This window comes from Burkholderia sp. USMB20 (assembly GCF_000949135.2).
Classification (GTDB): domain Bacteria; phylum Pseudomonadota; class Gammaproteobacteria; order Burkholderiales; family Burkholderiaceae; genus Burkholderia.
Window position 1 is genome coordinate 227,396 of the sequence record NZ_JTAN02000003.1, and the last position, 57,124, is coordinate 284,519.

Genomic DNA, 57,124 nt, shown 5'->3' on the forward strand with positions numbered 1-57,124 from the left:
CGCCATGTCGTCGGCGGCGCGCGCGGCCTGATCCGCGACACGCTCGCGCTGGTGCGCATCGACACCTGCGTGTCGCTGTTCGTCGCGATGCTCGTCAATGCGGCGATCCTGGTCGTCGCGGGCGCGGCGTTCCATGCGACCGGCCAGCACGACGTGACCGACATCGAACAGGCGTACCGGCTGATCACGCCGATCGCGGGCGGCGCGGCCGCGCTGCTGTTCGGCATCGCGCTGCTCGCGTCGGGGCAAAGCTCGACGCTGACCGGCACGATCGCCGGCCAGGTGATCATGGACGGCTTCCTGCATACGAAAATCCCGTGCTACCAGCGCCGGCTGATCACGCGCGGGCTCGCACTGGTGCCCGCGCTGATCGGCGTGCTGTGGCTCGGCGAAAACTCGGTCGGGCAATTGCTCGTCTGGAGCCAGGTGCTGCTGAGTCTGCAGCTGCCGTTCGCGATGTGGCCGCTGATCCGGTCGGTCAGCGATCGCAACACGATGGGCGAGCATGCGATCGGCCGCAGGATGCAGGCCGCCGCCTGGGTACTGTTCGCCGTCATCACCGGCACGAACCTGCTGCTGATCACGGGTGTCGCGGGCTGATACAGCTTGTCACAGGCTGAAACAGGCGCGTGGCGCGCCTGCGTTAAACTGCGCCTTTTGCCAGCCGTTCGACGTCCGTCATGTGGAGTGAAATCAGCAACATCGGCGATGCCGCGCTGACCTTGCCGGTCGCGCTGACCTGCGCCGTCTGGCTCGCGCTGTCCAACTGGCGGCTCGCGGTGCGCTGGATCGCGCTGCTCGCGGCCGGCATGAGCCTGGTCGGGGCGACCAAGATTCTCTATGCGGGCTGTGGTGTCGAGATCCCGCAGTTCGATTTCCGCGTGATCAGCGGCCATACGATGCTGTCGACGTCCGTGTGGACCGTCGCGCTGTCGATGCTGTGGCAGGCATTCCGTCCGGGCAAGGAGCCGGGCGTGGCGGCCGGTCTCGTCGTCGGCGCGCTGACGGGCGTCGCGCGCGTGTTCGACCATTCGCACACGGTCCCGGAAGTCGTCGTCGGCTGGCTGCTCGGCGCGCTGGTCGCGCTGGTGTTCCTGCGCGCCTACCGGCGGGCGCACAAGCGCGCGTTCTCGCCGCGCATCGCGGCCGTCTGCCTGCTCCTCGTGTCCGGCATCGCGTACGGGCATCGCGCACCGTTCCAGCAGATGATCGACACGCATTCCCCGCAGTTCTGCGCGTTCATGCGTACGTCCGGCGACGGGTTCTGACGGCTGTTCGTTGCCGCGCATCGGTGCGCCGGTGCCGGATGCGGTCGTCGCCGCGGCGGTGGCCCCCCGAGTCCCGTCCCATTCCTTCTTGGTTATTGTCAAAAGCCGTTTCCCGGTCGTTATCGAGCCGACATCGGCGATGATCGGCCGTGCCGTGCCGTGCCGTGCCGTGCCGTGCCCGCCCGTCCGTCCGTCCGCTCGTCCCGCCGCCCGCGGATCCGAAGGTCATGAGTCATGTCTATGACCGGGCATTACGAAGATTCATTTCATCGATTGGCGGCAATCGCGTACGCTGGCGTTCGTTCGAGCGGGGCCGGCAGCGGCAGGCCGCCGGATTCGTCCGGCGCGGTGCGGCCGGCTCGCTATACTCGCGCATACCGCGCGGCCGTCGGCCGGCGCACGGCAACCGCCGTCGCGGCACCGGTCCGCCGCGACGACTCACGACAGGAGCAGGTCCCATGACAATCGTTTCCCCGCGCCTCGCAGGCAAGTACGCGTACATCACGGGCGCCGCCGGCGGCCTCGGCCGCGCGATCGCGCGCCGGATGGTCGAGCAGGGCGCGCGCGTGTTCCTGACCGACGTTGCCGACGCGGCGGTGCTCGATGCATTCGCCGACGAACTCAACGCGGGCCACGCGACGCCGGTCGCGTTTGCCGCGACGCAGGACGTCCGCGACGAAGCGCGCTGGCAAGCGCTGCTCGCGCAGGCGGTCGATGCGATGGGCGGGCTGTCGGTGCTCGTCAACAACGCGGGTGTCGGCTCGATCGGCTCGCCCGCGCAGATCGAACTGGACGAATGGCGGCGCGTGATGGCGGTCAACGTCGAGAGCATCGTGCTCGGCTGCAAGCATGCGCTGTCGTATCTGGCCGAGAGCCATCCCGCATCGATCATCAACATCTCGTCGGTGGCCGCGTTCAAGGTCGAGCCGGATTTCACCGCGTACAACGCGTCGAAGGCCGCGGTCGCGTCGCTGACGAAGTCGGTCGCGATCGACTGCGCGCGCCGCGAGCTCGACGTGCGCTGCAACTCGATTCACCCGGCGTTCATTCGCACGGGGATCGTCGAGCCGCTGTTCCAGTCGCTCGGCGAACGCGATGCGACGCGCAAGCTCGCACGCGGCATTCCGCTGCGCCGGCTCGGCGAACCGGACGACGTCGCGCATGCGGCCGTCTATCTGGCATCCGACGAAAGCCGCTTCGTGACGGCCGCCGAACTCGTGATCGACGGCGGCATGTGCGCGGTCTGACGCGCATCGATAAACACAACCGGAGGAGAACATCGTGTCGACACCCGTGAACCGCCAGCTGCTGCTGAAGACACGCCCGGAAGGCCGGGTCGGCCGCGAACACTTTTCGCTCGTCGAAACGCCGGTGCCGGCGCTCGCCGACGGCGAAGTGCTCGTGCGCGTGCTGTATCTGTCGATGGATCCGACCAACCGCGTGTGGATGAGCGACGTGCCGCAATACCTGCCGCCCGTCGCGATCGGCGAAGTGATGCGTGCGCTCGGCATCGGGCGCGTGGTCGCGTCGCGCCACGCGGGGTTCGCGCAAGGCGATCTCGTGCAGGGGCTGCTCGGCTGGCAGGACTATGCGCGGGTGCCGGCCGACCAGGCCGCGCAACTCGTGAAGCTGCCCGCGCAGTCGGGCCTGCCGCTGCCGACGCTGCTCGGCGCGTGCGGGATGAGCGGCCTGACCGCGTACTACGGGCTGACCGACATCGCGCCGGTGCAGCCCGGCGAGACGCTCGTCGTGTCGGCGGCGGCCGGGTCGGTAGGCTCGATTGCCGGCCAGATCGGCAAGATCCACGGTGCGCGCGTGGTGGGTATCGCGGGTGGCGCGGACAAGTGCCGCTACCTCACCGAGACGCTCGGCTTCGACGCGGCCGTCGACTACAAGGCCGACGATTTCCGTGAGCAGCTGAAGGCGGCGACGCCGGACGGCGTGCACGTGAACTTCGAGAACGTCGGCGGCGAGGTGATGCGCGCGGTGCTGTCGCGCATGGTGATCGGCGGGCGCGTCGCGCTGTGCGGCGTGATCTCGAACTACAACAGCGGCCGCGCGGCGGACGACGTCGGCGTGCTGATCTCGAAGCGGATCACGATGCGCGGCTTCCTGATCCTCGACTACCGCAAGAGCCGCGAAGCGGTGCAGACGCTCGCGGGATGGCTGCGCGACGGCCGGCTCAAGGCCGAGGAAACCGTCGCCGACGGACTCGAAAACGCCCCCGACGTGCTGAACCGCCTGTTCGACGGCGACCATCGCGGCAAGCTCGTGCTGCGCGTCGATCCGGACGCGTGAGCCGTCGCGCTCGCGCGCATTGAGTCCGAATATTCCGGTATCAGTTTAGGACTTTTCTCATATATTGTTCCGGTCGCTCTCCCTAAAGTAATTGCCGGCAAGCGGCGGCGTGACCTGCGCGTCACGCCGCCGTTTTCATTTGCGTGGCGAGAAGCGGGAAGGGAGGCGGAACATGCAGATGAAGACAACATGGGCGGCACCGACGGCGGCGCGCGATCGAACCAAGCGGCGCATCTTCGTCATCCGTGACGCGCGGCGTCACTCCCCCTGTTCGGCGCGCGCGTAGATGTCCCAGCTCGCCATGAACAGCGCAGCGACGAGCGGCCCGATCACGAAGCCGTTGATGCCGAACAGCGCCATCCCGCCGAGCGTCGAGATCAGCACGACCCAGTCGGGCATCTTCGTGTCCTTGCCGACGAGGATCGGGCGCAGCAGGTTGTCGACGAGGCCGATCACGCCGACGCAGAACGCGACGAGGATCACGCATTTCCAGATCGCGCCGATCGCGAGGAAGTAGAGCGCGGCGGGCACCCACACGAGGCTCGCGCCGATCGCCGGCAGGAGCGACAGGAACGCCATCAGCGCGCCCCACAGCACGACACCCTCGATCCCGAGGATCCAGAAGATCAGGCCGCCGAGCGCGCCCTGCACGAGCGCGACCGCGATGTTGCCCTTCACGGTTGCGCGCACAACCGTCGTGAACTTCGCGAGCAGCAGGTTCTTGTGCTCTTCGTCGAGCGGCATCGCGCGGCGCACGCGGCGGCCGATCTCGCCGCCGTCGCGCAGCAGGAAGAACACCATGTACAGCATCACGCCGAAGCTGACGACGAACTGGAACGTGTTCTGGCCGATGCTGAGCGCCTGGGTCGCCGCGAACTGGCTGATCTGCGCGGCGCCGTCGGTCAGCTTCTTCTGGATGCCGGGGATGTTGGTCAGCCCGTATTTCTGCAGCAGGTTCTGGATCGACGTCGGCAGCGCATGAATGATGTCATGGAAGTACTGCGAATAATTCGGCTGCGCGCTCTTCAGTTCCTGGTACACGTACGCGATTTCCTGCACGAGCGTCGCCATGACGAACACGAGCGGCAGGATCACGATCAGGATGATCAGCGACATCGTCACGAGCGCGGCCAGGTTGCGCCGCTTGCCGAAGCGCGCGGCAAGCCAGCGCTGCACCGGCTGGAACAGGATCGCGAGAATGGTGCCCCAGAAGACGGCGCCGGAGAACGGCGCGAGTATCCAGCACAGTCCGACGGTGACCGCGAACAGCAGGAAATAGAAGAATTTTTGGTGATCGTGTCCGCTATCCATGGATGGTTCGCGCAGATTGATGCCTGGTTTGATTGAATTTCGTTGCCTCGGGCGCGATCGGCTCGCGAACGTCACGGATGTCGCGGCGCAGCGCGGCAGGGCGGCCTGATCGGCAGTATGCCCGCAAAGGTGCCGCCATCATACCCGCCGCGCGCGGCGCACGAGAAAACGCCGCGGCCGGGGCCGCGGCGTTGCCGGGAAGCGAACCGGCCCGGGGGCCGTGCCGCATCGTCAGATGTGGAGCCGGGTGACCTTGGTGCCGCTGACCGACAGATCGCCCATCAGGCCCGCGTTGGTCAGCACCAGCACCTCGACCGGTGCGGTGGCCGTGTTGGAGTCGATCGCGCCGTTCGCGCCCATCTTCACGACCGCGACGGAGGCGTCGGCGCCGGCCGACCAGCCTTCGGACTTGCGGAACGAGTCGAGCGCATCCTGCGTCATGAACAGGAACACGATCGCCTTCGATTGCGCACCGGCCTGCAGGCCGACCGACAGCGACGACGTGTTGTAGTAGCCGACGGTGCTGCCGCCGACGCGCAGCGCGCCGTTGCCGGACTGGCCGCCGACGATGAGGCCGGCCTGCAGCACGTTCGGGAACACGAGCACGCCGCGCGATTTCGCGACGAGTTCACGCGAGCCCGGCACCGTCGAATAGAGGCGCGAGATCGTCGCGTTCACGCTCGCGTCGATCGACTCGCGTTTCGACGCGCTGGCCGATGCGTTGTCGGGTTTGTTGGGCGTGGTGGTGCAGCCGGCAAGTGCGAGACTGCCGAGCATGACGGCGGCGGCGGCTTTCAGGACGAGGGACTTCTGCATGGCGTTTCTCCTTCGTTGTCGGGGTGAGGAAGGACGGGGTGGTCGCCCCGTTCAACGGCGGGAAAGGAGCAGGCCGGCGACGAACGCGAGACCCGCGACGACACCTGCGGTCTGCCATGGATTGTCGTGCACGGCTTGCGATACGCGTTCGGCCGAATCGCGCAGCCGCGCGACCGCGGTGCCCGACGCGTAGTCGAGCGTGCTGCGCGCTTCGTCGAGCCGCGCCTGCACGCGCTTGCGCAGCGCGGCGATATCGCCGTCGCCGTCGTTCTTCAGCAGGTCTTCCAGTTCATCGACCAGCCCGCGCAGATCGTCGGACACGTCCGCATGCAGGTCGCGAGCCGCCGAGCGCGTCGTGCGTCCCACGCGCCGGCCGGTGCGACGGATGTCGGACAGGCCGCGGTCCAGCTTGTGTTCGATCGAGTCGGTGAGCGCCATGGTGTTTATCCTCCTTCGATTTGATTTGCAGGCTAATTTGAAGATAAGACGAATCCCAGCAACCAATGTGATTCACATCAGCCAATTGAGTTTCGAGACAAATTTTCAATTCGCCGGCAAATTTCCCGGAAAGCCCCGCGCAATGGGACGGAGCGGCGGTTGAAAAAATTTCGCGCTTCGGGGCGAAGCGACCAGCAAGCCGTTGGCGCGACGTGAAAGTCCGGTAAATATGGCGTCGCCCGATGCGCCAGGTAAATAGTGCCGTTGCACGCATCACGCTGATGCAATTGCACTAATCGCCCGTCTCTCGGTGGAGCAGGGTTTGTGCCCGCGGTGGCTCAGGTGGCGCCTCCGTCCGGCGCGAGGTCGATGACGACGGGGTCGTGATCCGACGAGCGATAGGCATCGGGTGCGTAATAGGCCGCCCGTTGTGCCGCGGTTTTGTAATCGGGCACGGATTGCAGCGCGACCGGTTCGTCGGCATTGATGTGCCACGCGTGCACGGCCTTCACGCGCGCGGCGAGCGGCGACGTGGCGAGTGCGTGGTCGAGGTTGCCCGCTTCGCCGCGGAATACGTAGCTGTAGCCGGCGTTGCCGGCGAAGCGGGCGACGAGGTTCGTGTAACCGCGCGATTCGAGCGCGCGCAGCGGGTCTTCCTTCGCGTAGCTGTTCAGGTCGCCGATCAGCAGCACGCCGTCGGCCGGGGCGCCGGTCGGCGACGTGGCGAGCCACGCGGCGATGCGTTCGGCCGTACGCGTGCGCGTCGCGTTCCAGCAGCCCTGACCGTCCGACTGGTCGAGATCCGGGCCGCTCGCCCGTGGGCAGTTCTTCGATTTCAGGTGATTGACCGCGACCGTGAATGCGCGGGTGCCGCCGATGCGCCGGAACGTCTGCGCGAGCGGCGGTCGATTGCCGCCGTCGAGCGCGACGGTCGCGGCGCGCCCGACGGGTTCGGTCGTCCGGCTGTCGTACAGCAGCGCGACCGCGATCGCATCGCGGCCGAGTCGCGCCGTGCCGGGGTCGACCGCGCGCCAGCCGTCGCCGAGCCGCGCCGCGAGACGCTGCACGGCGCTCGTGGGGCCGTGGCCGTTGTTCGCGATTTCCATCAGGCCGATCACGTCGGCGCGCAGTGCGCGCAGCGCGGCGACGATCTTCGCTTCCTGGCGCGCGAAGACGGCGGGCGTCTTCGCGCCGCGATTGGCCGGATCGTCGAAGCCGCCGCCGCTTCCGTCGCCGTTGAAATAGTTGAAGACGTTGAACGACGCGACCCGCACGTCGGCCTGCGGATGCCGCGGCGGGGCATCGGTCCGCGGATTCGATGCGGCGTCGAAGACCGGCGCCGACGCCGGCACGGGCTGCACTCGCCACGTGCCGTAGCGCTGCTCGAGCACACCTTCGACGCCGCGCACCGTGTAGCCCGCGCGCAGCGTGTTGGCGGCGCCCAGCGCAGGCGGCGGATAGCGGGCGGTCGCGGGGTTCACGCGGCTCGAACCGTCGTCGAGCACGATGCGGTTGCGGGCATTGGCCGCCGCCTGCGCGGCGGCGTCAGCCGGCGGCACCACGTGCGTCGGCATGTAGAGGCGACCGTGGCTGAGCACGATGCTGCCGTAGCGGCCGAGGTCGTAGGTATCGCTGACGGTCAGCGTTTGCGGAAAGCGCACGCGCATGCCTTCATGCGCGGCGAATACTGACTCGCTGTCGACCGGCAGCACGAGCGCGGCCGGCGTGACGGTCTGCCCGCGCGCGCAGACGGCCACGCGGCCCGACAGAGCCAGTTGCGTGCGGCCGTACTTCTGCTCGATCCTGCCGGTGACGTGCACGCGTTCGCCCGGGCGGACACGCGCGTGCGGCGCGTAGACGAACAGGCCTTCCGGGACGCCCGGCCGGTGGCGCCGCTGCGCATCCGCCTGCTGGACGAAGAATCCGCCGAAGCCGTCGGCGCCGCCGAATGCCGCGGTGACGATCGCTTCGATCGACGCGGTGCGCCCGGCCAGCGGCGACCGGCCGCCGGAATGCCGGAGGTCGGCGATCGCCGTCGTGGGGCCGCCGCAGCCCGCGCTGACCGGAGGCGCGGTGGCGGCGGCGGTGGCGGCCGGCGCTGAAAGGGCAAATGCGGCAAATGCGGCAAACGAGGCAAACGAGGCAAACGAGGCAAACGAGGCAAACGAGGCAAACGAGGCAAGCGGGGCAAGCGGGGCGAGCGACGCGGCGAGCGCGAGCGGCGGCGGCAGGCGTGACATGGAGTGCTCCACAGGAAGAAAATTCGAAGGTTCGGGCAAGCATCTTGACGGCAAAATCGCGTGCTGCGTTCGAAGTGGCCATCAGGCCAGTGTCGAACGGCCAACGATGACGGCAAGGCCGCCCGCGGCTGTTACGCTTCGCATCTGACGTGTCATTCCGGCCTGCGATCCGAACGCCTCTTGCGCACGGCCCCCACTGGAGAGTTCCATGTCCTACATGCTGTTGATTGTCGAACCGACCGGCCAGCGCGCCGAACGCACGCTCGAGGAGGGGCAGGCGCTGTACGCGCGGATGGTCGATTTCGCGCAGACGCTGAAGGCGCGCGGCGTGCTGCGCGGCGTCGAGTCGCTCGAGCGCTCGGAGCGCGCGACGCGTGTGCAGGTGCGCGACGGCGAGACGCGCCTCGTCGACGGCCCGTTCGCCGAGGCGAAGGAAATGGTCGGCGGGTTCTTCATCGTCGACGTCGACACGCGCGAGGAAGCGATCGCGATCGCGCGCCAGTGCCCGGCCGCGCAATGGTGCACGGTCGAAGTGCGCGCAGTCGGCCCATGCTTCCTGTGACGGTCGCGGCTCGGTGTTAACCCGGATTCGTCGCGCCGTACGTCGATCCGGCAGTCTGCCGCCCGTCGTAGGGATAAGGCGCCGATGAACGGACGCCCCTTTCCACCGATGACAAGGAGTGAACGATGCGATTCATGATCATGATCCGGGCGAACGCCGTCAGCGAATCCGACGCATTGCCGGACAACCGGCTGGTCGAGGCGATGACGGTCTATCACGAGGAGCTGGCCAAGGCCGGCGTGCTGCTCGATGCGAACGGCCTGCGGCCGAGCGCGCGCGGCTGGCGCGTGCGCTACTCAGGTGGCAAGGGCACGGTGGTCGACGGCCCGTTCGCGGAGACGAAGGAACTGATTGCCGGCTATACGCTGATCCAGGTGCGCTCGCGCGACGAGGCGCTCGAATGGACGCGCCGGTTTCCCGCGCCGTTCGGTGCGGAGATGGACTGCGAGATCGAGGTGCGGCCGCTGTTCGAACTCGACGACCTGACGCCCAGCGAGGCGGTCGAGCGGTTCCGCGAACTCAATGTCGGACACGGCCACGCCTGACTCCACCCCAAGCCAATCTCACCGGAGCACCCGTCATGCACAAGATGGTTTTCATCAACCTGCCCGTGGCCGACCTGCCGCGCTCGAAGACGTTCTACCAGGCACTCGGTTTCGAAGTCGTGCCGGCCTATACCAACGATCAGGCTGCCTGCATCAAGATCAGCGACACGATTTTCGCGATGCTGCTCGTGCGGCCGTTTTTCCAGACCTTCACCGGCAAGACCATCGTCGATCCGGCGACGCAGGTGCAGGCGCTGTCGTGCCTGTCGTGCGACAGCCGCGCCGAGGTCGACGCGATCGTCGCGAAGGCGCTCGCGGCCGGCGGGTCCGCGCCGCAAGCGCCGCGCGAGTATCCGAACATGTACGGCCACGGGTTCGACGATCCGGACGGCCACGCATGGGAGCTGATGGCCATGCCGCTCGATGCGTCCGCCCAGGGGCAAGCGTCGTGACGCGTGAGGCGACTCACCGTGCGATCGAAGCGGTCTGGCGGATCGAGGCGCCCAAGATCATCGCGCGCGCCGCGCGCGTGGTGCGCGACGTCGGCGTGGCCGAGGAACTGGCGCAGGACACGCTCGTCGCGGCGCTCGAGCACTGGCCCGTCGACGGCGTGCCCGACAATCCGGCCGCGTGGCTGATGACGGCCGTGAAGCGGCGCGCGCTCGACCGGGTGCGGCAGGAGTCGCTGCATGCGGCGAAGCGCGACCAGCTCGGCCATGAAATGGACGCGCTCGAGGCGCACGTCGTCCCCGACATCGCGGAGGCGCTCGCCGACGCGCGCGACGACGATATCGGCGACGACCTGCTGCGGCTGATCTTCACGTCGTGCCATCCGGTGCTGTCGACCGATGCGCGCGTCGCGCTGACGTTGCGGCTGCTCGGCGGGCTGACCACGAGCGAGATCGCGCGTGCGTTCCTGTCGCCCGAGCCGACGATCGCGCAGCGCATCGTGCGCGCGAAGCGCACGCTCGCGGCGGCACGCGTGCCGTTCGAGGTGCCGGCCGCCGACGCGCGGCCCGCGCGGCTCGCGTCGGTGCTCGAAGTGATCTATCTCGTGTTCAACGAAGGCCATGCGGCGACCGCGGGCGACGACTGGATGCGCCCGGCGCTGTGCGACGAGGCGCTGCGTCTCGGCCGCGTGCTCGCCGGGCTCGTGCCGGACGAAAGCGAAGTGCTCGGGCTCGTCGCGCTGATGGAACTGCAGGCGTCGCGCATGCATGCGCGGACCGATGCGCAGGGGCGCCCCGTGCTGCTGCTCGACCAGGACCGCAGCCGCTGGGATCCGCTGCTGATCCGGCGCGGCCTCGCGGCGCTCGAGCGGGCGACGAGGCTCGGCGGCGTGCGCGGCCCGTATGCGCTGCAGGCCGCGCTGGCGGCGTGCCATGCACGCGCGCGGCACGCGTCGGACACGGACTGGGCGCAGATCGTCGCGCTGTACGACGCGCTCGCGGAAGTCGCGCCGTCGCCGGTCGTCGAGCTGAACCGTGCAGTGGCGGTGGGGATGGCGTTCGGGCCTGCCGCGGCGCTGGAAATCGTCGACGTGCTGCGAGACGATCCGGCGCTCGCGCGCTATCACTGGCTGCCGAGCGTGCGTGGCGACCTGCTCGCGAAGCTCGGCCGCGCCGACGAGGCGAAGGTCGAGTTCCGCCGCGCGGCGGAATTGACCCGCAACGAGCGCGAAAGGGAATTGCTGTTGAAGCGCGCGACGGATGCGTGACGCAGACGGGCGACGCCGGTGTGCGTGCACCGCGCGTCGCATCGAACGCTGAACGCCGAACGCCAAAACGCGGGCCGCCAAACGCCAAACGCCAAACGCCAAACGCCAAACGCCAGACGCCAGACGCAGAACGCAGAACGCAGAACGCAGAACGCAGAACGCAGAACGCAGAACGCAGAACGCAGAACGCAGAACGCAGAACGCCGAACGCCGAACGCCGAACGCCGAACGCCGAACGCCGAACGCCGAACGCCGAACGAAACGCCTCCCCAGCCAGCGCCCCGCCTCCACCCGTCCCTCATTCCCGCTCCCCGCTATCGGACGGATTGAAAAAGCCTATTGGGGGATGCGAACGCCAGCGCCTAGATTAAAAGGCACGAAGCGTGCGTGTCCGGCGTACGCATCGTTCCCCATATCCATCATCGGCCCGGCTTCGCACGCGGCCGCGCCGACTCGAACGGAGGCGCACATGGCTCAACTCAAGGGCAGCAAGACCGAAGAGAATCTGAAGGCCGCATTCGCGGGCGAATCGCAAGCGAACCGGCGTTATCTGTATTTCGCTTCGAAGGCCGACGTCGAAGGCCAGAACGACGTCGCCGCGCTGTTCCGCTCGACTGCCGAAGGCGAAACGGGCCATGCGCACGGTCACCTCGAATACCTCGAAGCAGTCGGCGATCCGGCGACGGGTCTGCCGTTCGGCTCGTCGCGGCTGAACCTCGAATCGGCGATCGCCGGCGAGACGCACGAGTACACCGACATGTATCCGGGCATGGCGAAGACGGCCCGCGAAGAAGGCTTCGACGAAATCGCGAACTGGTTCGAGACGCTCGCGAAGGCCGAACGCAGCCACGCGAACCGCTATACGAAAGCGCTGGACGCACTCGTCGACTGACGCGGGCGTCGCCCCGAGGCCGCACGGCCCGGCCGGGCAGGTCCCGCGGCCGGCAGTGCGTTGATCGCCGCCCGCGCCGCGCGGGCGGCGCGTTCGCGCGCATGCGCGCCACGCTGGAGCGCCTCATGCCCCACAAGGAAGGCAGTCTCGAAGCCCCGACCCGGCATCCGCTCGACTGGCAGTCCGAAGCGTTCTACGACCAGGCCGCGATCGATGCGGAAATGACGCGCGTGTTCGACATCTGCGCCGGTTGCCGGCGCTGCGTGTCGCTGTGCGGCGCGTTTCCCGCGCTGTTCGATCTCGTCGACGACACGCCGACGGGCGACATCGAGGAAGTGCCGAAGGACGCGTTCGGCAAGGTCGTCGACCAGTGCTACCTGTGCGACCTCTGCTACATGACGAAATGCCCGTACGTGCCGCCGCATGCATGGAACGTCGACTTCCCGCACCTGATGCTGCGCGGCAAGGCCGCGCGCTACAAGCGCGGCGAGGCGCCGCTGCGCGACAAGGTGCTGTCGAACACCGACGCGCTCGGCCATTTCGCGGGCATTCCGATCGTCACGCAGACGGTGAACGCGGTCAATCGCACGCCGCCCGCGCGCCACGCGCTCGAAGCGGCGCTCGGCGTCGATCGCAACGCATGGCTGCCGGAGTTCGCGCCCCGCAAGTTCCGGCGCGCGGCGAAGCGCTCGGACGGCCCGCCGGTTCGCGACGGCGAACGCACGCCCGGCAAGGTCGCGATCTACGCGACGTGCTACGTGAACTTCAACGAGCCGGGCATCGGCCACGACCTGCTCGCGATCCTCGCGCACAACGAGATCCCGTACGAGCTCGTCACGCGCGAAGCGTGCTGCGGGATGCCGCTGCTCGAGCAGGGCAATCTCGCGGGCGTCGCCGCGAAGAAGGAAGTGAACATGCCGGTGCTGGAGCGCTATGCGCGCGAAGGCTATGCGCTGATCGGCGCGATCCCGAGCTGCGTGCTGATGTACAAGAGCGAACTGCCGCTGATGTTCCCCGGCGACGAAGCCGTGCGCGCGGTGGCCGATGCATTCTGGGATCCGTTCGAGTACGTGATCGCGCGGCATCGCGACGGTTTGCTCAAGACCGATTTCAAGCAGGGCCTCGGCACCGTGTCGTATCACGTGCCGTGCCACGCGCGCGTGCAGAACATCGGCCGCAAGACGGCCGACACGCTGTCGCTCGTGCCCGATACGCGCGTGAACGTCGTCGAGCGCTGTTCCGGGCACGCGGGCACGTTCGGCGTGAAGAAGGCCTTCCATGCGGACGCGATGCGGATCGGCGCGCCCGTGTTCAAGGCGATGGCCGAGCCGAAGCCGGATTTCGTGTCGTCGGACTGCGCGCTCGCCGGCCATCACATCGTGCAGGGCATCGACGAGAAAGGGTTGCCGGCCGCTCCGCTCGCGCATCCGCTGACGCTGCTGCGCCGCGCGTACGGCATCTGAACCGGCCGCTTCACGACGACATCGACGCTATCCGAGGACATCCCATGACGCTGACCCGCGACTCGCTGCTGACGCTCGAAGCGTACGCGAAGATCCGCAAGACCGAACACGCGCGGCTCGTCGCGCACAAGCGCCGCCGCGCGGTGGCGCTCGGCAACCATCTGCGCCTCCTGTTCGAGGACGAGACCACGATCCGCTACCAGATCCAGGAAATGCTGCACATCGAGAAGATCTTCGACGAGGCCGGCATCGAAGGCGAACTGGAAGCCTATCTGCCGCTCGTGCCCGACGGCACCAACCTGAAGGCGACGCTGCAGATCGAATACGAGCACGAAGCCGAGCGGCGCGCGGCGCTCGCGCGGCTGATCGGCGTCGAGGATCGCGTGTACCTGCGGGTCGACGGGCACCCTGACGTCTATGCGATCGCCGACGAGGATCTCGACCGCGACAACGCGGAGAAGACCTCGGCCGTGCATTTCGTGCGCTTCGAACTGAGCGGGCCGATGCGCGCGGCGCTCAAGGACGGCGCGACGCTGTCGATCGGCTGCGATCACCCGGCCTATACGGTGCCGCCGCAGCGCATCGCGGCGGACGTGGCCGCGTCGCTGGCCGGCGATCTGCGCTGACGCGCGGCCCGGCGCCGCGCTCCATATCGCGCAGATCGCACGTCGTCCGGCCGCGAAACGCGGCGCCCGACCGTCGCGCCCGCCGCCGTCGCCTGCCCGTTACCGCCGAAGATGTAACAGGCCCGTCCACGCTTGCATGCCGGGAAACAATGTGCATCGCCTGTCCGACCGCTTTCATTACTCGCCGAGAAACAATAAAAAGATTGTGCACGGAGAAATTTCGGCTCAACGGAATTTGAATGATTTACCGATCCGTGAATATCTTGTTACGAAATTTTCCCTGATTTACCGATTTTGGCCGGGCATTCGCGGGGTGGTTGCCGGCAAGGGTCGGAACATGGCGGATCGCTTGCCGGGCGGGGTGCGGCCGCACCCCGCAGAGCCCCGCCAGACGGGGCTTCCCAGCGTTGCGCATAACGATCGCGTAAAAAAATTCAACGGTAAATGGATGCGCATCCATGGCAGGTTGTTTCAGTGCGTAACATTAAGTCATTGTCATATTGAGATAAACCCTGAGGATGGTATGCTTCGTGCACAAAAATTCCCACATTGGAGTGAGACCGTGATTTGTGCGCCATTGCCGGGAATGGCGGCACCGTGAAAGTGCGGTGTCGCGCCGGCATGCACAACAATCGGATAACCATAATGTGCAACCGGGCCGCCCCGTGACGCGATGCGTGACGGCGGCGCCGACAATCGCAGCCCCGGCCTGGCTGTGTGGAGAAACAACTATGTTCTTCGATGAGCTTAACGATGAAGAGTGGTTTCGTCTTTCAACGCTGATCGCCGACGAGCCGATTCGGCTGAACCGTCGAGGCCGTCCACGCGCGGAACCGCGCGTCGTCGCCAACGCGGTCCTCTGGATCCTGACGACCGGTGAAGCGTGGTCCAAACTGCCCGGGCGCTATCCGTCCGGGCCGACGTGCCGCCGCCGCTACGAGGAGTGGCTCGCGAACGGCACGCTGCTGCAGATGATCGACGTGCTGACCCAGTTCAGCGGGCGCACGTTCGCGTATGTGCCGCCGCCGCCGGCGCCGGTCGCGCCGGCATGCCGTGCGGAACCGGCGCCCGACAACGACCGTCTGCGCGGCGTGTTCTGGCAGAACCCCGAGTCGTGGCAACTGCCGGTCGCGCACGCAAACGTTTGGGATGGCGAGGGCGCGACGCTGTCCGCGATGCCGAACGACGCAGCGCACGCGTCGTCCGGAGCGTCGTTCGCGGTCCCGGGCGCGCAGCCCGCGGGGCTGCGCCACGGGCGTCCGTCCGCCGCGAGCTTTGCCGCGGCCGAGCCGCAAGTCGATGAATACCGCGGCTATACGATCTGCGGCAGCGCGCAGCCGGTGCAGAACCTGATGTATCGCGCGTGGGCCGAGATCATGCAGGACGATCGGCGCGTCGAGCGCTCGGGCCTGATCGGCCCGCGCTTCACCGATGCGGAGGAAGCCGAGCAGTACGCGCTCGACTGGGCGCGTCAGTGGATCGATCGCCACGGTGCGAGCGACGAACCGGTGCGTGCGCCGCAAAGCGAGGTGCTGGCCGGCCTGTCCGCGCTGGCGCGGGCCGAGTCGGACATCAAGCGCTTCATCGCCGAGCGTCGCGCGGGCGCGCTGTCCGAGAGCCGCAACGACTCGGTGCAGCCGGACCGCCGCGAATACGCGTACCGTGTAGGTTGATCGTCGTCCGCACGAAAAGAAAACGCGCGGGCCGTCGTGTGTCACGGCGCCCGCGCGTTGTTTTTTGTCGCTTCCATTGCCCGTGATGCCGGGTGCACCGTTGCGACGGTGCGCCCGGCAGGCATTGCGTCACTGGCGTCCGTAGGTATCGTCGAAGCGGACGATGTCGTCCTCGCCGAGATACGCGCCCGACTGCACTTCGATCAGCTCGAGCGGCATCTTGCCCGGGTTCTCGAGACGGTGCGACACGCCGAGCGGGATGTACGTCGATTCGTTCTCGGACAGCAGGAAGGTTTCGTCGCCGCGCGTGATGCGCGCGGTGCCGCGCACGACGATCCAGTGCTCGGCGCGGTGGTGGTGCATCTGCAGCGACAGTCGCGCGCCCGGCTTCACGACGATGCGTTTGACCTGGAAGCGCTCGCCCGTGTCGACCGAGTCGTAGTGCCCCCACGGGCGATGGACCTTGCGGTGATCGGTCGCTTCCGCGCCGCGTTCGGCCTTGATGCGCCCGACGATTTTCTTCACGTCCTGCACGCAGGACTTGTCGGCGACGAGCACGGCGTCGGGCGTTTCGACGACGACGAGATTCTGCGTGCCGACACATGCGACGAGCCGGCTTTCCGAATGCGCGAAGGTCGATTCGGCATTCTCGAACAGCACGTGGCCGCGGCCGACGTTCTCGGCATCGTCCTTCGGCAGGATCTGCCAGATCGCGTCCCACGAACCGACGTCCGACCAGCCTGCGTCGAGCGGCACGACGACGCTTTCGCACAGCTGCGGCAGGTTCACGAGCCGCTCCATCACCGCGTAGTCGATCGAGTTCGACGGCGAGGACGCGAACGCGTCGCGGTCGACGCGGAAGAAGTCGCCGTCGTCCTTGCCACGTGCGACGGCCTGCTCGCAGGCCGCGAGGATCTCGGGTTCGAGCTGGCGGATCGCGTTCAGCCACACCGATGCGCGCACGATGAAGATCCCGCTGTTCCACCAGTATTCGCCGGAGGCGACGTACTGCTGCGCGAGTTCGAGATGCGGCTTCTCGACGAAGCGGTCGAGACGGCGCACGTCGAGGTTGCCGGTGCCGGCATCGCCGAGCGGCGCGCCGACGCGGATGTAGCCGTAGCCCGTTTCGGCGCGGCCCGGCACGATGCCCATCGTCGCGATCTTGCCCTGGGCCGCGCAGTGCACGCCGGCCGCGACGGCCGCATGAAAGCGCGGCTGGTCGGCCACCGCGTGGTCGGCCGGCATCACGGTCATCACGGCATCGCCGCCGCGGGCGACGATCCGCAGCGCGGCGAGCGTCAGCGCGGGCGCGGTGTCGCGGCCAAGCGGCTCGAGCATGATCGACGCACGCTTGCCGGTCAGCCGCAGTTGCTCGGCGGTCGTGAAGCGGTGATCCTCGCCGCACACGATCAGCACCTCGTCGTTCAGCGGATGACCGGTCGCGAGGCCGTCGAGCCGCAGCGCGGTGGATTGCAGCAGCGAATGATCGCCGAGCAGGCCGATCAGCTGCTTCGGATAGTGTTCGCGCGACATCGGCCACAGACGCGTGCCCGAACCGCCGGCAAGGATCACCGGCTGCACCGCGACGCGCGTGCTGGCGTCGCTGGCGGCGGAAGAAGAAGGGCGCGTATCGGCTGCCACGGCCGGAGCATTCATGATGACACTCTCCTCGATTGAAGTCAGTGCCTGTTTGTAGCACGAAGTAAATCGACAATAAAACCGGGCGCTTTGCAAGATATTCGTCGCGCACGTATCCGGGAAAATTTTCCGCGATAGCATCCGATGCAAATAAAAAAATAAAAAATAATTCGGGTGAGCGCGCTGGAACCCTTTCCCGTAAAGGGATGCCGGGAACCGTAAAGTTTCCGAAAAAATCCCGATTCCCGATCGATTCGGGAAAACGTGCCGAATTAATTCGAGAATGTCGCGGCAAGAATTTCCGATTATTTTTCGAAATACTTGTGCGCTTGAGAAGGGATTTTCTTACCGCTTCAATAGCGTCATGCAACGTTTGAATCGAAGGTGCGGCACGGGCTGCACGAGGAGCTGTTCGGCAAACGCCTGTTCAAAGAGGAAGCGGACATGTTGAGCGTGCTGGCGAGAGTCATCGATATCGCGATGGTCGTGTTGGGGGCGTTGATCGCCGCCGCGCTGCACGGCGGCAGCATCTGGCTCAACGACTTGCAGCGCACGACGGTGCTGTTCGACTGCCTGCTGGTGGTCGTGTTCTTTCCTGCCATCGGCATCTACCAGTCGTGGCGTGGCAAGCGTCTCGTCGGGCTGGTCGGGCGCGTGGCGTTCGCGTGGCTGGTGGTCGAGCTCGCGGGCATCCTGATGAGCTTCAGCTTTCACCAGTCGGGCGACCTGTCGCGGCTGTGGCTGGGTTACTGGGCGGTCGTGACGATGGCGCTGCTCGCCGGCTCGAAGACCTGCGTGCACGTCGTGCTGCGACAACTGCGCCGCGGCGGCTACAACCTGAAGGCGGTCGCGATCGTCGGCGGCACGCCGGCGGCGCGGCGGCTGATCGCGCAGATGCGGGCGCGGCCGGAAGCGGGCTTCAACCCGGTGTGCGTATACGACGAAAGCGAAGCGCCGGGCGAAGTCGCGCTCGACGACGTGCGCATCGAGCGGCAGTTCGAATCGCTGGTGTGGCTGGTGCGCAGCCGCGCGATCAGCGAGCTGTGGCTCACGCTGCCGATCACGGAGGAGCGCCGGATTCACCAGATCGTGACGGTGTTCCGCCACGACTTCGTGAATATCCGTTTCATCCCGGACGTGCGCACGCTGTCGTTCTTCAACCAGGAAGTGGTCGAGGTGCTCGGCGTGCCGGCGATCAATCTCGCGGCGTCGCCGATCACCGACGTGCGGATCCTGCCGAAGTTCGTGTTCGACCGGCTGTTCGCGCTGGCGGCGCTCACGGCGCTCGCGCCGGTGATGGTGCTGATCGCGTGCCTGATCAAGCTCACGTCGCGCGGGCCGGTGTTCTTCCGCCAGAAGCGCAAGGGCATCGACGGGCACGAGTTCGAGATCTACAAGTTCCGCTCGATGAAAGTGCATCACGAAGTCGCGGGACAGGTCACGCAGGCGACCAAGCACGACACGCGCGTGACGCCGGTCGGGCGGTTCCTGCGCCGCACGAGCCTCGACGAACTGCCGCAGTTCATCAACGTGCTGAAGGGCGAGATGTCGGTCGTCGGCCCGCGGCCCCATGCGCTCGCGCACGACGACATCTACAAGGATCTGGTGAAGGGCTACATGTTCCGCTACCGGATCAAGCCGGGCATCACCGGCTGGGCACAGATCAACGGCTTTCGCGGCGAGACCGACCAGATCGAGAAGATGATGGGACGCGTGAAGCTCGATCTGTACTACATGCAGAACTGGTCGTTCTGGCTCGACATCAAGATCGTCGTGCTGACGCTCTGGAAAGGCTTCACCGGCAGCAACGCTTACTGACGCGCAACGCGCGCAGACACCCCGGTTTCACGAATTTCGAATCATTGGTCACGAGGTCCGACACATCATGAATCTGACTATCATCGGCAGCGGTTACGTAGGTCTTGTCACCGGCGCCTGTCTCGCCGACATCGGGCACGACGTGTTCTGCCTCGACGTCGATCAGGCGAAGATCGACGTCCTGAACAACGGCGGCGTGCCGATCCACGAGCCGGGCCTCAAGGAAGTCATCGCGCGCAATCGCGCGGCCGGCCGCCTGCGCTTCTCGACCGACATCGAGGCCGCGGTCGCGCACGGCGACGTGCAGTTCATCGCGGTCGGCACGCCGCCCGACGAGGACGGCTCGGCCGACCTGCAGTACGTGCTCGCGGCGGCGCGCAACATCGGCCGCTATATGAAAGGCTTCAAGGTGATCGTCGACAAGTCGACGGTGCCGGTCGGCACGGCCGAGCGCGTGCGTGCGGCGGTCGCCGAGGAACTCGCGAAGCGCGGCGGCGACGCGCCGATGTTCTCGGTCGTGTCGAATCCGGAATTCCTGAAGGAAGGCGCGGCGGTCGACGATTTCACGCGGCCGGACCGCATCGTGATCGGCTGCGACGACGACGTGCCGGGCGAACGTGCGCGCGAGCTGATGAAGAAGCTCTACGCGCCGTTCAACCGCAACCACGAACGCACGCTGTACATGGACGTGCGCTCGGCCGAATTCACGAAATACGCGGCCAACGCGATGCTCGCGACGCGCATCTCGTTCATGAACGAGCTCGCGAACCTGGCCGACCGCTTCGGCGCCGACATCGAGGCCGTGCGCCGCGGGATCGGCTCCGATCCGCGCATCGGCTATCACTTCCTGTACGCGGGCTGCGGCTACGGCGGCTCGTGCTTCCCGAAGGACGTCGAGGCACTGATCCGCACCGCCGACGAGCACGGCCAGGCGCTGCAGATCCTGAAGGCCGTGTCGTCGGTCAACGCGACGCAAAAGCGCGTGCTGGCCGACAAGATCGTCGCGCGCTTCGGCGAGGACCTGAGCGGCCGCACGTTCGCGATCTGGGGTCTCGCGTTCAAGCCGAACACCGACGACATGCGCGAAGCGCCGAGCCGCGAGCTGATCGCCGAGCTGCTGTCGCGCGGCGCGCGCATCGCGGCGTACGACCCGGTCGCGCAGCAGGAAGCGCGCCGCGTGCTCGCGCTCGATCTCGCGGATCACCCGAGCTGGCTCGAGCGCCTCAGCTTCGTCGACGACGAGGCGCAGGCCGCGCGCGACGCCGATGCGCTCGTGATCGTCACCGAATGGAAGGCATTCAAGAGCCCGGATTTCGTCGCGCTCGGCCGCCTGTGGAAATCGCCGGTCATCTTCGACGGCCGCAACCTGTACGAGCCGGAGACGATGAGCGAGCAGGGCATCGAATACCACCCGATCGGCCGCCCCGGCTCGCGCCAGGCCGTCGCCGCGCGCGTGCCGGGCGCCGCGCGCGCGAACGCGTAACCGGCGCGTTGCCGTTACCCGTCGTTACCCGTTACCGAATCGAGACGCCATGTTCCGCAACATCCTGATCGTCTGTCACGCGAACGTCTGCCGCAGCCCGGCGGCGGAACTGCTGTTCAAGTCGCACGCGGTGTCGCGTGGCGGCCCGCGCGTGACGTTCCACTCCGCCGGCGTGCGTGCCAACGACGGCGACGGCATCGATCCGGTGATGCGCCAACTTCTCGCCGAGCGCGGCGTCGATGCGACGACGCACCGTTCGCGGCGGCTGTCGCGCCGGATCGTGCGCGACGCCGACCTGATTCTCGTCAGCGAGCGCGAACAGATCAAGGCCGTCGAGGCGGTCGATCCGTTCGCGCGCGGCAAGGTCCACCTGCTGGGCAAGTGGGAGGACGCCGAGATCGCGGATCCGCATGGCGGCCCCGAGGCCGACTATCGCGAGAGCTACTCATTGATCGAACGTCTGGTTCAAGGATGGCTGCAAAAACTATGCTGAAACGTCCCATGCGCCCGCTGGCGCTCGCCGTCGCGATGACGACATTCCTGTCGGCCTGCGCGAGCGCGCCCGGCAACTATCTCGACTCGTCGAACCTGAAGGACGAAGGCCGGCAAGGGCAGGCCGAAACCTATCCGGTTCATTACATCGACGCGAAGCTGGTGATGGATCAGCTGCAGAAGCAGCAGGTCGAGCATCCGCTGCCGCCGGGCCGATACACCGATCCGTCGGAGTACGTGTACCGCGTCGGTCCGCAGGACATCCTCGGCGTCACGGTGTGGGATCACCCCGAGTTGACGACGCCGCAGGGCCAGTCGTTCTCGAGCGGCGGCAACACGACGCAGTCGGTCGCGGGCGCGCTGCAGCAGCCGTATACGACCGCGCTGCCGGGCCAGGCCGATCCATACGGCCAGACGGTCGCCGCCGACGGCACGATCTTCTTCCCGTTCGTCGGCCGCATCCGCGTGGCGGGCAAGACGGTCGCGCAGATCCGCGAGCAGATGGCATCGACCCTCGCGCGCTACGTGAAGAATCCGCAGCTCGACGTGCGCGTGCTGTCGTTCCGCAGCCAGAAGGTGCAGGTGACGGGCGAAGTGAAGCAGCCGGGCCCGCTCGCGGTGAGCGACGTGCCGCTGACGCTCGTCGACGCGATCTCGCGCTCGGGCGGCTCGACCAACGAGGCCGACCTGCAGCGCGTGCGCCTGACGCGCGACGGCAAGCTCTACACGCTCGACGCGAACGGCGTGCTCGATCGCGGCGAAGTGAAGCAGAACGTGATGCTGCAGCCGGGCGACATCGTCAACGTGCCGGACCGCAGCGACAGCCGCGTGTTCATCATGGGCGAGGTCAAGACGCCGGTCACCGTGCCGATGCTCAAGGGCAAGCTGACCATCGCCGATGCGCTGACGGCCGGCGGCGGCATCCTCGACACCGATGCGAACCCGCGCAAGATCTACGTGATGCGCGGCATGCGCGACAACCCGACGAAGCCGGAAGTGTTCCGCCTCGACATGACGCAGCCGGATGCGCTGATGCTGTCGAGCCGCTTCCCGCTCCAGCCGCTCGACGTCGTCTACGTCAGCACGGCCGGCTCGGTGCAGTTCAACCGCGTGCTGCAGCAGGTGTTGCCGACGATCCAGACGATCTTCTACATGCGGCAAATCACGCGCTGATAGCCCGCCGGGGCGGCGCCTGCCCCCCGGCACCACTCAAGCGGGAACGAATGGTGAACACGCAAGCGAAACACTCCTACGCGGATCTGACCGCGAAAACCGAGGAAGAGGACGTCGTCCTCGGCCAGCTGCTCCAGGTGCTCATGGACGACATCTGGCTGCTGCTCGGCATCGCGGTGACCGTCATCGCGATGGCCGGCCTGTACTGCTACATCGCGAAGCCGGTCTATCAGGCCGACGTGCACGTGCGGGTCGAGGGCAACGACAACACGTCGCAGGCGCTCACCCAGACGCAGACGGGCGCGATGATCAACAGCGGTCCGCAGCAGGCGCCGACCGAAGCGGAAATCGAGATCATCAAGAGCCGCGGCGTCGTCGCGCCGGTCGTCGAGCAGTTCAAGCTGAACTTCTCGGTCGCGCCGAAGACGCTGCCGGTGCTCGGCAGCCTGGCCGCGCGCGTCGCGACGCCGGGCGAACCGGCGCGTGCGTGGTTCGGCCTGCGCTCGTACGCATGGGGCGGCGAAGTCGCCGACATCGACACGATCAACGTCGTGCCCGCGCTCGAAGGCAAGAAGCTGACGCTGACGGCCGGCCCGAACGGCACCTACACGCTGGTCGACCAGAACGGCAACCGTCTTCTGTCGGGCCGTGTCGGCGAATCGGAGCAGGCAGGCGGCGTGACGCTGCTCGTGCAGAAGCTCGTCGCGCGTCCGGGCACGCAATTCACGGTGGTCCGCTACAACGATCTCGATGCGATCACCGGCTTCCAGTCGGGCATCCAGGTGTCCGAGCAGGGCAAGCAGACGGGCGTCGTCCAGATTTCGCTCGAAGGCAAGGACCCGGACCAGACCGCCGCGATCGCGAACGCGCTCGCGCAGTCGTACCTGAACCAGCACGTGATCGCGAAGCAGGCCGAAGCGACCAAGATGCTCGACTTCCTGAAGGGCGAGGAACCGCGCCTGAAGTCCGACCTCGAGCGCGCGGAAGCCGCACTGACGCAGTACCAGCGCACGTCCGGCTCGATCAACGCGAGCGACGAGGCGAAGGTCTACCTCGAAGGCAGCGTGCAGTACGAGCAGCAGATCGCCGCGCAGCGCCTGCAGCTCGCGTCGCTCGCGCAGCGCTTCACCGATTCGCACCCGATGGTGATCGCCGCGAAGCAGCAGCTCGCGGAACTGCAGGGCGAGAAGGACAAGTTCAGCAACCGCTTCCGCAGCCTGCCGGCCACCGAAGTGAAGGCCGTCCAGCTCCAGCGTGACGCGAAGGTGGCCGAGGACATCTACGTGCTGCTGCTGAACCGCGTGCAGGAGCTGTCGGTGCAGAAGGCCGGCACGGGCGGCAACATCCACCTCGTCGATTCGGCGCTGCGCCCGGGCGATCCGGTCAAGCCGAAGAAGGTGCTGATCCTGTCGGCGGCGGTGTTCCTCGGGCTGATCCTCGGCACCGGCATCGTGTTCCTGCGCCGCAACCTGTTCCAGGGCATCGAGGATCCGGACCGCGTCGAGCGCACATTCAACCTGCCGCTGTACGGGCTGGTGCCGCAAAGCGCCGAGCAGGTGAAGCTCGACGCCATGGCCGAGAAGGGCGGCGGCCGCGCGCGGCCGATCCTCGCGAGCCTGCGTCCGAAGGACCTGAGCGTCGAAAGCATGCGCAGCCTGCGCACCGCGATGCAGTTCGCGATGATGGACGCGAAGAACCGCGTGGTCGTGCTGACCGGCCCGACGCCGGGCATCGGCAAGAGCTTCCTGACGGTCAACCTCGCGGTGCTGCTCGCGCATTCCGGCAAGCGTGTGCTGCTGGTCGACGCCGACATGCGGCGCGGCATGCTCGACCGCTACTTCGGCCTCACCGCGCAGCCGGGCCTGTCCGAGCTGCTGAGCGACCAGTCGTCGCTCGAGGACGCGATCCGCGAGACGCCGGTGCAGGGCCTGTCGTTCATCTCGGCCGGCACGCGCCCGCCGAACCCGTCGGAACTGCTGATGTCGGCCCGTCTGCCGCAATACCTCGAAGGGCTCGGCAAGCGCTACGACGTCGTGCTGATCGACTCGCCGCCGGTGCTGGCGGTGACCGACGCGACCATCATCGGCCGCATGGCCGGCGCGACCTTCCTGGTGCTGCGCTCGGGCATGCATACCGAAGGCGAGATCGCCGACGCGATCAAGCGCCTGCGCACCGCGGGCGTCGATCTGGAAGGCGGGATCTTCAACGGCGTGCCGCCGAAGGCACGCGGCTACGGCCGCGGTTATGCGGCCGTCCACGAATACCTGAGCGCCTGACCGCATTGCACGAAACCGGGCCGGCGCGAGCCGCATCGGCCCGGCCGACTGGAGAACCTTCGATGAAAATTTCCGTGCTCGTTCCGACCTACCGGCGTCCCGCCGACCTCGCGCGCTGCCTGCTGGCGCTGCAGCGCCAGGCGCGGCTGCCCGACGAGGTGATCGTCGTCGCGCGCCCGGAGGACGATGCCACGCACGAGCGCCTCGCCGATCCGTCGGTCGGCGGCGCGCTGCCGCTGCGGATCGTGCCGGTCGACGTGCCGGGGCAGGTCGCCGCGCTGAACAAGGGGCTCGACTCGGCGCACGGCGACATCGTCGCGATCACCGACGACGACGCGGCGCCGCACGCCGACTGGCTCGCGCGCATCGAGGCCGTGTTTCTCGCCGACCCGCGCGTCGGTGCGGTCGGCGGCCGCGACTGGGTGCACGAGAAGGGCCGCGTGCTCGACGAATCGCGCGAACTCGTCGGCCAGCTCACGCTGTCCGGCAAGATCGTCGGCAACCATCACCTGGGCGTCGGCGGCGCGCGCGAAGTCGACATGCTCAAGGGCGCGAACATGAGCTACCGCCGCGCCGCGATCGAGCGGCTGCGCTTCGACACGCGGCTGCGCGGCGCCGGTGCGCAGGTGCACAACGACATGGGTTTCAGCATGCACGTGCAGCGCGACGGCTGGAAGCTCGTCTACGACCCGGCGATCGCGGTCGACCATTTTCCGGCCGAGCGTTTCGACGACGACCGGCGCGATGCCGCGTCGCTGAATGCGATCAGCAACGGCGCGTACAACCTGCACCTGATCCTGCGCGAGCATCTGCCGCCGCTGCGGCGCGAGATCGCGTGGTGGTGGTGGACGCTGGTCGGCACGCGCGTCTACCCGGGTTTCGCGCACGTGCTGCTGTCGCTGCACACCGCGCGGCGCGACCGCGTGCGCGACCACTGGCGCGCGGTGCGCCGCGGCGCGCGCGAGGCGCGCCGCGCGAATCTTGCCCCCCACCGTGCGGCGATGCCGCCGGTGACGTCTTGAACGGGCCGCGCGCACGATGCACGGCCACCCGCGAAGGGCATGAAATGGCCCGACTCCCGCGCTCACTTGATTCGCTTGGAGGGGCGCAGCCCCTCCAGCTCCCTGAAGCTTGCCCGTCGGTGCATCCGACGGCCCGGCGGAGGCTGACATGACTTCGACGAAGGTTCACGTTCACCTGTTTTACGGCGCCGATCCGCGTACCTATCGGCAAGGCGAGAACATCGGCTGCCTGTACGGCTATCACCACGCGGAATCCGACGAATTCCGGCTGACCTATTCGCAGGACCGCCGCGAGAACCGCGTCGCGAGCCTCGCGCGCCGCGCGCTGAAGGCGGCGCTCGGCTTCGACGTCGTGCACGCATGGCGCAATCGCACCGCGCTGCTGAGCACGGACGTGATCTGGACGCACACCGAGCAGGAGCACCTCGCCGCCGCGCTGGTCCTGAAGCTCGCCGGCGCGCAGGGCAAGCGCCCGCTGCTGCTCGCGCAGAGCGTGTGGCTGTTCGACAAGTGGAACACCTTCGGCGGCCCGCGCCGCTGGCTGTACCGCAAGCTGCTCGCGCGCGCCGACGCGCTGACGACGCTCGCCCGCGACAACGCCGAGCTGTGCCGCCGCTATCTCGGGCGCGAGGCCGAGTTCGTCTACTACGGGCTGAACACGCAGGACTTCCCGCCGGTCGAGCCGCAGCAATGGAAGCCGAACCGGCCGCTGCGGATCGCCGCGATCGGCAACGACCGCGACCGCGACTGGCGCACGTTCCTCGCCGCGTTCGGCGGCGACGAGCGCTACGACGTGCGGCTCGCGACGCGCCGCCGCGTGCCGCGCGAGTGGCATGCGCCGAACGTGAAGATCGGCTCGGCATCGGGTCTCGCGAAGCAGCACGAGCTGTACGCATGGGCCGACGTGATCGTCGTGCCGCTGCGGCCGAACTTCCATGCGTCGGGCATCACCGTGATGCTCGAGGCGGCGGCGGTCGGCAAGCCGATGATCGTGTCCGACGTGGGCGGCCTCAGCGACTACTTCCCGCACGACACGGCCGCCTACGTGCCGGCGTTCGACGCAGCGGCGATGCGCCAGGCCGCCGATCGCTTCGTGGCCGATCCGGCCGCCGCGCTCGAATGCGCGCGTGCCGCGGCCGCGTGCCTGCGCGAGCGCGACCTGACCACGCAGGCGTTCGCCGAGCAGCACGTGCGGATCACGCGCGACCTGCTGCGCCGGCGTCGCACGCCGGCGGCCGCCGGTCTCGCGATGCCGCTCGCGGATTCGCGCCCGTCGTCGCGGTGAGGGCGGATCGATGAGTACGATTGCCGCCGAACGCGCGCCGTCGCGCAGCCGCAGCCGGTTACCCGAACCGAAGCACTGGGTCGGGCAGGCCGGGCTGTGGACGTTGACCGCTGCGCTGATCGCCATTCACCAGGGCAAGGTGCTGACGCTCGCGTTTCCGGTGCTGGCGATCGCGGTCGGCATCTGGCTGTATTTCAAGAGCCCGGCGCGCTACGTCGGCTTCATGTGGTGGGTGTGGTTCCTGAGCCCCGAAGTGCGGCGTCTCGCCGACTGGTCGAAGGGCGCGTTCACGCCGACGAGCCTGATCCAGGTCGCGCCGCTCGCGGTGACGATGATCGCTGGCTTGGGGCTGCTCAGGCATTACCGCGTGCTCGCCCAGCGGCGCGGGATTCCCGTGCTGCTGATGCTGTTCGGGCTGACGTACGCGTACCTCGTCGGGATCGTGTCGAGCGGCGTGATGGCCGCGACCTACGACCTCGCGAACTGGGTGTACCCGGTGCTGATCGGCTTTCACATCATGGTCAACGCGCGCGACTATCCCGAGTACCGCGACGTGCTGCTGTCCACGTTCATGTGGGGCATGCTCGTGATGGGCGTGTACGGGGTCGTGCAGTACTTCGTGATGCCGCAGTGGGACGTGCTCTGGATGATCGGCTCGGACATGGGTTCGCAGGGCGAGCCGGTGCCGTACGGCGTGCGGGTATTCAGTACGATGAACTCGTCGGGACCGTTCGCGTTCGCGATCATGGGCGCGCTGGTGTTCGTGTTCGCGGCGCCGCAGAAGGTCCGCTGGTTCGCGGGCGCCGCCGGCTTCGTCTCGTTCGCGCTGTGTCTCGTGCGCTCGACCTGGGGCGGCTGGGTGATCGCGCTGGCGATCCAGCTCGTGCAGTCGAGCAACCGCGTGCGGATGCGGATCCTGATCAGCGGGGTCGTGCTGGTCGGGCTGTGCGTGCCGCTCCTGACCGTCGGGCCGGTGGCCGACCGGCTCGGCGCGCGCCTGCAGTCGATCACGAACCTGAAGGACGACCGCAGCTACGACGACCGCAACAAGTTCTACGCGACCTTCGCGCAAACGGCGTTCACCGACGTCGCCGGCGAAGGGATGGGCGCGACCGGCGCGTCCACCAAGCTGTCGAGCGACAGCGGCGAGCTCGGCAAGTACGGCAGCTTCGACAGCGGCGTGATGAACGTGCCGTTCGTGCTCGGCTGGCCCGGCACGCTGCTGTACCTGTCGGGTGTCGTGATGCTGCTCGCCCGCACGCTGCGCGCGGCGTTCAAGCTGCGCAAGGACAAGTTCGTCGGCGCATGCCTGAGCCTGTGCCTGTCGGTGTTCGCGATGCTCGTGTTCACGAACTCGCTGATCGGCACGGGCGGCCTGCTGCTGTTCACGGCCATTTTTTCCATACTATCCGCGGCGCACTGGCAAAAGGCACAGCGCCTGCTGGCCGCCGCGCGTTCACGGGGAGGCGACCATTGAGAATCGCGATCGTCACGCACGTCGTGCGACATAACGACGGGCAGGGCCGCGTCAATTACGAAATCGCGCGCGCGGCGCTGGCAGAACACTACGAGGTCACGCTGGTCGCGTCGCACGTCGCGCCCGAGCTGCTGGCCGACCCGCGCGTGCGCTGGGTGCCGGTCAAGGTCGGCGGCTTCTGGCCGTCGAATCTCGTCAAGCAGCAGGTGTTCGCGCTCAAGAGCGCGGCCTGGCTGCGCGCGCATCGCAGCGAATACGACGTGCTGCACGTGAACGGCTTCATCTCGTGGATCAAGGCCGACGTGAACACCGCGCACTTCGTGCACGGCGGCTGGTTCAAGAGTCCGTACTACCCGTTCGGCCCGACGAAGGGGCTGTGGTCGGCGTACCAGTACGTCTATACACGCGTGAATACGGCGCTCGAGCGCTGGGCGTACCGGCGTTCGCGCGCGATCACGGCCGTGTCGCAGAAGGTGGCCGACGAGATCGCCGGGCTCGGCATCGACAGCCGCAAGATCAGCGTGATCTACAACGGCGTCGACGGCAGCGCGTTCGCGGGCGCGCAGGCCGATCGCGCGGCGTTCAAGCTGCCGGACGACGCGTTCCTGCTGCTGTTCGTCGGCGACCTGCGCACGCCGCGCAAGAACCTCGGCACCGTGCTGAAGGCGCTGACGAAGCTGCCGGCGAACGTCCATCTCGCGGTGGCCGGCTATCTGCCCGGCAGCCCGTATCCGGACGAGGCGCGCGCGCTCGGCATCGCGTCGCGCGTGCATTTTCTCGGGCTCGTGAAGAACATGCCGACGCTGATGCGCTCGGTCGACGCGTACGTGTTTCCGTCGCGCTACGAAGCAATGAGCCTGTCGCTGCTGGAAGCGATGGCGGCCGGGCTGCCGGTCGTCACCGCGCGCACCGCCGGCGGCGCGGAGATCATCACGCGCGATTGCGGGATCGTGCTGGAAGACCCGGACGATCCGGCCGCGCTCGCGCACGCGATCGGCGCGCTCGCGGCGTCGCGCGACACCTGTCGCGCGATGGGCGACGCGGCCCGCGAACTGATGACCCGTTTCGGCTGGGCCCACATGGGCGCCCAGTACGTCGCGCTTTACCGGCGCATCGGCCAACCCACGCAGCCGTCCGCCTTCGAGCGGGTCGAGCATGCAATCACGCAGGAGCAACCGTGACGTCTCAATCTTCCCGGCCGATCAAATCGTTGCAAATCGGCATGCACTGGTTCCCCGAACGCGCAGGCGGCCTCGACCGGATGTACTACTCGCTCGTCGGCGCGCTGCCGGGCGCGGGCGTCGCGGTGCGCGGGCTCGTCGCCGGCTCGCCGAAGGTCGCCGACGACACGGGCGGTGCGATCCAGGGCTTCGGACCTGCGTCGCAGCCGCTCGCGCGCCGCATGCTCGCCGCGCGCCGCGCGCTGCGCGACGAGATCCGCAGCGAGCGGCCGGACGTGATTTCGTCGCACTTCGCGCTGTACACGTTCCCGGGGCTCGACGTCACGCGCGGGATTCCGCAGGTGTCGCACTTCCAGGGGCCGTGGGCCGACGAAAGCCAGGTCGAGGGCGCCGCATCGCTCGGGCAGCGCGCGAAGCGCTATCTCGAACAGGCCGTCTATACGCGCTCGTCGCGCCTGATCGTGCTGTCGCAGGCATTCGGCCAGATCCTGACGAACCGCTACGGGATCGATCCGTCGCGCGTGCGCGTGATTCCCGGCTGCGTCGATACCGCGCAGTTCGACACGCCGCTCACGCCCGCCGAGGCGCGGCACAAGCTGCAACTGCCGCAGGACCGGCCGATCGTGCTGGCCGTGCGCCGGCTCGTGCGGCGCATGGGGCTGGAAGACCTGATCGACGCGATCGGCCTCGTCAAGCAACGTCACCCGGACGTGCTGCTGCTGATCGCCGGCAAGGGCAAGATCGGCGAGGAACTGCAGCAGCGCATCGACGAAGCCGGGCTGCAGGACAACGTGAAGCTGCTCGGTTTCGTGCCCGACAACCATCTCGCGGCGCTGTACCGCGCGGCGACGGTCAGCGTCGTGCCGACCGTCGCGCTCGAAGGCTTCGGGCTGATCACCGTCGAATCGCTCGCGTCCGGCACGCCGGTGCTGGTCACGCCGGTCGGCGGGCTGCCGGAGGCGGTCGCCGGGCTGTCCAACGACCTCGTGCTGCCGTCGACGGGCGCGGACGCGATCGCGGAAGGGCTCGGCGGCGCGCTGTCGGGCGCGATCGCGTTGCCGGACGAAGCGGCGTGCAAGCGCTACGCGCGCGACCATTTCGACAACGCGGTGATCGCGCGACGCGTCGCCGGCGTGTACGAAGAGGCGATCCAGGCGGCGGGGTAAGCGAACGCGACGCGTCGTCGCGACGGTCGAGCCGGCATGCACGTCCGGTTCGCAGGCCGGCCGCCCGATCCGGGCGAGCCGGCTTTTGTCGTTCGAAGCCGGGCATGCGGCGGCTCGCGCTCCGGGCTCGACACGCGTCGTTCAGGCACGCCCGAGCGTCACGGCCCATACGCCGAACGCGGCCACGCTGACCGCCGCGCCGAGCCCGCAGACACCGATCCATCCCGCGTGCGCATACGTCATCGTCGACGCGATCGCGCCGAGTCCGCTACCGATCGAATAGAACAGCATGTAGCAGCCGACGAGGCGCGCATGCGCATCGGGCCGCGCGCCGAGGATCATGCTCTGGTTCACGACATGGACGGCCTGCCCGCCGACGTCGAGCAGCACGATGCCGACGACCAGCAGTGCGATCGACGTACCGGTGAACGCGAGCGGCAGCCACGAGCATGCGAGCAGTGCGAGCGCGGCGCCGGTCGTCGCTTCGCCGAGCCCGCGATCCGCGAGCCGGCCCGCGCGCGCGGCGGCCGCCGCACCCAGTGCGCCGACGAGCCCGAATGCGCCGATCTGCGTATGCGACATCGCGTGCGGCGGCGCGCTCAGCGGCAGCACGAGCGCGCTCCAGAAGATGCTGAACGCCGCGAACATCAGCAGCGCGATCGCCCCGCGCACACGCAGCACGCGCTCGTTGCGCAGCAGCGTGACCATCGAACCGAGCAGCGCTGCGTAGCCGATGCGCTCGCGCGGCGCGTCCGCATCGGGCAACAGCCGCGCCAGCGCGATCAGCATCGCGATCGCAAGTGCGCCCGACACCAGGTAGACCGCACGCCAGCCGGCGATATCCGTGACGACACCCGCCAGCGAACGTGCGGCCAGCAGGCCGATCACGACACCGCCCTGTGCCGCGCCGACCACGCGGCCGCGCTCGCCGGCCCCCGCAAGCGCGGCCGAGCAGGCGATCAGCCCTTGCGTCATCGCGGTGCCGAGCAGCCCGACCGCGACCATGCCCGCCAGCAACGCGACGCGCGTCGACGCGGCAGCCACGCCGATGCAGGCCGCCGTCAGCAGCAGAAGCTGGACGGCGAGCAGGCGTTTGCGGTTCAGCAGGTCGCCGAGCGGCACGACGAACAGCAACGCGAGCGCGCAGCCGAGCTGCGTCGCCGTGATGACGCCGCCGACTGCCGCCTGCGATACGCCGAAATCGCGGGCGATCGAATCGAGCAGCGGCTGCGCGTAGTACACATTCGCTACGCTCGCGGCGCAGCAGACGGCCAGCAGCGCGACGAGCGTCGTGGATACGCGCGCGCGATCGGCCGGGCGCGCGGCACGCGATGTCGCGCTGGACGCGACGGTTCCCGAACGACAAGACGATTCCATGGGCTGCCTCGCACTCGCTTAAGTAGTTGCAATTTGAAACCAGTGTAAGTGTAGGAAAAGTAGTTTTAAAATGCAACTTGTGGGGCGGCGGGCAACGGGTCCGCGCACCGACGTGCCGAGCGCGTGCGAAGGCAACCGGCGCGACAGCGGAGAACAACATGGCCAGGCAGAAAAGTCTTGCGGATTCGCCGTGCCCGGTGGCACGGGCGACCGATATCGTCGGTGATCGCTGGGCGTTGCTGATCGTGCGCGACGCGTTCGACGGCGTACGCCGGTTCGGCGATTTCCGCGCGAGCCTCGGCGTCGCGAGCAACATCCTGTCGGACCGGCTCAGGATGCTGGTGGACGCGGGCGTATTCGACGTCGTGCCCGCGTCGGACGGCAGCGCGTATCAGGAGTACGCGTTGACGAAGAAGGGCGAGGGGCTGTTTCCGGTGATCGTGATGCTGCGGCAGTGGGGCGAGGCGAACCTGTTCGCGCGTGGCGAGCCGCATTCGGTCCTGGTCGAGCGCAAGACGGGCCGCGCGATCCGCAAGCTCGCACTGCGGCACGACGATGGTCGGCCGCTGAAGGCGGCGGAAACGGTCGTGCGGAAGGTGGGCGACGAGCGGGGGTGATACGGCGTGATGATCCCGGACGTGATGACCCCAGACGCCGTGCCGAGGACGCCGTGCGACGCAAGGACCGTGTCTTTACCGTTGCGCGGCGTCGCCGCATCGGTCGCGCGCCCGGTGGCGGCCGAGAGTCCCGTTCAAGCGGCTGCAGCCCCCGCCCGATGCGCACCGCTTTCATGCGCGCCACGATGTCGCGCGCGATGACAACGCCTGTCTAAGACCATCCGGCCATGACGCATGGGCGCGATCGGCGCAATCGCGTTCGCTATTGCAGGAAAACGGGTGGCGTCTGGCCGCTCAGTGCCGTTCGCCGCGCCAGGCGCCCGGCGCGACGCCGAAGCGTTTCGTGAACGCGTGCGTGAAGTGCTCTGGTCGCGAGCCGACCATGCCGGCGATGTCGACGAGCGGATGGCGGCCGTCGGCGAGCAGCACGGACGCCGGCGTCGAGCCGCAGCCGCTGCAGGTAGCGATGCGGGGTTTCGCCGAACGCGTCGACGAACAGTTGGTGAAACCGGCGATCCCGTAGCCGCAGTGCGCGGCGAGATCGGCGATGCGCAGCGGGCTCCGCGAGCCGCGCGCGCAGCCAGCGGTCGATGCGCGCGAAATCGAGGCCCGCCGCGGGCGCGGCGAGGCTGGCGTCGCCGAGCAGCGCGTCGCACAGACGCGCGGCGGCCTGCCACTGGAAGCGATGCGCGTGCCGCGTGTCGCCGGCCGGGCCGTCGAGCTGCGCGGCCGCTGTCGCGACCTGCGCGACGAGCGACTTCAGCGCCGGGTCGATCGACACGGCACGCGCGCTGTCGAACAGGCGCTGCGGCACCGCGAGCGACGCGGCGGGCAGGTCGAGCACGAGCTGCCGATTGTCGCCGAGGCCCGCGTAATCGTGGCGCGAGCCGGCCGGAATCAGCCAGGCCGCGTGCCGGTCGATGCGCTGGCCGACGCCGTCCACCGCCATCACCATCGCGCCGTCGACGCCGAGCACGACCTGGTGAAAGTCGTGCACGTCGGACGCTTCGCACGTGTCGTAACGGCGCAGCGCGATGGCGGGAGACGGGATGCGTTCCATCGGAAGGACGTCGGCCGGCGTCGTCAGACGGCGAGCAGTTCGACTTCGAACACGAGCGTCGCGTTCGGCGGGATCACGCCGCCTGCACCGCGCGGGCCGTAGCCGAGTTGCGGCGGGATCGTCAGGCGACGCACGCCGCCGACCTTCATGCCCTGCACGCCTTCGTCCCAGCCCTTGATGACCATGCCGCCGCCGAGCACGAACGCGAACGGGTCGTTGCGGTCCTTGCTCGAGTCGAATTTCTGACCGTCGGTCAGCCAGCCCGTGTAGTGGACGCTGACGGTCTGGCCGGCTTGCGCTTCCGCGCCGGTGCCTTCGGTCAGCTCTTCGATTTTGAGGCCCGATGCGGTCGTGGTGACAGACATGACTTCTCCTGAAAGGGGTTGGGTAAAACCGCTATTGTAGGCGAGCGCGCAGGGGGCCGCCGCAGGCGGCGAGGGCACGGCCGCGTGCCTGTCGCGCGCCGGTCGCGGCGGCGCTCGCGCATCTCGCGCTACACACGAATGGAACGCATGTTTGAATTGTTCCCGGACCGGCTCGAAGGAGTTGCACCGCGCGAACGCCGCACGCGTATGAATCGGCGCTATCCGGCCGCTCGGCGTCGCATCGAACGCCGCCGCGCCACTCCGCAAAACGCCCGTCGCGCGGGACTTGCGTGCCGATTGCGATTCGCGCGTGCGTCGCCCGCCTGCCGGTTATGCGCGGTTGCGCGCGTTCGAATCGCGACCCGCCCGAACGCCGCCCGAACGTCGTTTTTGTCACGTTGCCGACTGTGCCCTGTTTGGAAGCGCGCATCTACCGCGCGGCTTGCGCGCGGCGTCGGCCGGCGCCTATCTTTACAGCTATCGATGTCAAGATTTGGGCGTTGCGCGATGCGCAGCCCGGGCCGCGCCGGTACGGTGGCAATGGCCGCAACGGCCGGCCGGGCCGCCCGGAAACAAGGAGAACGACGAACATGAAGTCAGCCGCTTCCGCCACCGCGGCCGAGGTGATGCCGGTGCGCCGCGACCTGCGCTTCGACCTGCCGGTCGAACGCGCGAAGGACTGGCACGGGCTCGGCCCGCACGTGACGCACTTCTTCAACGCGCTGTCGCTGCTGTTTCCCGCCGGCGAACGATTCTTCATGGATTCCGTGCGCCACTATCGCGACCGGATCGACGATCCGGTGCTGAAGCGGCAGGTGCTCGGCTTCATCGGGCAGGAGGCGATGCATACGCGCGAGCACGTCGAATACAACGAATTGATGCAGGAGAACCGCCTGCCCGCGCGCAAGCTCGACAAGCGCATCTGGACCGTGCTCGGTTACATGAAGCGCAAGCTGCCGCATTCGGTGCAGCTCGCGCATACGGTCGCCGCCGAGCACTACACGGCCATGCTCGCCGACTGGCTGCTGCGCGATCCGACGCGCCTCGAAGGCTCGGTCGACGGCTACCGTCAGATGTGGGTGTGGCACGCGCTCGAGGAAACCGAGCACAAGGCCGTGTCGTTCGACGTCTGGAACATCGCGATGAAGCCGGGCCTGCGCCGTTATCTGATCCGCATCGGCGTCTATCTGCTGACGACGCTGACGTTCTGGCCGACGGTGTTCCTGCTGCACGCGACGCTGTTGTCGCGCGATCGCGACATCGAGCATCGCGTGCGCGGCATGCTGCGCATGCTCGCGTTCCTGTACGGGCCGCGTCGTGGGCTGTTTCCGCGGATCGCGGGCGAGTGGCTGAGCTTTTTCCGGCCCGGCTTCCACCCGTGGGACCGCGACAACCGCCATCACCTCGCGCGGGTCGACGCGCTCGTCGCCGCGTACGGCGAACACGACGGCGCGTCGGCCGGCCGTGGTCGCGCCAACGCGCTCGCGCCGCTCGCATCGGGACGCTGACCCGCTCGCCGCGCTGCGCGTGTTGCATTCCTGCATCATCCCCGTTTTATCCGACGATTGACCGGCATCAAGCGGAAACGGTTGCGGGTGCCGGGCCGGTGCGGCCGACCGGGCGTGCCGGCCCGTGACGCCGGTCCGATCCCGTGTGCCCGGCCTCGCGTGCCGTCCCCGCGCGCCAGCACTGGCGCGGCGTCGGGTGTTCGCGATTGGTCCGGCCTCGCTTCGCGCCCGCCGCGCCACCGGGATAACACCCATCTAGCCGCGCGTCAGCGGCGTCGATATACCGTTCATGAAAGGGTTCGCCCGGCACGCGATTATTCCCCGGGGGGATTTTATTCGGACGAAAATGCGGCCAATATGTCGGTTCGATCGACGTCCGTCGGACGCGGCGGCGAGCCAGCGCACGATACCAACGCCAAGCGGGGAACAACGATGGTTGCAAGGTCACCCGACGCAAGCGGGACGGCGGCGTCCGAGACGCCGCTCGTATCCGTCACCGCTCCCGAGGCCGGACGCAAGCTGTTCGTGATCATGCGTTCGCCGGACGAGCCGTTGCTGGCGCAACTGCGCGGGCTCGGCTGGGATATCTCGGTCGCGAAGACGGCCGGCGCCGCGCAGAACATGACGTCGGGCGTGAACGTCGCCGCCGGGCTCATCGATTTCTCGGGCTTCACGTCGCGCGACTATCCCGCGCTGAAGGCCTGCCTGAGCCAGCCGGCGATCGGCTGGATTTCCATCGCGCAGGCCGGCATCACGATCGGCGCTGCCGTGCGCGAACTGATCCGCAGCTATTGTTTCGATTACGTGACGCTGCCGCTGCCGTACGAATGGATTTCGCACGTGCTCGGCCACGCGCGCGGGATGGCCGCGCTCGATCGCGTCGACGGCGCCGCATACGCGGCATCGATCGGCGAGCACGGGATGATCGGCAACTGCGAAGCGATGCAGCAGCTGTTCAGCACGATCCGCAAGGTCGCGAAAACCGACGCGAGCGTGTTCATCTCCGGGGAGTCGGGCACCGGCAAGGAGCTGACGGCGCTCGCGATCCACGAGCGCTCGGCACGCGGCAAGGGGCCGTTCGTCGCGATCAACTGCGGCGCGATCCCGCATCACCTGCTGCAGTCGGAACTGTTCGGCTACGAGCGCGGCGCGTTCACCGGCGCGAACCAGCGGCGCGCGGGCCGGATCGAATCGGCGAACGGCGGCACGCTGTTTCTCGACGAAATCGGCGACATGCCGGTCGAAAGCCAGGCGAGCCTGCTGCGTTTCCTGCAGGAAGGGAAGATCGAGCGGCTCGGCGGCCAGGAATCGATTCCGGTCGACGTGCGGATCATCTCGGCGACGCACGTGGACCTCGACGGCGCGGTCGAAGCCGGCCGCTTCCGCGCGGACCTCTATCACCGGCTCTGCGTGCTGCGCATTCACGAGCCGCCGCTGCGCGCGCGGGGCAAGGACATCGACATCCTCGCGCATTACGTGCTGCAGAAATTCAAGGGCGACAGCGGCCGCAAGATCAGCGGCTTCACGTCGGCCGCGCTCGACGCGATGCGCCGCTACGAGTGGCCCGGCAACGTGCGCGAGCTGATCAACCGGGTGCGCCGCGCGATCGTGATGGCCGAGAGCCGGCTGCTGACACCGCACGATCTCGGGCTCGAGGTTCCGGGTGAAACGGAGCCCGTGACCCTCGAGCAGGCGCGTTCGCTCGCCGAGCGCGTCGCGATCGAGAACGCGCTGCTGCGCAACGATCACCGGATCAACAAGGCCGCCGCCGAACTCGGCATCTCGCGCGTGACGCTGTACCGGATGATGATCGAGCACGGACTCAACGACCACGACAACTCGGGCGACAACGGCGGGAAGGACGGCTCGCCGCCCGACGACGCCGACCACCAGCGGGTCGGCTGAAGGCGGCCCGGGAGCGTCCGCGGCCGGTCCGTGCGCGGGCGTCCGGCGGCATGTAAAGGGCGTGAAACGTTTCCTGCCGGCGGCTGTGCAAAAAGCCCCGGCAAACGCGGTCGGCGACGCGCGGCCCGCGCCGGGAAAATTTTCCGGCTCGTCCGCGCGCCTTGTCCGGCAAGGCGTTGCCGCCACGCGACCGGGGCCGCTCGCGCCCGGCATGTTTCAGTTTCGCAACGTCCGGCATGTCCCGCCCGACCGGGCCGCGCACTGGTCCGATGAAAGGCTTGTGCCGCCGGCCCCGAACGAAGCTGGCGCGCTCCTTGCACAGGTTGGTGTGCGAGAGTCGACGACGCGACGTCCGGCCGGTTCGGCAGCGAACCATTCGAGAACCGGCTAGGACGCAGTCCGCGGGGATGACGGCCGGACGGGCAGCATGGCCCCGCTCCGGGCGGCATGGGCCGTCGTCGTCGGATCGTCGGAGCACCGGCGGTGTCCGGTTGCCGGCACAAGCAACGACTCGAATACGGGGTAGAAAAATGAACGATCTCAACACGCCGCGGCCGGCAGGCCGCGATCGCAGTGATTCGACCCATCGCCGGTCGACCGCGCACCTTGCTGCCGGCCGGCACGCGTCGACAGGCCACCTCTCCGCGCCCGGTGCGAGGCGGATCCGGCTGATACCCGGTCATCCGCGCCGGGCCGGTGCTTTCCCGCTCGCCAATCCGGTCCGCATGGGGATGTGCACGCGGGCGCCGATACCCCGGCGCCCGGTCTTCGCTTATTGACGACGTCGAGCGCCTGCGGTCGCCAGCGCAGGCGATCCGTTTGCCATGCGAATGACGTGCGGCATCCGGTTGCGCGATACGGACGATGAAACCGGTGCGACGGCGGACGTCAGGGAGGCGTCGCCGTCCGGCGAGCAGGGGAGGGGCGGTCGGGCCGCGCGCGACGGGCATCGCACCCGTGCGCGCGCGGCGCCGCTTCAGCCGCCGTAAATGTCGAAGTCGAAGTACTTCGACGCGAGCCGCTTGTAGGTGCCGTCCTTGACCATGTCGAGGATCGCGCGATCGATCTTCGCCTTCAGGTCGGCGTCTTCCTTGCGCAGCCCGATACCGGCGCCGATGCCGAGCACCTTCTCGTCGACGAGTTCGGGCCCGACGAACTGGTAGCCCGCGCCGCGCGGCGACTTCAGGAACCCGATCGCGGCCTGCACCTCGTCCTGCAGCGCGGCGTCGAGGCGGCCCGACGTCAGGTCCGCGTATACGCCGTCCTGGTTCTGGTACGACACGACGTTCGCACCCTGCTTCGCCCAGTACGCCTTCGCATACGCTTCCTGCGTCGTGCCCTGTTCGACGCCGATCGACTTGCCCTTCAGCGATTCGGCCGTCGGCAGCAGCGGCGAGCCCTTCTTCACGACGAGCCGCGTCGGCTGGTTGTAGATCTTCGTCGTGAAACCGATCTGTTCCGCACGCTGCGGCGTGATCGACATCGACGACAGCACCGCGTCGAACTTCTTCGCCTTCAGCGCCGGGATCATCCCGTCGAAATCGTTCTCGAGCCACACGCATTTCGCCTTCAGCCGTGCGCAGATCTCGTTGCCTAGGTCGATGTCGAAGCCGACGAGCTTGCCGTCGGGCGCCTTCGATTCGAACGGCGCGTAGCTGGCGTCGGTGCCGAAGCGCAGCGTGGTCCAGTCCTTCGCGACGGCGGGGCCTGCCGATACCGCGAGCAGGGCGATCGAAACGGCGGCAATCAGTCTCTTCATGGTGGTTCCTTGGCGTGGTCTATCCGGTTCTGGGCGACACGGTTGCTGCGGGGACGCACCGCGTCCCGGTACGCTGTCCGCACGGACATTAACGCAGAAAATAAAATCGCAGTCCAGAATGGACAAAAAATATCGATCCTTCGGGAGGAATGCAGGTACGTCGGGGGACGACCCTTGCAAAAATACGAAAATGGACTAATCTTGTTAGTAAATTCGTTTCGAGACTAACGATCATGTCACAGCCCGCCTTCGATCCGCATTCCGCCCCGCGGCAGGCTTCGGTCGCGCAGATGTCGGCGGCCGGCCTGCGCGCGTTCTTCAACATCGCGCGCGACTGGGAGCTGACGATCGACGAACAGATCGTCCTGCTCGGCTCGCCCGGCCGCTCGACGTTCTTCAAGTGGAAGGCCTCGCCCGAATCGGCGCGCCTGCCGCGCGATACGCTCGAGCGGCTATCGCTGCTGCTCGGCATCTACAAGGCGCTGCAGATCCTGCTGCCGCAGCCGGCCGCGGCCGACACCTGGGTCAAGCGGCCGAACGACGCCGCTCCGTTCGGCGGCAAGCGCGCGCTCGACCGGATGCTCGCCGGCAACGTCGGCGACCTGGTCGCCGTCCGGCAATACCTCGACGCGATGCGGGGTGGCTGGGCGTGACGATGCCGATCGAAGCAGTACAGCACTGGCCCATGACCGTCGTCGACTGGGCACCTGCCTATCGCGTGATTCCCACTCGTTTTCCAGCCATCAACCTGTTCGACCGCGTCGCGTCCGCCGAGGATTTCGATGCGCTCTATGCGCTCGAATCGCTGACCAACGACCGCATCCGCAACGAAGTCGGCACGCTCGAGCTCGTGCCGCCGGCGGAGCGTCGCTACGGCCCGGGCTGGGGGCCGATCATGGCCGCGTTCACGCATCTGAATCCGCAGGGCAGCCGCTTTTCGGACGGCAGCTACGGCGTGTTCTATTGCGGGCGGTCGCGCGATACGGCGATCGCCGAAACGCGCTATCACAGCGGGCTGTTCCTGGCCGCGACGAAGGAGGCGCCGATGCGTCAGCAGATGCGGCTCTACACGGTGTATGCGCAGGGCGACGTCGCCGACGTGCGCACGTGGCCGCAGCGCAGCCCGGAGCTGCTCGATCCGCTCGATTACGGCGCGGGGCAGGCACTCGGCCGCGCGGTGCGCGACGCGGGCGGCGCGGGGATCGTCTATCCGTCGGTGCGCGACCCGCGCGGCGAGTGCCTCGCGGCGTTTCGCACGACGCTGCTGCGCGATTGTCATCACGCTGCGTATCTCGAATACAACTGGAACGGATCCGCGATCGATGCGGTGTTCGAGCTGAACCAGGTGGGTTAGCGCAGTGCTCGCGCACGCAAACGCGCGCGTGAGCGTGAGTCCGCCGAGCGTTGCCGGCCCGCGGCCTGCGCAGGCCCGTTATCGGCGTGAACGTGGGCCTAAGGCAGCGGCAGGTCGCCCGCATGACGCGCGCGCGCGTCGGCCTGCGTCAGCGACCACGTGTCGCCCGTGCGCGGCTCGACGATCGTCAGGCGTCCCGACGGTGCGAACGCGCCGGTGTCGATGAACCATTGCGCGCCGATGCGCTGCGGCGCACGCACCGGCGTGTGGCCGGTGCAGGTCAGCGACAGGCCGGCCTGCCGGGCCGGGTCGACGAGCCCCTGGACCAGGTCGCGCCCCCAGATCAGCCGCTCGCGCACGTCGGGCGAATAGCTGCCCGCGTCGAGTTCGGCGTCCGGACCGAGGAATTCCGCATGCAGCACGTTGAAGCGCGCGGGGCCGTCGCCGATCACGCGTACGAGCGGCAGCGCGTCGACGCGCGCCGCGTGCGCGTGCAGCCGTTCCGGCGGGAGGTCGGCGCCCCAGTCGCCGCCGATCCCGCGCCACGCATCGTGCGACAGCTTGCCGCGCGCGACGAGGCTCAGCACTTCTTCGTGATTGCCGCGCACCACGTGGCACCACGGGCGGTCGAGCAGCTCGAGCGCGGTTTCGGACGCGGGGCCTCGGTCGACGAGATCGCCGACCGAGAACAGCCGGTCGCGAGCCGGATCGAAGCCGATGTCGTGCAGCAGCGCGCGCAGCACATCCACGCAGCCGTGCAGATCACCGACGACGAAGTCGCGGCCGGCCGCGTTCGCGGGATGGTGGCAGAGGACGGGAGTCATCCCGATATCTTAGGCGCTCACGCCAGTCGTAACGTCATGCAGGAATGGCGATAATCGGGGCGGTACTCGCCGGCGCTGCCCGGCGGGCCGTTCGCACGCGGGCCGAACCCTTTCCATCCGCTTTCGGAATCACACGATGACGCTTTATCCGCAGGTATTACGCAACCGGCCGCGCATGGTCGCCGCCTTCGCCGCGGGCGTGCTGTGCGCGCTGCTGCTGCCGTTGCAGTTGAGACCGACCGCGCGTGCGCTGATCGGCTGGGATTGCACGGTCTGGCTGTATCTCGTGCTGATGTGGGGGCGCATGGTCACCGCACATCACCATCAGGTGCGCGAGATCGCGATCCGCGAGGACGAGAACGCGACGACCGTGCTGACGGTGATCTGCATCGCGACGGTCGCGAGCGTCGCCGCGATCGCGATCGAGCTCGCCACCGCGAAGAACGTCGGCTTTCGTGCCGGGCTCGGCCACTACGCGGTCACGGGCGCGACGCTGTTCGGCGCATGGTTCCTGATCCCGACGATCTTCACGCTGCACTATGCGCGACTCTATTACGGCTCGCCGAGCAGCGATCGCGCGCTGCGGTTTCCCGACCGCAACCCCGAGCCCGACTACTGGGATTTCCTGTATTTCGCCTTTACGCTCGCGGTCGCGTCGCAGACGGCCGACGTGTCGCTCGCGAATCGCGCCGCGCGTCGCGCGGTGCTCGCGCAGTCGATCCTGTCGTTCTACTTCAACATGGCCGTGCTCGGGCTGTCGATCAACGTCGCGGCAGGGTTGCTGAGCTGACGCGGATGACTTGAGCCGTTCTTACCGTCGCCGCGCTCGAGCGCGGTGGTCGGCGGCCCGCGCGTGGCTCGCTATCGAGACAGCGAGCGATCGGCGGATGCGTGCCGCCGTCGCCACGCGCCATCGCGGCTTCGAGCGGAAAGCGCGTCCGGATGGTGGCCGCGCTGACGCTGCGGCTCGCCGCTTCGCCCCGACTCACGCCGACTCACGCCGACTTACGCCGTCACGCGCCGCACCGCGCCGCGATCCACGCGCCCCAGAACAGGCTCGAGAAAAAGCGCAGCGGCGCATCGAAGCCCGCATCGTGCAGCAACGCGAAGACGGCTTCCTCGGCAGCGGGCGGATCGGCGCCCTGCAGGATTTTCGCCAGCTGCGCACGCACGGCGTCGGGCGTCGCGCCCTTCATCCGCCAGCGCTGCTGCCACGCGTCGAGCAGGCGAGGGTGCTCCGCATAGCGGCGATAGTTGGCCGCGATCACGAGCGGTGCACCGGGCTTCAGGCGGCGCGCGATCGCATCCAGCAGCGCGGCCTTCGCCGCATCGCCGGGGACGTGATGCAGCACGCCGATCAGCGTCGCGCCGTCGAACGCCGGCGCATCGGGCAGCGCGTCGACGCCGGCCTCGACGAATCGCGTGCGGGCGGCGAACCCCGCCGCTTCGACGTTGGCACGCGCGAGCGCGAGCATCGGCGCGGACGGATCGACGGCCGTGAACTGCCAGCCCGGTTCGAGCGCCGCGGGCACGCAGATTTCCTGCCCCGTGCCGCCTGCGCCCACGACGAGGAGCCGCGCATCGCGTACACCGATCGCCGACGCGAGCATGCACGCGGCGAGTTCGTGGCACGCATCGTAGCCGGCGAGCGCGATGCGGGATTGTTCGGCGTATTCGTGCGCGCGTGCCGGATCGAACTTCGCGGCGCTGGCGGGGAGCGACATGGAGATTCCTCGAATTCTGGCGCGGGCGGGGTGCCCACGCGCATCGCACCGAGCGTAAGCGCGGGGCCGCGGCGCAACAAGGCGAGCGACCATTCCGGTATGCGGACTACCCGATTCGGCGCGCATCGCGCGCAATCGATGCCGGGGTCGATTCGCATTTAAAAATGTGAGGATTCGATGCGTCGCGATCGTGAAAGCGGCGCATACTTTTCTTCCCCCCTGCCTGGCCGTCGCATGCCGGGCCCGATGCGCCGCGCGAATCGCGCGGCCATGCCGCTCGGCACGCACGAGGAGCGCATCATGTCAGATTGTCCGCACGATCCGTATGCGCAGCACTACATACACTGCCTGCCGTCCGGCGCGCAGCCCTGCGGTGCGCTCGGCACGTCGCCGCGCACGCATTTCCGCGTGTGGGCGCCGGGCAGCACGCATGTTCAGCTCGAACTCGATACCGGCTCCGGCCCGACGCTCGTCCCGATGACGGCGGCCGGTCCGCACTGGTTCGAAGTGTTCGTCGAATGCGGTGCGGGCGCGCGTTACCGTTACCGGCTCGACGATGTCGTGTCGATTCCCGATCCCGCGTCGCGTTCGCAACCGGACGGGCTCAACGGCCCGAGCGAGGTCGTCGATCCGCGCGCGTTCACATGGCGCAACACGTTCTGGCGCGGCCGCCCGTGGGAAGACATCGCGCTGTACGCGATTCGTCCGCACGCGGTGGGCGGCTTCGACGGCGTGCGCCGCCGGTTGCCGCAGCTCGCGCGCCTCGGCGTGACCGCGCTGGAGTTGCTCGCGTCGCCGCACGACAGCCTGCCGTTCGCGCCGCTCGCGTCCGAGGGCGGCCCCGACGCGCTGAAGGCATTGATCGACGCCGCGCACGGCTACGGTCTCGCGGTGCTGCTGGAGCTCGATTACGCGCGCTTCGGCAGCGGCACCGACGCGCTGCGCCATTACGCGGTGCCGTTCTTCCATACGCGCGACGATCCGCTGCAGGCGGCGCCGCTTGCGCTCGACCATCCGGAAGTCTGCGACTTCTTCTGCGACAACGCGCTGTACTGGATCGACGAATACCGTTGCGACGGCCTGCGGTTGCGCGAGGCCGACCGGATCGGCACGTCGTGGCTGCGCGAGATCGCCGACCGCGTGCGCGCGGCCGTGCCGGCCGACCGGATGATCCACCTCGTGCTCGGCAGCGAGCGTCATCCGGTGCACCTGGCCGATACGCATTTCGATGCGCAGTGGAACGGTTGCGGAGAACGCGCATTGCATCGGCTGACGGGGCGCGACACATCGGCGCACGAAGGGATTTCGCCCCACCAGTCGATCCACACGCTCGCGCGCGCGCTGACCGCCGCAGGCGCGGCGTTCCAGCCGGCGGCGGCGGGCGACGGCCCGTGCGCCGAAGGGCTGTCGCTCACGTCGCTGGTGCTGTCCGACGGCGCGTGGCGCGACAGCGAACAGCGCGACAGCGAGCAGGCGGCGGGCCTCGCGGCGCTTGCGTTGTCGCTGCTCACGCCGCAGATCCCGCTGATCTTCGACGAAACCGCGCGCGATGTCGATCGCGCGCATTTCGTGCAGTCGGCGCTCGCGGTGCGCGCGAAGCTGATCGCGCCGCGGCTGTCCGATTGCCGGCCGCAGGACGCGCATGCGTTGAAGGCGAGCGGTGACGGCGATGCCGACGCGCTGCTCGCGTCATGGCGGCTCGCCGACGACGAGACGCTGACCATCGCGTTGAACCTGTCGCCCGACGCGGTGCCGTTCGATGCGCCGCGCGGGCAGGTCGTGTTCGAGACGCCGGCACGCGCACGCGACCGGGTTGACGAAGGGGAGTTGCCGCCGTATTCGCTCGTCGCGTGGCTGACGGGCGACGTCAACCGGTACGCGCTGACGCACGACGTGCGTCGGATCGACGACCGCGCATGGCGCGCGATGCGTCCCGTTCCGCACGCGTGATGCCCGGAGGGTCGGGCGCTGGCGCGCCCGGCCGCCCTTACCAGAAACCGCGAATGCCCGCGACGCCGTACGCGCCGTGGCGGCGCGCGTCGTCGAGATGCGCGCGCGTCATGCCGCCGAGCGCATAGACCGGCATCGCGGCCTGCGCGGCCAGCACAGCGAATTGCGTCCAGCCGAGCGTCGGCGCGCCGGGATGGCTGAGCGTCGGCAGCACGGGCGACAGCGTGACGAAATCCACGCCCGCGCGCGCGGCCAGCACGAGATCGTCGGCCGCATGGCAAGCGGCCGACATGCGGCGCGAGGCCGGCAGCGGCCGTTGCGCGACGGCGCGCAGCGCGGCGCCGTCGAGGTGCCAGCCCGCGCCGTCGAGCCGCATCACGCCGGCCGCGTCGATCGGCCCGTTGAGCATCAGTTGCGCGCCGGCCGCGTCGCAGCGCGCGAGCGCATCGGCGGCCAGCCGCGCGAACGCGGCCGCGTCGAACGACTTCACGCGCAGCTGCACGAGCGTTTCGCCGCGCGCGAGCACGGCCGACAGCGTGTCGAGGAATGCGCGGCAATCGGCGGCCGACGCGGACGCCGGCTCCGGCGTGATCACGCAGCAGCGCGGCAGCGTCGGCGTCATCGCGCGCGGCCCGCGGCGGCCGTCATTCGTCGGCCTCCTTCGCGATCTTCGGATAGACGCGCACCAGCACGATGCGCGGACCGTTCATCTTCTTCACGACGACGTCGAAGCGATCGAACGACACGCGCTGCCCTTCGGTCGGCAGATCGCTGAGCGCGTGAATCACCAGGCCGCCGACCGATTCCGCACGCCCTTCGTCGATGTCGATGCCGAGCGCCTGCTCGAGCGACACGACGGGCAGGCTGCCCTTGCCCATCAGCGTGCCGTCGTCGAGGCGGCTCCAGTCCGCGTCGCCCTGGCGGAACTCGTCGTGGATCTGGCCGACCAGCGCACCGAGCAGGTTGTCGAGCGTCAGGAAGCCGATCGGCTTCTCGCCCTTGTTGCCGACCAGCGCGAAGTGCGGCGCACCCTTGCGGAAGCGGCGGAACAGCTCCAGCGCCGGCGTGTCGGGCTTCACGTACTGCACCGGGCGCACATAGTCGGACAGGTCCTCGAGCGCCGCCCCGGCGTGACGCGCGAGCAGCAGGTCCTTCAGGTGGATCAGCCCGCTCACCTGTTCGCGCGACGCATCCTCGAACAGCGGATAGCGGCTGAAGCGGTGCCGCGCGACGATTTCCATGTTGTCGGGCAGCGGCAGGTCGCGGCGCAGGCCGATCATTTCATGCGCCGGCCGCATCAGGTCCGACACCGTCATCGACGAGAAATCGAGCGAGTGCGCGAGCGTGTTCCACTCGTCGTTGGTGTACGTGCCGCGCGCCGGCTGGGCCGCGTTGCCCGCGCTGCGGCGGCTGCGCAGGATCAGCTTCAGCTCGTCGGTCGAGTAGTGCGCATCGCCGCCATGGTCGGCCGACAGGCCCGCGAGCTTCAGCACCGCGTTCGCGCTGGTGTTGAGCACCCAGATCGCCGGATACATCGCCCAGTAGAACGCGTAGAGCGGCAGCGCGACCCACAGGCCGACCTTCTCCGACTGGCGGATCGCCATCGATTTCGGCGCGAGCTCGCCGACCACGATGTGCAGGAACGAGATCAGCGAGAACGCGAACACGAGCGAAATCAGGTGCACGATGCGCTCGGACTGCACGCCGATCAGGTCGAGCAGCGGGCCGATCAGTTCCGCGAACGCCGGCTCGCCGACCCAGCCGAGGCCGAGCGACGCGAGCGTGATGCCGAGCTGGCAGGCGGACAGATACGCGTCGAGCCGGCCGTGCACGATCGCGAGGATGCGTCCGCGCAGGCCGTGCTTGCGGGCAAGTGTCTTGACGCGCGTCGCGCGCAGTTTGACGAGGCCGAATTCGGCTGCGACGAAAAACCCGTTGAGGGCCACCAGGAACAACGCGCCGATGAGCGCGAAGATCTGTAACAAAGAATCGCTCCAGTCATGACAGGCCCAACAGTATAGGGCCGGAAAGGGAAATGTAATGTGTCGGGCGGCCGATGGCTTACACCGGCGCCTCGCAGGGGACGGTGAGCGACAGGGTGACGGCGGCGCCGTCGGCGAACGGGGCGTGGGTGAAGGAGCCGCCATGCGCGAGCGCGACACGCTGGCACAGCGCGAGCGCCGCTGCGACGCGCTTCGCGTCGCGCGGGTGCAGCATCTCGCGGCGCGCGAACGGTTCGAATGCATGCGGCAGCGCCGGATCGGCGAGGGCGGCGGCGTTCACGTCGCAGGCGACGTGCGCGACGTACTGCGCGCCGTCACGCGCGCACGTGAACGTCACGCGGCTGCCGGCGGCGCTGGCTTCGACGGCCGTCGTCAGCATCGTCCAGAGCGCCTGCGCGATGCGCTCGCGGTCGGCGGTCAGCGACGGCTCGCCGTCGGGCAGCGTCGCGTCGACGCTCACTTGTCGTGCGTCGGCGAGTGCGCAGCGCACCAGTGCGAGCGTGTCGTCGAGCAGCGGGCGCAGCGCGAACGGCTGCGTGGCGATCGCCAGGGTGCGTGTTGCCGCGCGCGGTGCGTCGAGCACGTCGTCGATCAGCGCGACCTGCTGGTCGATCCCCGCGCGGATGCCCGCGAGCGCGCGTTGCAGGTTCGGGTCGGCGCTGGCGAGCTGGCGCTCGAGCACGTACGCCCAGCTGTGCATCGCGTTCAGCGGGCTGCGCAGGTCGTGCGAAGCGATGGACAGCGCCTGGTCGCGCTGGAACAGCGCGGCCTCGGCGGCATAGTGCGCTGCGCGTTCGCGCAGCAGGTCGGCGGCGGGATCGACGGGAGTGGACGTCACGGGGCTGGCCTGTCGGAAGCGGTTGGCATGAAAAGCACGCGAACCGCCATTATAGGGATCGTGCGTGTCACGCCGGCAGCGCGTCCTCGTCCTTTTTCCGTGCGTCGCCGTTCGGCAGCAACTGGCACGCGAGCAGGCCGGCGAGCATCAGCGCGCAGCCGACCAGCGCGCGCAGCGTCAGCGTCTCGCCGAGCGCGGCCCAGCCGGCGATGGCCGCGAACACCCCCTCCATGCTGAAGATCACGGCCGCGTGCGCCGGCGCCGCATCGCGCTGCGCGACGACCTGCAGCGTATAGCCGACGCCGACCGACAGCAGCCCGCCGTACAGCAGCGTCGGCAGCGCGCGCTTCAGCATCGCGAGGTTGACCGGCTCGATCGCGAGGCCGGCCGCGAGGCACAGCACGCCGCACGCGACGAATTGCAGGAACGCGAGCACGAGCGGATCGTGCCGCTTCGCGAAATGGCCGACGGTCATCACGTGCGCGGCGATGACCACGGCGCCCGCGAGCTGGAACCAGTCGCCGTAGAGCACCGAGAAATGCTCGTCGATGCTGAGGAAGTACAGGCCGAGCGCCGCGAGCAGCGCGCCGAACCACGTGCCGGCGCCGATCCGGTGGCGGACGAACACGCCCATCAGCGGCACGATCACGACGTACAGCGAGCTGATGAAGCCCGCGTTCGCGACCCGCGTGTACTGCAGGCCGACCTGCTGCAGCGAGATCGACACGGCGAGCAGCACGCCGAGCGCGAGGCCCGGCGCGAACAGGGCCGGCTCGCGGCGAATCGCCGCGAACTGCGCGCGCGAGCCTGCGTTGACCATCAGCAGCGGGAGCAGCACCAGCGCGCCGAGCAGGAAGCGCAGCCCCGTGAACAGGAACGGCCCGATCACGTCGAGGCTCAGTCGTTGCGCGACGAACGCCGAGCCCCAGATCGCGGCGGCGGCGAGCATCAGCAGGTTGGCACGGAGGTGCTTGCGGGCGTCGGGTTTCATCGGAATTCGTCAGGGGATTGCGGGCAGCGGAACCGCGTAGTTTACGCCGAGATTGCAAGGCTGTCGGAAAACCTGCGAAGTGCGGCCGCCGCGCGGGCGTCGCGCACGCGCGAATACAGCACGACCTGCGAATGCGGCAGCGGCGGCAAACCGAATTCGTGCGACGTCGACAGCCGTGCGCGGGCGACCCGCCGGGCCAGGGACAGACCGCGAGCCCGGCCGCGGCGGCGGCGTGACCGCCGCGACGCCCCGCCCGTAAAGCGCTCCGCGCCACGGCCGCCCGCATGCTCGAGCGCACGCAGCGCGGCGGCCCGCACGCCGCACGGCCGGCCAGCACCGCGAGCGGCAGCGGCTCGCCCGCGCGCGCGCCCAGTCGGGCGCGGCGAGCCATGCGAGCGGTTCGGTGAACAGCAGCGTGCCGTCGTCGCGGCGGCGGATCCTCGCCCGGTTCGTGTCGCACGATCGCCGCGTCGAGCCGCCGTTCGTCGTATTGCGCGAGCAGGCTCGCCGACATGCCCAGATGCATCTCCAGCGACAGCCCGGGATCCTGCCGGTGCAGGCTCGTCAGCACGGCCGGCAGGTCGGGCACCGCGACATGCTCGCTGACCCCGAGCGACAGGCGGTGCGTGCCGGCCGAAATCGCGCCGAGCGCCTGGTCGTGCGCGTCGAGCAGCGCGCGGGCGGCCGGCAGGAAGTTCTCGCCGTCCGCCGCCAGCTTGACGACGCGCGGCGTGCGTGCGAGCAGCGGCTTGCCCAGGTGCGCTTCGAGCCGCTTCAGCTTCAGGCTGACGGCCGATTGCGTGGTGCCGAGCGCGTCGGCGGCGCGCGTGAAGCTCGCGAGATCGGCGACCAGCACGAATGCGCGCACCGCATCGAGGTCGAGGACTTTCATTGCAAATGTAAATGAATGAAATATTGGATGATGACTGTTCATTATAGTTCTGCGCGCCTAACCTGACCTTGCGTTTCCGATTCTCAACGTCACCGAAAGGAGCAGGACCATGCCATTCACCCGTATCGCCGTGCGCGAAGGCAAACCGGCCGCCTACCGTGCGGCGCTCGTCGACGGCGTGCACCGCGCGCTCATGCAGACGTTCAACGTGCCCGAGGACGACATCTTCATGGTCGTGACCGAGCATTCGGCCGAGAACTTCTTCTTCGGCCGCCACTACCTCGACATCGAACGCAGCGACGATCTGGTGATGGTCCAGATCACGGCGAACAACACGCGCACGCTCGAGCAGAAGCAGGCGCTGTACCGGACCATCGCCGAGAATCTCGCGCGGCAGCCCGGCGTGCGGCCGCAGGACGTCTTCATCAGTCTCGTCGAAGTGCTGAAGGAGGACTGGTCGTTCGGCAACGGCATCGCGCAATACGTCGTCTGATACGTCGTTTGATGCGTGACACGGGCGACAGGGCCAGATCGTCGCCCGCGCGTATTGGCCGCGTGTACTATGGAAGCTGCTTCACGGACGACGCCGGCACGGAGGACGTGCCGGCGATTCTTCATGTGCAGGAGCCTCCATGTCGCGTGTGCTGGAAATCGTGTTGTGCCTGTCGCTGGAAGGTTGGCCGGTCAGGGCGGGAAGCCGGGCCCGTGGTGAGCAGCGCGACTTCGGCGCCGAACTCGTCCGTGCGTGGCGGATCTGTCCGCAGGTGCGGATGCGGCGCGGCCAGGAACGCGTGACGATCGAGCCATGCCAGGTCGAGGAAGCCGAGCCGAGCCCCGGCGAGTGCTGGTGGACGTGGATCGAGTCAAACGCGCACGGGCGGCGGGTCGTCGCGTCGCGCACGAAGGCATTCGCGCCCGGCGTCGTGGAGCGCGAACTGTTCGATGCCGAACACGCGGGCATCGCCGTGGCCACGCCCGCATCGGCGCCGATCGCCGATGCGGATGCGCCGCAGGCGACCGGCGAGGGCGACCGCGTGACGGCCGACGCCGTTGCCGAAGCGGCGCTCGCCGCATCGTCCGGGCCGGCGCCGCTGCGGCTCGTCAGCGAGCGGCGGCGCGGGCGCTGGGCGGACGACAGCGGCGTGGTGGTCGAGATGACGCTCGACGACATCATTCTGCACCGTGGCACCGAACCACCGCGCCGCCAGGTCGAGCTGCGCCTCGCGGCGCCCGACTGGGAAACCGTCGCCGCGCGCACGGCCGCGCTGCGCGCGCTGTTCGCCGCCGCGCGCGAGCTCAGCGGCGCATGGCCCGCGTTCGTGCAGCTCACCAGCGTGATCGATCGCGCGTGCGCGGGCGAGCCCGCCGTCGCTCGGCCGGTCAAGGCGCAACTCGTCGACCTGACCGGCATCCGCACGCAGCGGGCCGCGCTGTTCGCGCTGTCCGGCGACATTGCCGCGCAATGGCTCGGCAACGAGGGCGGTGTGCTCGATCGCGACGATCCCGAGTTCGTGCACCAGATGCGCGTCGCGCTGCGCCGGCTGCGCACGCTGATGCGCTTCTTTCCACGCTTTGCGGACGAGCAATGGAAGAACACGTTCGGCGCCGACTTGCGCTGGGTCGCGTCGCTGCTCGGCACGGTGCGCGACTGGGACGTGTTCTCGACCGAAAGCCTGCCCGCGCTGATCGCGGCCGACGGCGGCAGCGCCGATTGGGACGGCACGCTCGACGCCGCGCGCGTCCAGGCGACGGCGGCGCGCGTCGAACTGCGCCAGGCGTTGCATTCGGCGCGCTATGCGCGCCTGACGCTCGGCTGGCTCGAATGGCTGAGCGCGCTCGCGCTGCCGCCGGCCGCCGGCGACGACGACACGCCGTCGCTGCGGCGCCACGCGACCAAGCGCGTGCGGCGGCTGTTCGGTCACCTGTATGCATCGCCGTCGCTCACGTCGCTCGACACGGCCGCGCGGCACCAGGTGCGGATCGACGCGAAGCGGCTGCGCTACGCGCTCGAGTTCTTCGCGTCGCTGGCCTCGCGCCGCACGCGCAACGAAACGGTCAAGACGCTCGCGCGCGTGCAGAGCGTGCTCGGCGAGGCGAACGACACGATCGTCGCGCTGCATCATCTCGAGCAACTGGCGGCGCCCGCGTACCAGCTCGGTTTCGTGCGCGGCTACGGTGCGGCGCTCGAGCAACGCGCGGCGCGCGACGCCGAGGCGCTGCTCGCGAGCCTGCGCCCGCCGAAGCTCGACAGCAAGCCGCGTTGAGCGGCGCGCGCTCACTATAATGGCCACCCGTTTTCTTCCGACAGACCGATGAGCGACGCATCGCCTCCTTCCTCTTCCGCCGGGCCGCTCGAACTGGGCGGCGAACTGTGGCTGCGCGCGGGCGAGCAGACGCTCGGCGGCGCCACCCGCATCGCGCTGCTCGCGGCGATCGGCGACACCGGGTCGATCACGCGCGCGGCAAAGGCCGTCGGGCTCAGCTACAAGGCCGCGTGGGAGGCGATCGATACGATGAACAACCTGGCCGGCGAGCCGCTCGTGACGCGCTCGACGGGCGGCAAGGGCGGCGGCGGCACGACGCTGACGCCGCGCGCGACGTCGCTGATCGCCGCGTTCCGCACGATCGAGCGCGAGCATCGCCGCTTCATCGACGCCGCGAGCGCGGCGGTGTCCGGCTTCGACGTCGACTGGGCGCTGATCGGCCGGATCGGGATGAAGACGAGCGCGCGCAACCAGTGGTTCGGCAAGGTCGAGTCGATCGTGCGCGGCACGGTGAACGACGAGGTGACGCTCGTGCTGCCGGGCGGGCAGGCGATCGTCGCGGTGCTGACGCACGAAAGCGCCGACGCGCTCGGCCTGCAGCCGGGCGCGGACGCGTGCGCGCTCGTGAAGGCGTCGTGGGTCGTGCTGGCGGTCGACGACGATGGCGGAACCGACGCGACCTTGAAGGTGTCCGCACGCAACCAGTTGCACGGGACGGTCGAAACGGTCACGGCGGGCGCGGTGAACAGCGAGGTGACGCTGGCGCTCGACGGTGGCGGGACGCTCACGGCCGTGGTCACGAACGACAGTGTCGGCGCGTTGCAACTCGACGCCGGCCGGCGTGCGATCGCGCTGTTCAAGGCATCGAGCGTGATTCTCGCGGTGACGGGCTGATCGCACGACGGCGGCGCGCGCCGTCCCTGTCGATGACCGTGGGCGGACGCGGCGAAACCGGCGCCGCCCGACATGCAGGAGGCGCCGGTTTCGATCCCCTTTTCAGCTCGTTCCAGCTTGTGCCGCACGTGCGGCTTCTCTCAGGCTCCAACGTGGCCACATGGGCCACCGCCTTCGCGCGATCACGTGACGCGCGTCGGCCACTCGGCGTGCGGCGTTGCGGCCTGCACGCGTCCTTCGCTCAATTGCACGACCTGGTCGCCGAACGCGGCGACGTCGTCGGGATCGTGCGAGATGAGCACCATCGGGATATCGAGCCGCGCCTGCAGTTCGGCGAGTTCGTGGCGCATGCGCTGGCGCAGCGCGCCGTCGAGCGCCGCGAACGGCTCGTCGAGCAGCAGGATGTGCGGCTGCGCGACCAGCGCGCGGGCAAGCGCGACGCGCTGTTTCTGCCCGCCCGACAACTGCGACGGGAATTGCCCGGCGAGCGTGTCGAGTTCGAACGCGTGCAGCCAGTACGCGACTTCGGGCGGCACCGCCTTCGCACGCGGGTTGCGCAGGCCCGGCGTGAGCCCGAACGCGATGTTCTGGCGCACGTTCAGGTGCGGAAACAACGCATAGTCCTGGAACAGATACGCGACGCGGCGTGCACGGGTCGGCACGTCGATGCCGCGCGCGGAATCGAACAGCGTTTCGCCGTTCAGCGTGATCGTGCCTTCGTCGGGTGACAGCAAGCCGGCGATCGCCTGCAGCGTCATGCTCTTGCCGGCGCCGGACGGCCCGAACAGCACGACGCGCTGCGTGCCGGCCGTGAACGACACGTCGAGCGTGAAGCGGCGCTCGGCGTTCGCGTAGGTCTTGCGGATATCGACGGCGACGCTCATGCGGGCCTCCGTCGTGCCGCGCCGTGCGTGCGCGAAACCGCCCGCGCGACGGGACGGCGTGTTGCCGCGACCGGTGCGGCGCAGCGGTGCGGATGCGGCCGGCGCGTCATGTCGGCTGGCTCCGTCCGGCACGCGACGGCACGAGCCAGCCGGTCGCGAGCAGCACGAGCACGCAGGTGATCGACGTCACCAGCACGAGGAAATTGGCCGTGCTGTCGTCGCCGGCCTGCACCGCCGCATAGATCGCGACCGACAGCGTCTGCGTGCGGCCGGGCAGGTTGCCCGCGATCATCAGCGTCGCGCCGAATTCGCCGAGCGCGCGCGCGAAGGCAAGCAGCGCGCCGGCCAGGATGCCGCGCGTGGCGAGCGGCAGCGTCACGCGGAAGAACACCGCGGCTTCGCCGAGCCCGAGCGTGCGTGCCGCGCGCTCGAGATGCGGGTCGACGCTTTCGAACGCGGCGCGCGCCGATTTCAGGATCAGCGGAAACGCGACGACCATCGACGCGATCACCGCGCCCTGCCACGTGAAGACGAGTTCGATGCCGAGCGTGTCGAGCCACGCGCCGAACACGCCGCGCCGGCCGAGCAGCACGAGCAGGTAATAGCCGAGCACCGTCGGCGGCAGCACGAGCGGCAGCGTCAGCAGCGAATCGACCACGTCGCGCAGCGGCGAGCGCCAGCGCGCGAGCACGAAGGCGGCGGCGACGCCGAGCACGATGTCGAGCGCGGTCGCCCAGCCGGCGACCTTCAGCGACAACAGCAGCGGTACCCAGGCGTCCTGCATCATGCTGCGCTCACTTGCCCGCGGGCTTGAAACCGAACGTCGCCAGCACGGCCTGGCCCTGCGGCGACGCGACGAAGTCGATGAACGACTGCGCCTGCGCGGCATGGCGGCTGTCCTTGACCACCGCGATCGGATAGGTGATGGCCGTCTGCGTCGGCACGGTCAGCGCGACCTTCACGCGGCCCGGCATGATCGCCGCGTCGGTGCCGAACACGAAGCCCGCGTCGACTTCGCCGCGCGCGACGTAATCGAGGCTCTGGCGCACGTTGGCGGCCAGCACGCCCTTCGCGCTGACGACGTCCCACACGCCTGCCGCGCGCAGCGCGCCTTCGGTGTAGCGGCCGACCGGCACCGACGCCGGGTCGCCGTACGCGATGCGCTTCACGCCGGGCGCCGTCAGGTCGTTCAGCGACGTCGGCGTGGCCGCACGGCTGTCCGCCGGCACGATCAGCACGAGCGAGTTCGCCGCGAAATCGCGGCGCGTGCCCGGCACGATGACCTTTTCGCTGACCGCGCGATCCATCGCCTTCTGGTCGGCCGAGGCGAACACGTCGGCCGGTGCGCCCTTGGCGATCTGCTGCATCAGCACGTCCGACGCGCCGAAGTTGAACAGCACCTTGGTGTCCGGATGTTGCTTCTGGAACGCATCGCCGACGGCCTTGAACGCGTTCGTCAGGCTCGCGGCCGCCGACACGACCAGCTCGTCGGCAGCGCAAGCCGGCGCGCTGGACGCGATGCCCGCGGCAAGCGCGGCGAGCGGCAGCAGGCGGAGCAGGGTGCGGCGAAGCGGGCGGACGGTCGAGCGCATGGTCGGGGCGTTTGAATGGTTGGAAACCGTAATCGTAATATAGGGCGGGTTATAACGCTCGACATACCGCTAATGCGACGGCGCGCATGACGATCTTCAGACTTGAAAGGCGACCGGATGACGTGCGTGCGGCCCGTCACGCGTGCAGCAGCGGCTGCGACGAATCGGTGCGCTGCAGCGACGACGGCTGCGATGCCGGCCGGTAGTTCGGATTCGCTTTCCAGCGGGCGCGGACGAACGGCCGCTCGTGCCCCGACAGCTCCAGCGCGACCCTGGTGACCCAGCGGTGCGACGGCACCGTGATGCCGTGCAGTGCGACGGTGACGAGCGCGAGGCTCGCGACGACCGCCGCCACCGACCAGCGGTGCGGCACCGCGTGCCACGAGCCGGCGATGAACGCCAGCGCGGCGATCGCGCCGACGATGCAGCCGGTGATCGATTCGGACGGCGAATGCGCGTCGAGCGCGACGCGCGACACGCCGACCGCGATGCCGGCCGCGAGCCCGAGCGCGATGCCGGCGATCCGCACCGGCGTACGCGTGCGGATCAGCGCGAGGAAGATCGCGACGGGATAGACCGACGTCGACAGCATCGCGTGGCCGCTGAATCCCGTGAAGTCCCACGCGCGGATGCCGATGCCCCAGCCGAGGAAGGCGATCTTCGTGAGCGCGACGACCCCGATCGCGGCCGCGAGCACGCCGAGCCACGCGGCCGCGCGCTGCCACGAGTAGCCGAGCGCGAGCCATACGGCGATCGTGATCGCGAGCGGCAAGGTCAGGCCGGCGCCACCGAACGCGGTGATCGTGATCCACAGGTGAGAGGGCAGGTCGAACATCGGGAGGGGAACGAGCAGAGGCGGGACGAATGCTTAAATCAACGCGCGAGCCGGGAAGAACGACTACAACGGATACAAGCGGCCAAACCCCAGTATAGCGCCGCGTGTGTTCGAGGCCCGTTTTTTGCGCCGAGGGGAACTCTCCGCGCGCAGGAAAAATCCCAGAAACAATGTTATGGTGCATTGCACAAAGTCGAATGATGCACCCCGTGTCGTATCCCTATTTTTCCTGACTGCGAGCCCGATTGATGACCAAAAGTCTGACGAAGGTATGGCTAGGCGGCATGAAACGAATGCTGTCTCCGGCCGCCAACGCGCGGCGCGCGAGGCCCAGCGATCGCGCGCGATACGCTCGAGGCCGCCGCATCGCCCGCCGCAACCGATTTGTCCCCGCCACGTGAGTCGCGCGTGCGGCCGCGCGCGGCCGCCTGGGCGCCGGCGAGTGGACGCGCGGCGAGCATCCGATGGCGCCCGCGCTCGGCCGCCTGGTCCAGCAGCTCGCCTACGGCCTGTACGTCCGCCTGGCCGCCGCGCGGGCGCGATACCGCTGGTCGTGATGCTGCACGGCTGCCAGCAATCGGTCGACGAGTTCGCGCAGGGCACCCGGATGAACCTGCTGGCCGACAAG

General features: G+C 68.6%; 51 protein-coding genes and 3 pseudogenes (2 of these 54 cut by a window edge). 34 read left to right on the forward strand and 20 right to left on the reverse strand.

Features of this window, described 5'->3' with window-relative positions; genetic code table 11:
- The 4 genes from PL79_RS05090 to PL79_RS05110 form a co-directional block, all read left to right on the forward strand.
- Positions 1–600: the final stretch of an Nramp family divalent metal transporter gene (locus tag PL79_RS05090; RefSeq protein ID WP_044846617.1), read on the forward strand. It extends 717 nt beyond the left edge of the window; only the last 600 of its 1,317 coding nucleotides appear in the window; its start codon lies off the left edge, out of view; the stop codon is at positions 598–600.
- A gap of 80 nt (positions 601–680) precedes the next feature.
- Complete coding sequence (locus PL79_RS05095; RefSeq protein WP_044846616.1) at positions 681–1,268, forward strand: phosphatase PAP2 family protein; 588 nt, start codon at positions 681–683, stop codon at positions 1,266–1,268.
- 458 nt (positions 1,269–1,726) lie between these two features.
- Positions 1,727–2,515, forward strand: a complete 789-nt coding sequence (locus PL79_RS05105) for an SDR family oxidoreductase (RefSeq protein WP_044846615.1) — start codon at positions 1,727–1,729, stop codon at positions 2,513–2,515.
- 34 nt (positions 2,516–2,549) lie between these two features.
- Positions 2,550–3,566, forward strand: coding sequence for an NADP-dependent oxidoreductase (locus PL79_RS05110; RefSeq protein ID WP_044846614.1), 1,017 nt, complete (start codon positions 2,550–2,552; stop codon positions 3,564–3,566).
- Positions 3,567–3,824: 258 nt separating this feature from the next.
- On the opposite strand, the gene PL79_RS05115 is transcribed toward PL79_RS05110, so the two are convergent.
- The 4 genes from PL79_RS05115 to PL79_RS05130 all read right to left on the reverse strand — a co-directional run bounded on the left by PL79_RS05115 (position 3,825) and on the right by PL79_RS05130 (position 8,371).
- Entirely contained in the window at positions 3,825–4,877 is a 1,053-nt protein-coding gene (locus PL79_RS05115; protein ID WP_044846613.1) for an AI-2E family transporter, read from the reverse strand.
- A gap of 231 nt (positions 4,878–5,108) precedes the next feature.
- Positions 5,109–5,693, reverse strand: a complete 585-nt coding sequence (locus tag PL79_RS05120) for a BPSL1445 family SYLF domain-containing lipoprotein (RefSeq protein ID WP_044846612.1) — start codon at positions 5,691–5,693, stop codon at positions 5,109–5,111.
- Between the two features lie 51 nt (positions 5,694–5,744).
- Positions 5,745–6,131 carry a DUF883 family protein gene (locus tag PL79_RS05125; RefSeq protein WP_044846611.1) on the reverse strand — a complete coding sequence of 129 codons (387 nt, stop codon included), beginning with the start codon at positions 6,129–6,131 and terminating at the stop codon, positions 5,745–5,747.
- A gap of 338 nt (positions 6,132–6,469) precedes the next feature.
- A complete protein-coding gene (locus PL79_RS05130; protein WP_082088616.1) occupies positions 6,470–8,371 on the reverse strand; it encodes an ExeM/NucH family extracellular endonuclease in 1,902 nt (633 codons plus the stop codon).
- Positions 8,372–8,579: 208 nt separating this feature from the next.
- Here PL79_RS05130 and PL79_RS05135 point away from each other — a divergent pair, with 208 nt between their 5' ends.
- The 9 genes from PL79_RS05135 to PL79_RS05180 all read left to right on the forward strand — a co-directional run bounded on the left by PL79_RS05135 (position 8,580) and on the right by PL79_RS05180 (position 15,849).
- The gene (locus PL79_RS05135; protein ID WP_044846610.1) at positions 8,580–8,933 is read left to right on the forward strand and encodes a YciI family protein; all 354 of its coding nucleotides are present in this window, start codon (positions 8,580–8,582) and stop codon (positions 8,931–8,933) included.
- Positions 8,934–9,058: 125 nt separating this feature from the next.
- Entirely contained in the window at positions 9,059–9,478 is a 420-nt protein-coding gene (locus PL79_RS05140; RefSeq protein WP_044846609.1) for a YciI family protein, read from the forward strand.
- A gap of 35 nt (positions 9,479–9,513) precedes the next feature.
- Entirely contained in the window at positions 9,514–9,930 is a 417-nt protein-coding gene (locus PL79_RS05145) for a VOC family protein (protein WP_044846608.1), read from the forward strand.
- Positions 9,927–11,195, forward strand: a complete 1,269-nt coding sequence (locus PL79_RS05150) for an RNA polymerase sigma factor (RefSeq protein ID WP_044846607.1) — start codon at positions 9,927–9,929, stop codon at positions 11,193–11,195. Before PL79_RS05145 ends, PL79_RS05150 begins: the two co-directional genes overlap by 4 nt.
- 469 nt (positions 11,196–11,664) lie before the next feature.
- Positions 11,665–12,087, forward strand: coding sequence for a rubrerythrin family protein (locus tag PL79_RS05160; RefSeq protein WP_040140994.1), 423 nt, complete (start codon positions 11,665–11,667; stop codon positions 12,085–12,087).
- 125 nt (positions 12,088–12,212) lie between these two features.
- Positions 12,213–13,550 carry a heterodisulfide reductase-related iron-sulfur binding cluster gene (locus PL79_RS05165; protein WP_044846629.1) on the forward strand — a complete coding sequence of 446 codons (1,338 nt, stop codon included), beginning with the start codon at positions 12,213–12,215 and terminating at the stop codon, positions 13,548–13,550.
- A gap of 44 nt (positions 13,551–13,594) precedes the next feature.
- Positions 13,595–14,176, forward strand: a complete 582-nt coding sequence (locus PL79_RS05170; RefSeq protein ID WP_044846606.1) for a DUF3501 family protein — start codon at positions 13,595–13,597, stop codon at positions 14,174–14,176.
- A 151-nt stretch (positions 14,177–14,327) separates the two neighbouring features.
- Positions 14,328–14,777 (forward strand): hypothetical protein, encoded by a 450-nt coding sequence (locus PL79_RS36045; protein ID WP_193759813.1) that lies wholly within the window; start codon positions 14,328–14,330, stop codon positions 14,775–14,777.
- A 130-nt stretch (positions 14,778–14,907) separates the two neighbouring features.
- Positions 14,908–15,849 (forward strand): transposase, encoded by a 942-nt coding sequence (locus PL79_RS05180; protein ID WP_044846605.1) that lies wholly within the window; start codon positions 14,908–14,910, stop codon positions 15,847–15,849.
- Positions 15,850–15,978: 129 nt separating this feature from the next.
- Here PL79_RS05180 and PL79_RS05185 read toward each other — a convergent pair whose 3' ends face one another.
- Positions 15,979–17,505, reverse strand: a complete 1,527-nt coding sequence (locus PL79_RS05185; protein WP_044846604.1) for a mannose-1-phosphate guanylyltransferase/mannose-6-phosphate isomerase — start codon at positions 17,503–17,505, stop codon at positions 15,979–15,981.
- A 426-nt stretch (positions 17,506–17,931) separates the two neighbouring features.
- Here PL79_RS05185 and PL79_RS05190 point away from each other — a divergent pair, with 426 nt between their 5' ends.
- From PL79_RS05190 to PL79_RS05235, 10 genes are all read left to right on the forward strand, one after another.
- Complete coding sequence (locus tag PL79_RS05190) at positions 17,932–19,305, forward strand: undecaprenyl-phosphate glucose phosphotransferase (RefSeq protein WP_044846628.1); 1,374 nt, start codon at positions 17,932–17,934, stop codon at positions 19,303–19,305.
- Between the two features lie 67 nt (positions 19,306–19,372).
- Complete coding sequence (locus PL79_RS05195) at positions 19,373–20,788, forward strand: UDP-glucose dehydrogenase family protein (protein WP_044846603.1); 1,416 nt, start codon at positions 19,373–19,375, stop codon at positions 20,786–20,788.
- A 49-nt stretch (positions 20,789–20,837) separates the two neighbouring features.
- Positions 20,838–21,281: a low molecular weight protein-tyrosine-phosphatase gene (locus PL79_RS05200; RefSeq protein WP_044846602.1), complete on the forward strand. Its 444-nt coding sequence runs from the start codon at positions 20,838–20,840 to the stop codon at positions 21,279–21,281.
- Positions 21,275–22,453, forward strand: a complete 1,179-nt coding sequence (locus tag PL79_RS05205) for a polysaccharide biosynthesis/export family protein (RefSeq protein ID WP_044846601.1) — start codon at positions 21,275–21,277, stop codon at positions 22,451–22,453. Before PL79_RS05200 ends, PL79_RS05205 begins: the two co-directional genes overlap by 7 nt.
- Positions 22,454–22,503: 50 nt before the next feature.
- Complete coding sequence (locus tag PL79_RS05210) at positions 22,504–24,729, forward strand: polysaccharide biosynthesis tyrosine autokinase (RefSeq protein WP_044846600.1); 2,226 nt, start codon at positions 22,504–22,506, stop codon at positions 24,727–24,729.
- Between the two features lie 62 nt (positions 24,730–24,791).
- Positions 24,792–25,751 carry a glycosyltransferase family 2 protein gene (locus PL79_RS05215; RefSeq protein WP_044846599.1) on the forward strand — a complete coding sequence of 320 codons (960 nt, stop codon included), beginning with the start codon at positions 24,792–24,794 and terminating at the stop codon, positions 25,749–25,751.
- A 148-nt stretch (positions 25,752–25,899) separates the two neighbouring features.
- Positions 25,900–27,036, forward strand: coding sequence for a glycosyltransferase family 4 protein (locus tag PL79_RS05220; protein WP_044846598.1), 1,137 nt, complete (start codon positions 25,900–25,902; stop codon positions 27,034–27,036).
- Between the two features lie 10 nt (positions 27,037–27,046).
- Positions 27,047–28,513, forward strand: coding sequence for an O-antigen ligase family protein (locus tag PL79_RS05225; protein ID WP_044846597.1), 1,467 nt, complete (start codon positions 27,047–27,049; stop codon positions 28,511–28,513).
- Positions 28,510–29,694 carry a glycosyltransferase family 4 protein gene (locus tag PL79_RS05230; protein WP_044846596.1) on the forward strand — a complete coding sequence of 395 codons (1,185 nt, stop codon included), beginning with the start codon at positions 28,510–28,512 and terminating at the stop codon, positions 29,692–29,694. Before PL79_RS05225 ends, PL79_RS05230 begins: the two co-directional genes overlap by 4 nt.
- 41 nt (positions 29,695–29,735) lie before the next feature.
- Positions 29,736–30,860 (forward strand): glycosyltransferase family 4 protein, encoded by a 1,125-nt coding sequence (locus PL79_RS05235; RefSeq protein WP_044846595.1) that lies wholly within the window; start codon positions 29,736–29,738, stop codon positions 30,858–30,860.
- A 141-nt stretch (positions 30,861–31,001) separates the two neighbouring features.
- On the opposite strand, the gene PL79_RS05240 is transcribed toward PL79_RS05235, so the two are convergent.
- Complete coding sequence (locus tag PL79_RS05240) at positions 31,002–32,237, reverse strand: MFS transporter (RefSeq protein WP_044846594.1); 1,236 nt, start codon at positions 32,235–32,237, stop codon at positions 31,002–31,004.
- A gap of 158 nt (positions 32,238–32,395) precedes the next feature.
- On the opposite strand from PL79_RS05240, the gene PL79_RS05245 reads away from it, so the two are divergent.
- Entirely contained in the window at positions 32,396–32,854 is a 459-nt protein-coding gene (locus PL79_RS05245; RefSeq protein ID WP_044846593.1) for a winged helix-turn-helix transcriptional regulator, read from the forward strand.
- 294 nt (positions 32,855–33,148) lie between these two features.
- Here PL79_RS05245 and PL79_RS05250 read toward each other — a convergent pair.
- A pseudogene (locus PL79_RS05250) lies at positions 33,149–33,914 on the reverse strand (helix-turn-helix domain-containing protein).
- A gap of 23 nt (positions 33,915–33,937) precedes the next feature.
- Positions 33,938–34,279 carry an FKBP-type peptidyl-prolyl cis-trans isomerase gene (locus PL79_RS05255; protein ID WP_044846591.1) on the reverse strand — a complete coding sequence of 114 codons (342 nt, stop codon included), beginning with the start codon at positions 34,277–34,279 and terminating at the stop codon, positions 33,938–33,940.
- Between the two features lie 590 nt (positions 34,280–34,869).
- Between PL79_RS05255 and PL79_RS05260 the strand changes: the two genes are divergently transcribed.
- Both PL79_RS05260 and PL79_RS05270 read left to right on the forward strand, forming a co-directional pair.
- A complete protein-coding gene (locus PL79_RS05260) occupies positions 34,870–35,787 on the forward strand; it encodes a metal-dependent hydrolase (RefSeq protein WP_044846590.1) in 918 nt (305 codons plus the stop codon).
- Between the two features lie 432 nt (positions 35,788–36,219).
- A complete protein-coding gene (locus PL79_RS05270) occupies positions 36,220–37,692 on the forward strand; it encodes a sigma-54 dependent transcriptional regulator (protein ID WP_044846589.1) in 1,473 nt (490 codons plus the stop codon).
- Between the two features lie 976 nt (positions 37,693–38,668).
- Here the strand turns inward: PL79_RS05270 and PL79_RS05280 are convergent.
- Positions 38,669–39,451 (reverse strand): ABC transporter substrate-binding protein, encoded by a 783-nt coding sequence (locus PL79_RS05280; protein WP_044846588.1) that lies wholly within the window; start codon positions 39,449–39,451, stop codon positions 38,669–38,671.
- Positions 39,452–39,684: 233 nt separating this feature from the next.
- Here PL79_RS05280 and PL79_RS05285 point away from each other — a divergent pair, with 233 nt between their 5' ends.
- Both PL79_RS05285 and PL79_RS05290 read left to right on the forward strand, forming a co-directional pair.
- The gene (locus PL79_RS05285) at positions 39,685–40,104 is read left to right on the forward strand and encodes an MbcA/ParS/Xre antitoxin family protein (protein ID WP_044846587.1); all 420 of its coding nucleotides are present in this window, start codon (positions 39,685–39,687) and stop codon (positions 40,102–40,104) included.
- 2 nt (positions 40,105–40,106) lie between these two features.
- Positions 40,107–40,805, forward strand: coding sequence for an RES family NAD+ phosphorylase (locus tag PL79_RS05290; RefSeq protein ID WP_044846586.1), 699 nt, complete (start codon positions 40,107–40,109; stop codon positions 40,803–40,805).
- Between the two features lie 98 nt (positions 40,806–40,903).
- Here the strand turns inward: PL79_RS05290 and PL79_RS05295 are convergent, their stop codons facing one another.
- Complete coding sequence (locus PL79_RS05295) at positions 40,904–41,629, reverse strand: metallophosphoesterase (protein WP_044846585.1); 726 nt, start codon at positions 41,627–41,629, stop codon at positions 40,904–40,906.
- 136 nt (positions 41,630–41,765) lie between these two features.
- On the opposite strand from PL79_RS05295, the gene PL79_RS05300 reads away from it, so the two are divergent.
- The gene (locus PL79_RS05300; protein ID WP_044846584.1) at positions 41,766–42,419 is read left to right on the forward strand and encodes a DUF1345 domain-containing protein; all 654 of its coding nucleotides are present in this window, start codon (positions 41,766–41,768) and stop codon (positions 42,417–42,419) included.
- Between the two features lie 223 nt (positions 42,420–42,642).
- On the opposite strand, the gene PL79_RS05305 is transcribed toward PL79_RS05300, so the two are convergent.
- A complete protein-coding gene (locus PL79_RS05305; protein WP_044846583.1) occupies positions 42,643–43,353 on the reverse strand; it encodes an SAM-dependent methyltransferase in 711 nt (236 codons plus the stop codon).
- A gap of 300 nt (positions 43,354–43,653) precedes the next feature.
- Between PL79_RS05305 and PL79_RS05310 the strand changes: the two genes are divergently transcribed.
- Complete coding sequence (locus PL79_RS05310; RefSeq protein WP_044846627.1) at positions 43,654–45,303, forward strand: DUF3459 domain-containing protein; 1,650 nt, start codon at positions 43,654–43,656, stop codon at positions 45,301–45,303.
- Positions 45,304–45,340: 37 nt separating this feature from the next.
- On the opposite strand, the gene PL79_RS05315 is transcribed toward PL79_RS05310, so the two are convergent.
- The 5 genes and pseudogenes from PL79_RS05315 to PL79_RS05335 form a co-directional block, all read right to left on the reverse strand.
- Entirely contained in the window at positions 45,341–45,925 is a 585-nt protein-coding gene (locus PL79_RS05315) for a thiamine phosphate synthase (RefSeq protein WP_044846582.1), read from the reverse strand.
- Between the two features lie 22 nt (positions 45,926–45,947).
- Positions 45,948–47,288, reverse strand: coding sequence for a hemolysin family protein (locus PL79_RS05320; protein ID WP_044846581.1), 1,341 nt, complete (start codon positions 47,286–47,288; stop codon positions 45,948–45,950).
- A gap of 76 nt (positions 47,289–47,364) precedes the next feature.
- Complete coding sequence (locus PL79_RS05325; RefSeq protein WP_044846580.1) at positions 47,365–48,144, reverse strand: sensor histidine kinase; 780 nt, start codon at positions 48,142–48,144, stop codon at positions 47,365–47,367.
- A gap of 67 nt (positions 48,145–48,211) precedes the next feature.
- Positions 48,212–49,135 carry a DMT family transporter gene (locus tag PL79_RS05330; protein ID WP_044846579.1) on the reverse strand — a complete coding sequence of 308 codons (924 nt, stop codon included), beginning with the start codon at positions 49,133–49,135 and terminating at the stop codon, positions 48,212–48,214.
- A 310-nt stretch (positions 49,136–49,445) separates the two neighbouring features.
- Positions 49,446–50,069: pseudogene (locus tag PL79_RS05335) on the reverse strand (LysR family transcriptional regulator); the annotation flags it as partial.
- A gap of 67 nt (positions 50,070–50,136) precedes the next feature.
- Here PL79_RS05335 and PL79_RS05340 point away from each other — a divergent pair.
- The 3 genes from PL79_RS05340 (at position 50,137) to PL79_RS05350 (ending at position 53,185) form a co-directional block, all read left to right on the forward strand.
- The gene (locus tag PL79_RS05340; RefSeq protein WP_044845252.1) at positions 50,137–50,520 is read left to right on the forward strand and encodes a tautomerase family protein; all 384 of its coding nucleotides are present in this window, start codon (positions 50,137–50,139) and stop codon (positions 50,518–50,520) included.
- Between the two features lie 139 nt (positions 50,521–50,659).
- The gene (locus PL79_RS05345) at positions 50,660–52,291 is read left to right on the forward strand and encodes a CHAD domain-containing protein (RefSeq protein WP_044845253.1); all 1,632 of its coding nucleotides are present in this window, start codon (positions 50,660–50,662) and stop codon (positions 52,289–52,291) included.
- A gap of 48 nt (positions 52,292–52,339) precedes the next feature.
- On the forward strand, positions 52,340–53,185 hold the full coding sequence (locus PL79_RS05350; RefSeq protein WP_044845254.1) for a TOBE domain-containing protein: 846 nt from the start codon (positions 52,340–52,342) through the stop codon (positions 53,183–53,185).
- A gap of 182 nt (positions 53,186–53,367) precedes the next feature.
- Here PL79_RS05350 and PL79_RS05355 read toward each other — a convergent pair whose 3' ends face one another.
- The 4 genes from PL79_RS05355 to PL79_RS05370 all read right to left on the reverse strand — a co-directional run bounded on the left by PL79_RS05355 (position 53,368) and on the right by PL79_RS05370 (position 56,496).
- On the reverse strand, positions 53,368–54,069 hold the full coding sequence (locus PL79_RS05355; protein WP_044845255.1) for a sulfate/molybdate ABC transporter ATP-binding protein: 702 nt from the start codon (positions 54,067–54,069) through the stop codon (positions 53,368–53,370).
- Between the two features lie 106 nt (positions 54,070–54,175).
- On the reverse strand, positions 54,176–54,853 hold the full coding sequence (gene modB, locus PL79_RS05360) for a molybdate ABC transporter permease subunit (RefSeq protein WP_044845315.1): 678 nt from the start codon (positions 54,851–54,853) through the stop codon (positions 54,176–54,178).
- Positions 54,854–54,863: 10 nt separating this feature from the next.
- Positions 54,864–55,661 (reverse strand): molybdate ABC transporter substrate-binding protein, encoded by a 798-nt coding sequence (gene modA / locus PL79_RS05365; RefSeq protein ID WP_044845256.1) that lies wholly within the window; start codon positions 55,659–55,661, stop codon positions 54,864–54,866.
- 136 nt (positions 55,662–55,797) lie between these two features.
- Positions 55,798–56,496 (reverse strand): phosphatase PAP2 family protein, encoded by a 699-nt coding sequence (locus PL79_RS05370; protein ID WP_044845257.1) that lies wholly within the window; start codon positions 56,494–56,496, stop codon positions 55,798–55,800.
- Positions 56,497–56,744: 248 nt separating this feature from the next.
- On the opposite strand from PL79_RS05370, the pseudogene PL79_RS05375 reads away from it, so the two are divergent.
- A pseudogene (locus tag PL79_RS05375) lies at positions 56,745–57,124 on the forward strand (extracellular catalytic domain type 1 short-chain-length polyhydroxyalkanoate depolymerase) (it continues 711 nt past the right edge of the window).

Coding starts and splice junctions, on each gene's coding strand:
- PL79_RS05095 (WP_044846616.1), top strand. CDS start 681: ATGTGGAGTGAAATCAGCAACATCGGCGATGCCGCGCTGACCTTGCCG.
- PL79_RS05105 (WP_044846615.1), top strand. CDS start 1,727: ATGACAATCGTTTCCCCGCGCCTCGCAGGCAAGTACGCGTACATCACG.
- PL79_RS05115 (WP_044846613.1), bottom strand. CDS start 4,877: ATGGATAGCGGACACGATCACCAAAAATTCTTCTATTTCCTGCTGTTC.
- PL79_RS05120 (WP_044846612.1), bottom strand. CDS start 5,693: ATGCAGAAGTCCCTCGTCCTGAAAGCCGCCGCCGCCGTCATGCTCGGC.
- PL79_RS05125 (WP_044846611.1), bottom strand. CDS start 6,131: ATGGCGCTCACCGACTCGATCGAACACAAGCTGGACCGCGGCCTGTCC.
- PL79_RS05130 (WP_082088616.1), bottom strand. CDS start 8,371: ATGTCACGCCTGCCGCCGCCGCTCGCGCTCGCCGCGTCGCTCGCCCCG.
- PL79_RS05135 (WP_044846610.1), top strand. CDS start 8,580: ATGTCCTACATGCTGTTGATTGTCGAACCGACCGGCCAGCGCGCCGAA.
- PL79_RS05140 (WP_044846609.1), top strand. CDS start 9,059: ATGCGATTCATGATCATGATCCGGGCGAACGCCGTCAGCGAATCCGAC.
- PL79_RS05145 (WP_044846608.1), top strand. CDS start 9,514: ATGCACAAGATGGTTTTCATCAACCTGCCCGTGGCCGACCTGCCGCGC.
- PL79_RS05160 (WP_040140994.1), top strand. CDS start 11,665: ATGGCTCAACTCAAGGGCAGCAAGACCGAAGAGAATCTGAAGGCCGCA.
- PL79_RS05165 (WP_044846629.1), top strand. CDS start 12,213: ATGCCCCACAAGGAAGGCAGTCTCGAAGCCCCGACCCGGCATCCGCTC.
- PL79_RS05170 (WP_044846606.1), top strand. CDS start 13,595: ATGACGCTGACCCGCGACTCGCTGCTGACGCTCGAAGCGTACGCGAAG.
- PL79_RS05180 (WP_044846605.1), top strand. CDS start 14,908: ATGTTCTTCGATGAGCTTAACGATGAAGAGTGGTTTCGTCTTTCAACG.
- PL79_RS05185 (WP_044846604.1), bottom strand. CDS start 17,505: ATGAATGCTCCGGCCGTGGCAGCCGATACGCGCCCTTCTTCTTCCGCC.
- PL79_RS05190 (WP_044846628.1), top strand. CDS start 17,932: ATGTTGAGCGTGCTGGCGAGAGTCATCGATATCGCGATGGTCGTGTTG.
- PL79_RS05195 (WP_044846603.1), top strand. CDS start 19,373: ATGAATCTGACTATCATCGGCAGCGGTTACGTAGGTCTTGTCACCGGC.
- PL79_RS05200 (WP_044846602.1), top strand. CDS start 20,838: ATGTTCCGCAACATCCTGATCGTCTGTCACGCGAACGTCTGCCGCAGC.
- PL79_RS05205 (WP_044846601.1), top strand. CDS start 21,275: ATGCTGAAACGTCCCATGCGCCCGCTGGCGCTCGCCGTCGCGATGACG.
- PL79_RS05210 (WP_044846600.1), top strand. CDS start 22,504: ATGGTGAACACGCAAGCGAAACACTCCTACGCGGATCTGACCGCGAAA.
- PL79_RS05215 (WP_044846599.1), top strand. CDS start 24,792: ATGAAAATTTCCGTGCTCGTTCCGACCTACCGGCGTCCCGCCGACCTC.
- PL79_RS05220 (WP_044846598.1), top strand. CDS start 25,900: ATGACTTCGACGAAGGTTCACGTTCACCTGTTTTACGGCGCCGATCCG.
- PL79_RS05225 (WP_044846597.1), top strand. CDS start 27,047: ATGAGTACGATTGCCGCCGAACGCGCGCCGTCGCGCAGCCGCAGCCGG.
- PL79_RS05235 (WP_044846595.1), top strand. CDS start 29,736: ATGCACTGGTTCCCCGAACGCGCAGGCGGCCTCGACCGGATGTACTAC.
- PL79_RS05240 (WP_044846594.1), bottom strand. CDS start 32,237: ATGGAATCGTCTTGTCGTTCGGGAACCGTCGCGTCCAGCGCGACATCG.
- PL79_RS05245 (WP_044846593.1), top strand. CDS start 32,396: ATGGCCAGGCAGAAAAGTCTTGCGGATTCGCCGTGCCCGGTGGCACGG.
- PL79_RS05255 (WP_044846591.1), bottom strand. CDS start 34,279: ATGTCTGTCACCACGACCGCATCGGGCCTCAAAATCGAAGAGCTGACC.
- PL79_RS05260 (WP_044846590.1), top strand. CDS start 34,870: ATGAAGTCAGCCGCTTCCGCCACCGCGGCCGAGGTGATGCCGGTGCGC.
- PL79_RS05270 (WP_044846589.1), top strand. CDS start 36,220: ATGGTTGCAAGGTCACCCGACGCAAGCGGGACGGCGGCGTCCGAGACG.
- PL79_RS05280 (WP_044846588.1), bottom strand. CDS start 39,451: ATGAAGAGACTGATTGCCGCCGTTTCGATCGCCCTGCTCGCGGTATCG.
- PL79_RS05285 (WP_044846587.1), top strand. CDS start 39,685: ATGTCACAGCCCGCCTTCGATCCGCATTCCGCCCCGCGGCAGGCTTCG.
- PL79_RS05290 (WP_044846586.1), top strand. CDS start 40,107: ATGCCGATCGAAGCAGTACAGCACTGGCCCATGACCGTCGTCGACTGG.
- PL79_RS05295 (WP_044846585.1), bottom strand. CDS start 41,629: ATGACTCCCGTCCTCTGCCACCATCCCGCGAACGCGGCCGGCCGCGAC.
- PL79_RS05300 (WP_044846584.1), top strand. CDS start 41,766: ATGACGCTTTATCCGCAGGTATTACGCAACCGGCCGCGCATGGTCGCC.
- PL79_RS05305 (WP_044846583.1), bottom strand. CDS start 43,353: ATGTCGCTCCCCGCCAGCGCCGCGAAGTTCGATCCGGCACGCGCGCAC.
- PL79_RS05310 (WP_044846627.1), top strand. CDS start 43,654: ATGTCAGATTGTCCGCACGATCCGTATGCGCAGCACTACATACACTGC.
- PL79_RS05315 (WP_044846582.1), bottom strand. CDS start 45,925: ATGACGCCGACGCTGCCGCGCTGCTGCGTGATCACGCCGGAGCCGGCG.
- PL79_RS05330 (WP_044846579.1), bottom strand. CDS start 49,135: ATGAAACCCGACGCCCGCAAGCACCTCCGTGCCAACCTGCTGATGCTC.
- PL79_RS05340 (WP_044845252.1), top strand. CDS start 50,137: ATGCCATTCACCCGTATCGCCGTGCGCGAAGGCAAACCGGCCGCCTAC.
- PL79_RS05345 (WP_044845253.1), top strand. CDS start 50,660: ATGTCGCGTGTGCTGGAAATCGTGTTGTGCCTGTCGCTGGAAGGTTGG.
- PL79_RS05350 (WP_044845254.1), top strand. CDS start 52,340: ATGAGCGACGCATCGCCTCCTTCCTCTTCCGCCGGGCCGCTCGAACTG.
- PL79_RS05355 (WP_044845255.1), bottom strand. CDS start 54,069: ATGAGCGTCGCCGTCGATATCCGCAAGACCTACGCGAACGCCGAGCGC.
- modB (WP_044845315.1), bottom strand. CDS start 54,853: ATGCAGGACGCCTGGGTACCGCTGCTGTTGTCGCTGAAGGTCGCCGGC.
- modA (WP_044845256.1), bottom strand. CDS start 55,661: ATGCGCTCGACCGTCCGCCCGCTTCGCCGCACCCTGCTCCGCCTGCTG.
- PL79_RS05370 (WP_044845257.1), bottom strand. CDS start 56,496: ATGTTCGACCTGCCCTCTCACCTGTGGATCACGATCACCGCGTTCGGT.